The sequence below is a fragment of the Halomonas sp. SIMBA_159 genome, from assembly GCF_046536035.1.
In the GTDB taxonomy this organism is placed as follows: Bacteria; Pseudomonadota; Gammaproteobacteria; order Pseudomonadales; family Halomonadaceae; genus Vreelandella; species Vreelandella venusta_A.
In genome coordinates this window covers 1-54,747 of the sequence record NZ_JAWJBT010000026.1, presented here as the reverse complement: position 1 = coordinate 54,747, position 54,747 = coordinate 1, and the positions used below count along the sequence as shown (strand labels likewise).

Annotated in this window: 50 protein-coding genes and 1 tRNA gene; 23 read left to right on the top strand and 28 right to left on the bottom strand. The window is 54.7% G+C overall.

Translation table 11 applies throughout. The features are described from left to right. Nucleotides 1-280, top strand: a 280-nt coding sequence (locus tag R0J87_RS16105) for a hypothetical protein (protein ID WP_498887416.1), incomplete at its 5' end; no start/stop codon positions are given. On the opposite strand, the gene R0J87_RS16100 is transcribed toward R0J87_RS16105, so the two are convergent. The 6 genes from R0J87_RS16100 to R0J87_RS16075 form a co-directional block, all read right to left on the bottom strand. Further along, nucleotides 266-1,258 carry an adenosine deaminase gene (locus tag R0J87_RS16100; RefSeq protein ID WP_498887415.1) on the bottom strand — a complete coding sequence of 331 codons (993 nt, stop codon included), beginning with the start codon at nucleotides 1,256-1,258 and terminating at the stop codon, nucleotides 266-268. The two genes, R0J87_RS16105 and R0J87_RS16100, sit on opposite strands and share 15 nt — an antisense overlap. Before the next feature lie 24 nt (nucleotides 1,259-1,282). Continuing rightward, nucleotides 1,283-2,995: a thiol reductant ABC exporter subunit CydC gene (cydC, locus tag R0J87_RS16095; protein WP_498887413.1), complete on the bottom strand. Its 1,713-nt coding sequence runs from the start codon at nucleotides 2,993-2,995 to the stop codon at nucleotides 1,283-1,285. After that, complete coding sequence (gene cydD, locus R0J87_RS16090) at nucleotides 2,992-4,671, bottom strand: thiol reductant ABC exporter subunit CydD (protein ID WP_498887411.1); 1,680 nt, start codon at nucleotides 4,669-4,671, stop codon at nucleotides 2,992-2,994. The genes cydC and cydD overlap by 4 nt, the downstream gene beginning before the upstream one ends. A gap of 4 nt (nucleotides 4,672-4,675) precedes the next feature. Then, a complete protein-coding gene (cydB, locus tag R0J87_RS16085) occupies nucleotides 4,676-5,677 on the bottom strand; it encodes a cytochrome d ubiquinol oxidase subunit II (RefSeq protein WP_404466155.1) in 1,002 nt (333 codons plus the stop codon). A gap of 2 nt (nucleotides 5,678-5,679) precedes the next feature. Next, nucleotides 5,680-7,095, bottom strand: coding sequence for a cytochrome ubiquinol oxidase subunit I (locus tag R0J87_RS16080; RefSeq protein ID WP_498887409.1), 1,416 nt, complete (start codon nucleotides 7,093-7,095; stop codon nucleotides 5,680-5,682). Nucleotides 7,096-7,316: 221 nt separating this feature from the next. Continuing rightward, on the bottom strand, nucleotides 7,317-8,291 hold the full coding sequence (locus tag R0J87_RS16075) for a calcium/sodium antiporter (RefSeq protein WP_498887407.1): 975 nt from the start codon (nucleotides 8,289-8,291) through the stop codon (nucleotides 7,317-7,319). A gap of 174 nt (nucleotides 8,292-8,465) precedes the next feature. On the opposite strand from R0J87_RS16075, the gene R0J87_RS16070 reads away from it, so the two are divergent. From R0J87_RS16070 to R0J87_RS16035, 8 genes are all read left to right on the top strand, one after another. Further along, nucleotides 8,466-9,821 carry a PqiA/YebS family transporter subunit gene (locus tag R0J87_RS16070; RefSeq protein WP_498887418.1) on the top strand — a complete coding sequence of 452 codons (1,356 nt, stop codon included), beginning with the start codon at nucleotides 8,466-8,468 and terminating at the stop codon, nucleotides 9,819-9,821. Next, complete coding sequence (pqiB, locus tag R0J87_RS16065; protein WP_498887406.1) at nucleotides 9,814-11,493, top strand: intermembrane transport protein PqiB; 1,680 nt, start codon at nucleotides 9,814-9,816, stop codon at nucleotides 11,491-11,493. The genes R0J87_RS16070 and pqiB overlap by 8 nt, the downstream gene beginning before the upstream one ends. 14 nt (nucleotides 11,494-11,507) lie before the next feature. Continuing rightward, nucleotides 11,508-12,095 (top strand): PqiC family protein, encoded by a 588-nt coding sequence (locus R0J87_RS16060; protein WP_498887404.1) that lies wholly within the window; start codon nucleotides 11,508-11,510, stop codon nucleotides 12,093-12,095. 282 nt (nucleotides 12,096-12,377) lie between these two features. After that, nucleotides 12,378-13,634, top strand: a complete 1,257-nt coding sequence (locus tag R0J87_RS16055; protein WP_404466151.1) for a DEAD/DEAH box helicase — start codon at nucleotides 12,378-12,380, stop codon at nucleotides 13,632-13,634. A gap of 76 nt (nucleotides 13,635-13,710) precedes the next feature. Further along, complete coding sequence (locus tag R0J87_RS16050; RefSeq protein WP_404345607.1) at nucleotides 13,711-14,211, top strand: hypothetical protein; 501 nt, start codon at nucleotides 13,711-13,713, stop codon at nucleotides 14,209-14,211. 10 nt (nucleotides 14,212-14,221) lie between these two features. Further along, nucleotides 14,222-15,424 carry an MFS transporter gene (locus R0J87_RS16045; RefSeq protein WP_498887402.1) on the top strand — a complete coding sequence of 401 codons (1,203 nt, stop codon included), beginning with the start codon at nucleotides 14,222-14,224 and terminating at the stop codon, nucleotides 15,422-15,424. Between the two features lie 65 nt (nucleotides 15,425-15,489). Continuing rightward, complete coding sequence (locus R0J87_RS16040) at nucleotides 15,490-16,560, top strand: asparaginase (protein ID WP_498887400.1); 1,071 nt, start codon at nucleotides 15,490-15,492, stop codon at nucleotides 16,558-16,560. Between the two features lie 100 nt (nucleotides 16,561-16,660). Further along, complete coding sequence (locus tag R0J87_RS16035; RefSeq protein ID WP_404345604.1) at nucleotides 16,661-16,900, top strand: DUF2789 domain-containing protein; 240 nt, start codon at nucleotides 16,661-16,663, stop codon at nucleotides 16,898-16,900. Between the two features lie 113 nt (nucleotides 16,901-17,013). On the opposite strand, the gene R0J87_RS16030 is transcribed toward R0J87_RS16035, so the two are convergent. Beyond that, nucleotides 17,014-17,430 carry an SRPBCC family protein gene (locus tag R0J87_RS16030; protein ID WP_404345603.1) on the bottom strand — a complete coding sequence of 139 codons (417 nt, stop codon included), beginning with the start codon at nucleotides 17,428-17,430 and terminating at the stop codon, nucleotides 17,014-17,016. Between the two features lie 205 nt (nucleotides 17,431-17,635). Between R0J87_RS16030 and queC the strand changes: the two genes are divergently transcribed. From queC to R0J87_RS16010, 4 genes are read left to right on the top strand one after another with little or no spacing between them, the layout of a single operon-like run. Then, nucleotides 17,636-18,346: a 7-cyano-7-deazaguanine synthase QueC gene (gene queC, locus R0J87_RS16025; protein ID WP_498887398.1), complete on the top strand. Its 711-nt coding sequence runs from the start codon at nucleotides 17,636-17,638 to the stop codon at nucleotides 18,344-18,346. Beyond that, complete coding sequence (gene queE / locus R0J87_RS16020; RefSeq protein WP_498887397.1) at nucleotides 18,346-19,008, top strand: 7-carboxy-7-deazaguanine synthase; 663 nt, start codon at nucleotides 18,346-18,348, stop codon at nucleotides 19,006-19,008. Before queC ends, queE begins: the two co-directional genes overlap by 1 nt. Further along, on the top strand, nucleotides 19,008-19,841 hold the full coding sequence (locus tag R0J87_RS16015) for a 6-carboxytetrahydropterin synthase (protein WP_498887395.1): 834 nt from the start codon (nucleotides 19,008-19,010) through the stop codon (nucleotides 19,839-19,841). Before queE ends, R0J87_RS16015 begins: the two co-directional genes overlap by 1 nt. Then, the gene (locus R0J87_RS16010) at nucleotides 19,838-20,119 is read left to right on the top strand and encodes a YkgJ family cysteine cluster protein (protein ID WP_498887393.1); all 282 of its coding nucleotides are present in this window, start codon (nucleotides 19,838-19,840) and stop codon (nucleotides 20,117-20,119) included. Before R0J87_RS16015 ends, R0J87_RS16010 begins: the two co-directional genes overlap by 4 nt. Nucleotides 20,120-20,122: 3 nt before the next feature. Here the strand turns inward: R0J87_RS16010 and R0J87_RS16005 are convergent, their stop codons facing one another. After that, nucleotides 20,123-24,028, bottom strand: coding sequence for an ATP-binding protein (locus tag R0J87_RS16005; RefSeq protein WP_498887391.1), 3,906 nt, complete (start codon nucleotides 24,026-24,028; stop codon nucleotides 20,123-20,125). A gap of 30 nt (nucleotides 24,029-24,058) precedes the next feature. Continuing rightward, on the bottom strand, nucleotides 24,059-24,715 hold the full coding sequence (locus tag R0J87_RS16000; RefSeq protein ID WP_404345597.1) for a MiaE family protein: 657 nt from the start codon (nucleotides 24,713-24,715) through the stop codon (nucleotides 24,059-24,061). 543 nt (nucleotides 24,716-25,258) lie between these two features. Between R0J87_RS16000 and acnB the strand changes: the two genes are divergently transcribed. The 3 genes from acnB to R0J87_RS15985 all read left to right on the top strand — a co-directional run bounded on the left by acnB (nucleotide 25,259) and on the right by R0J87_RS15985 (nucleotide 30,445). Then, entirely contained in the window at nucleotides 25,259-27,862 is a 2,604-nt protein-coding gene (acnB, locus tag R0J87_RS15995) for a bifunctional aconitate hydratase 2/2-methylisocitrate dehydratase (protein ID WP_404466143.1), read from the top strand. A 138-nt stretch (nucleotides 27,863-28,000) separates the two neighbouring features. Continuing rightward, nucleotides 28,001-28,495, top strand: a complete 495-nt coding sequence (gene rraA, locus R0J87_RS15990) for a ribonuclease E activity regulator RraA (RefSeq protein WP_498887389.1) — start codon at nucleotides 28,001-28,003, stop codon at nucleotides 28,493-28,495. A gap of 36 nt (nucleotides 28,496-28,531) precedes the next feature. Continuing rightward, nucleotides 28,532-30,445 (top strand): glycerophosphodiester phosphodiesterase family protein, encoded by a 1,914-nt coding sequence (locus R0J87_RS15985; RefSeq protein WP_498887388.1) that lies wholly within the window; start codon nucleotides 28,532-28,534, stop codon nucleotides 30,443-30,445. 11 nt (nucleotides 30,446-30,456) lie between these two features. On the opposite strand, the gene ggt is transcribed toward R0J87_RS15985, so the two are convergent. After that, on the bottom strand, nucleotides 30,457-32,244 hold the full coding sequence (gene ggt / locus R0J87_RS15980; protein ID WP_498887386.1) for a gamma-glutamyltransferase: 1,788 nt from the start codon (nucleotides 32,242-32,244) through the stop codon (nucleotides 30,457-30,459). Nucleotides 32,245-32,404: 160 nt separating this feature from the next. Then, nucleotides 32,405-34,789: a phosphoenolpyruvate synthase gene (gene ppsA, locus R0J87_RS15975; protein WP_404345592.1), complete on the bottom strand. Its 2,385-nt coding sequence runs from the start codon at nucleotides 34,787-34,789 to the stop codon at nucleotides 32,405-32,407. Between the two features lie 232 nt (nucleotides 34,790-35,021). On the opposite strand from ppsA, the gene ppsR reads away from it, so the two are divergent. Next, nucleotides 35,022-35,855 (top strand): posphoenolpyruvate synthetase regulatory kinase/phosphorylase PpsR, encoded by an 834-nt coding sequence (ppsR, locus tag R0J87_RS15970; protein WP_404345591.1) that lies wholly within the window; start codon nucleotides 35,022-35,024, stop codon nucleotides 35,853-35,855. Between the two features lie 13 nt (nucleotides 35,856-35,868). On the opposite strand, the gene R0J87_RS15965 is transcribed toward ppsR, so the two are convergent. From R0J87_RS15965 to R0J87_RS15950, 4 genes are all read right to left on the bottom strand, one after another. After that, entirely contained in the window at nucleotides 35,869-36,447 is a 579-nt protein-coding gene (locus R0J87_RS15965; RefSeq protein WP_188640366.1) for a hypoxanthine-guanine phosphoribosyltransferase, read from the bottom strand. Nucleotides 36,448-36,492: 45 nt separating this feature from the next. After that, a complete protein-coding gene (gene nagZ / locus R0J87_RS15960) occupies nucleotides 36,493-37,503 on the bottom strand; it encodes a beta-N-acetylhexosaminidase (protein ID WP_404345590.1) in 1,011 nt (336 codons plus the stop codon). 84 nt (nucleotides 37,504-37,587) lie between these two features. Continuing rightward, the gene (locus R0J87_RS15955) at nucleotides 37,588-38,103 is read right to left on the bottom strand and encodes a L,D-transpeptidase family protein (protein WP_404345589.1); all 516 of its coding nucleotides are present in this window, start codon (nucleotides 38,101-38,103) and stop codon (nucleotides 37,588-37,590) included. Continuing rightward, the gene (locus R0J87_RS15950) at nucleotides 38,081-38,758 is read right to left on the bottom strand and encodes a TetR/AcrR family transcriptional regulator (protein WP_404345588.1); all 678 of its coding nucleotides are present in this window, start codon (nucleotides 38,756-38,758) and stop codon (nucleotides 38,081-38,083) included. Before R0J87_RS15950 ends, R0J87_RS15955 begins: the two co-directional genes overlap by 23 nt. 227 nt (nucleotides 38,759-38,985) lie before the next feature. On the opposite strand from R0J87_RS15950, the gene lexA reads away from it, so the two are divergent. Then, complete coding sequence (gene lexA, locus R0J87_RS15945; protein ID WP_404345587.1) at nucleotides 38,986-39,669, top strand: transcriptional repressor LexA; 684 nt, start codon at nucleotides 38,986-38,988, stop codon at nucleotides 39,667-39,669. Nucleotides 39,670-39,684: 15 nt separating this feature from the next. On the opposite strand, the gene R0J87_RS15940 is transcribed toward lexA, so the two are convergent. Both R0J87_RS15940 and purU read right to left on the bottom strand, forming a co-directional pair. Then, a complete protein-coding gene (locus R0J87_RS15940; protein ID WP_404345586.1) occupies nucleotides 39,685-40,356 on the bottom strand; it encodes an energy-coupling factor ABC transporter permease in 672 nt (223 codons plus the stop codon). 18 nt (nucleotides 40,357-40,374) lie between these two features. After that, complete coding sequence (purU, locus tag R0J87_RS15935; RefSeq protein WP_404345585.1) at nucleotides 40,375-41,229, bottom strand: formyltetrahydrofolate deformylase; 855 nt, start codon at nucleotides 41,227-41,229, stop codon at nucleotides 40,375-40,377. 274 nt (nucleotides 41,230-41,503) lie between these two features. Here purU and R0J87_RS15930 point away from each other — a divergent pair, with 274 nt between their 5' ends. Further along, the gene (locus R0J87_RS15930; protein ID WP_498887382.1) at nucleotides 41,504-43,105 is read left to right on the top strand and encodes a ribonuclease J; all 1,602 of its coding nucleotides are present in this window, start codon (nucleotides 41,504-41,506) and stop codon (nucleotides 43,103-43,105) included. 18 nt (nucleotides 43,106-43,123) lie between these two features. Here R0J87_RS15930 and moaE read toward each other — a convergent pair whose 3' ends face one another. The 10 genes from moaE to R0J87_RS15880 form a co-directional block, all read right to left on the bottom strand. After that, nucleotides 43,124-43,600: a molybdopterin synthase catalytic subunit MoaE gene (moaE, locus tag R0J87_RS15925; RefSeq protein ID WP_404345583.1), complete on the bottom strand. Its 477-nt coding sequence runs from the start codon at nucleotides 43,598-43,600 to the stop codon at nucleotides 43,124-43,126. Between the two features lie 3 nt (nucleotides 43,601-43,603). Then, nucleotides 43,604-44,398 (bottom strand): cyclic pyranopterin monophosphate synthase MoaC, encoded by a 795-nt coding sequence (gene moaC, locus R0J87_RS15920; RefSeq protein ID WP_404345582.1) that lies wholly within the window; start codon nucleotides 44,396-44,398, stop codon nucleotides 43,604-43,606. 18 nt (nucleotides 44,399-44,416) lie between these two features. Continuing rightward, on the bottom strand, nucleotides 44,417-44,965 hold the full coding sequence (gene mobB, locus R0J87_RS15915; RefSeq protein WP_498887380.1) for a molybdopterin-guanine dinucleotide biosynthesis protein B: 549 nt from the start codon (nucleotides 44,963-44,965) through the stop codon (nucleotides 44,417-44,419). Between the two features lie 22 nt (nucleotides 44,966-44,987). Then, nucleotides 44,988-46,217 (bottom strand): uracil-xanthine permease family protein, encoded by a 1,230-nt coding sequence (locus R0J87_RS15910; RefSeq protein ID WP_404345580.1) that lies wholly within the window; start codon nucleotides 46,215-46,217, stop codon nucleotides 44,988-44,990. An 88-nt stretch (nucleotides 46,218-46,305) separates the two neighbouring features. Then, a complete protein-coding gene (gene upp / locus R0J87_RS15905) occupies nucleotides 46,306-46,935 on the bottom strand; it encodes a uracil phosphoribosyltransferase (protein WP_404345579.1) in 630 nt (209 codons plus the stop codon). 97 nt (nucleotides 46,936-47,032) lie between these two features. Then, entirely contained in the window at nucleotides 47,033-47,716 is a 684-nt protein-coding gene (gene ung, locus R0J87_RS15900) for a uracil-DNA glycosylase (RefSeq protein ID WP_498887377.1), read from the bottom strand. A gap of 1 nt (nucleotide 47,717) precedes the next feature. Continuing rightward, the gene (gene gpt, locus R0J87_RS15895; RefSeq protein WP_498887376.1) at nucleotides 47,718-48,197 is read right to left on the bottom strand and encodes a xanthine phosphoribosyltransferase; all 480 of its coding nucleotides are present in this window, start codon (nucleotides 48,195-48,197) and stop codon (nucleotides 47,718-47,720) included. A 6-nt stretch (nucleotides 48,198-48,203) separates the two neighbouring features. Continuing rightward, nucleotides 48,204-48,749, bottom strand: a complete 546-nt coding sequence (locus tag R0J87_RS15890) for an adenine phosphoribosyltransferase (RefSeq protein WP_044628303.1) — start codon at nucleotides 48,747-48,749, stop codon at nucleotides 48,204-48,206. 34 nt (nucleotides 48,750-48,783) lie between these two features. After that, nucleotides 48,784-50,082: an NCS2 family permease gene (locus R0J87_RS15885; protein ID WP_404466132.1), complete on the bottom strand. Its 1,299-nt coding sequence runs from the start codon at nucleotides 50,080-50,082 to the stop codon at nucleotides 48,784-48,786. A gap of 280 nt (nucleotides 50,083-50,362) precedes the next feature. Then, nucleotides 50,363-50,989, bottom strand: a complete 627-nt coding sequence (locus R0J87_RS15880; protein ID WP_404345576.1) for a riboflavin synthase subunit alpha — start codon at nucleotides 50,987-50,989, stop codon at nucleotides 50,363-50,365. A 462-nt stretch (nucleotides 50,990-51,451) separates the two neighbouring features. Here R0J87_RS15880 and R0J87_RS15875 point away from each other — a divergent pair, with 462 nt between their 5' ends. From R0J87_RS15875 to R0J87_RS15860, 4 genes are all read left to right on the top strand, one after another. Beyond that, nucleotides 51,452-52,495, top strand: a complete 1,044-nt coding sequence (locus R0J87_RS15875; RefSeq protein WP_404345575.1) for a methionine ABC transporter ATP-binding protein — start codon at nucleotides 51,452-51,454, stop codon at nucleotides 52,493-52,495. Continuing rightward, nucleotides 52,476-53,129: a methionine ABC transporter permease gene (locus R0J87_RS15870; RefSeq protein ID WP_404466131.1), complete on the top strand. Its 654-nt coding sequence runs from the start codon at nucleotides 52,476-52,478 to the stop codon at nucleotides 53,127-53,129. Before R0J87_RS15875 ends, R0J87_RS15870 begins: the two co-directional genes overlap by 20 nt. Nucleotides 53,130-53,242: 113 nt before the next feature. Beyond that, nucleotides 53,243-54,037 carry a MetQ/NlpA family ABC transporter substrate-binding protein gene (locus R0J87_RS15865; protein WP_399845249.1) on the top strand — a complete coding sequence of 265 codons (795 nt, stop codon included), beginning with the start codon at nucleotides 53,243-53,245 and terminating at the stop codon, nucleotides 54,035-54,037. 93 nt (nucleotides 54,038-54,130) lie between these two features. Then, nucleotides 54,131-54,601, top strand: a complete 471-nt coding sequence (locus tag R0J87_RS15860) for a free L-methionine (R)-S-oxide reductase MsrC (protein WP_490174875.1) — start codon at nucleotides 54,131-54,133, stop codon at nucleotides 54,599-54,601. Nucleotides 54,602-54,670: 69 nt separating this feature from the next. On the opposite strand, the gene R0J87_RS15855 is transcribed toward R0J87_RS15860, so the two are convergent. Further along, nucleotides 54,671-54,747, bottom strand: a tRNA-Val gene (locus tag R0J87_RS15855).

The window sequence follows — 54,747 nt, the reverse complement described above, 5'->3', positions numbered from 1 at the left end:
GGCTCAAGGTTCAAACGAATTCGAAAGATGTGAACATCTTTCTTGTGCGCCTGCCTTGATATTTGGTGATTTATCACTCTCATCGGCAAGCGCCCACATGAATTACCTGATCAAATTGTTAAAGAGCTTTTCGAAGGGCGTTGCCGTTCGATGTGGAGCGTATTTTACGCATTTAAATCAGCGCGTCAACACCTTTTTTCTAATCAATGCATTGCTCGTAAAAACCTCAATAAAAAGCCGCCGACAGACTGTCGGCGGCGTTATTTTAAGAGGCAGCTAGGCGCTTGAGAAGCTCTTGACGCCTACCCTCACTCACAAAGGCCTCTTCAATAGCATTACGGTTCAACATGCGGAAGGTATCTGCATCCCAATCAAAAGCTTGGGCGCAAGCCACATGATTCTCCAACAACCCACCGCCAAAGTAAGCGGGATCGTCTGAACTAATCGTTACTTTTAGCCCTTCAGACAGCAGCTGCGGCAACGGATGATCGCGCAACTGATCAACCACTTTTAAGCTGACATTGGAAAGTGGACATACGGTAAGCACGGTTTGTTGATCACGCAGCCGCTTCACAACGTCAGCACTTTCTAGACAGCGCACTCCATGATCAATCCGTTGAACATCGAGAAGATCCAACGCTTCTGCGATGTACTCTGCCGGCCCCTCTTCACCGGCATGGGCCACACGCACCAGCCCAAGCTCTTTAGCACGCGCAAAGAGTTGCTGAAATTTGGCAGGCGGGTTACCTAGCTCCGCACTGTCCAGGCCAATCGCATCTAAAAACTTCCAATACGGTGCTGCTTGCTCAAGAACATGCAGGGCTTCCTCAGCAGGACGGTCGCGCAGAAACGCCATAATCATGCCAACCGTTAAATCCAGCGAAGACTCGGCCTCTTCTTTAGCTCTCAGCAGGCCTGCCATAACAACTTCCAATGGAATGCCGCGCTGTAAATGCGCCTGGGGGTCAAAGTGCATATCAATGTGCAGCACACCCTCTCCACGGGCGCGATTGAAGTAATCCATAGCAAGGTCGTAGAAGTCCTGCTCTGTGCGCAGCACATTCATGCCTTGATAGTAAAGATTTAAGAACCCTTGAAGATCTTCAAAATCATAAGCAGCTTTGGCCTCCTCAACAGTCTCATAAGGGAGAGCGATACCATTACGAGCGGCAAGCGCAAACATCAGCTCAGGTTCCAACGAGCCTTCAATATGCAAGTGGAGCTCGACTTTTGGAAGATGGCGTAAAAACTCGTTCATGCGGTGCTCCTGCTTGCGTTTCAATTAGCTGTCAGCAGTAGTATCTGTAATTAATCGCCCCTCATCAAGGCGCCACTGATAGTCCACATTGGGCAGCAGAGAAACGTCATCTATCTGATGAAGAAGGAAAATAGCCGTTCGCCCAGCCAACCACTGATCAAGGGACATCGCCAAATGCCTAGCGGTCTCAGCATCCACGCCCGCAAAAGGCTCATCCAAGAGCACAACCTTAGGGTCACGCAGCATCAATCTTGCCAAAGCAACCCTTCTGGCCTGCCCCCCTGAGAGTTGCTGACCTTTCTCACCCACATGGGTAGACAGCTGCTTGGGCTGCTGCTGCACCCAGTGCGACAACGCCACGCTGGATAACGCCTGCCATAGCTCTTCCTCTGTTGCACAGGGCTTAGCGATGCGTAGATTCTCCTCAAGCGTTCCATCAAACAGATCCGTTTGCTGGGTGAGGAGTGCAAAGTGATCAGCACGACTTTCCGGTGACACATGCCAAGGAGAAATACCCGCCACGCGTATGGTTCCCTGTGTCGGTGCAACCCTTCCTATCACTAAACCCGCCAGAGTCGACTTACCTGACCCAGACACTCCGGTGATAACAGCGCGCGCTTGTGAAGGCAACGTCGCCTGAAGATTAAACAGCACAGGGGCAACATCTTCAGGATAGGTGTAGGACACTTGATCGAATTGGAGGGAGTGCCCTTCCGTATTTTCCGGTAGCTCGACAACGTCAAAAACAGGGCGGTTGACCTTCAGCGCATTTAAACGCTGAGCCGCCCCATAGCTTGAGCCAAGCTTTAAAAAAGCCGCCGGAAGCAGCGCCAATACTTCGTTAATACCCAGCACGGTAATCACCGCCATTACTAAAATAGGCCCCACCACCTGCTCAGCAGATAAAGCCATACTTCCTATCCATAGCGTGGCAATCAATAAACAGCCGGTCACCCCAGATAAGAGAGCGTTACCCATGGCGGACTTCATTGCTAAGCGCCGCTGGTTGTTGAAGGCGAGCGTCTCATGTTGCTCAACTTTTTGGCGATGCCAACCTTGGGTTTGATAGCTGCGTAATTCAGCAGAGGCTTGAATCTGATCAAGCACCAATCGTCGCAACTCTTCTTGATCGCTCACTTGCTGATAGCTATTAGCAAACCCCAGCCAGCCATAGCCGAAGGTAACCACGGCCCAGAGAAGCGTGAGCACAACCGCCACAACGGCCCCAACTACGGGTAGCCAAATAGCAATAAAAGCGGATACCCCAAGAATCGTTAACAGCGCAGCAACGGGAGGAATGAGTAGCCGCAAATAGAGATTATCTAAGTTATCGATATCTGAGGTGAGCCGGCTGAGCCATTCACTGGCACGACGTCGTTTGAGAGAGGCATCATCTAAGCGGGTTAAGTCGCCAAACACGCGGTACCGCAAATCTGCTAAAAGCGTCAACACCGTATTGTGGTTGTACAAGCGCTCCACATACCGTGCGACGGTTCTTAGCAACGCAAAGAACCGAATGCCCCCACCGGGCACATACACATCTAGAGAGGCAGGCAAACCTGCTGCCAGTGCCACTCCCGCAAGGGCACATGAAACAATGAACCAACCGGAGAGGCCTAACAGTGACAAACCTGCCAGCAACGTCACCCACACCAGCAAGGTACCTATTAAAAACTGCTGACGACGACGCAGCAGCAGCTTGAGCCAGGGGGCAAGGTCACGATAAAACTGCTTCATATCGCCACCTCAACAAGCTGGCCTGAGCGACACTCGAAATGACGATTAGCAGCGGCTACAACGGCCGGATGATGCGTGGCCATCACCAGCGTGCGCCCTTCTTTTGCCCACTCTAGTAGCGCCTGTATAACAACGCTTTCTGTTGCGGCATCAAGACTCGCCGTCGGCTCATCCAAAATAACAAGCTGGGCTTTGCTTAGATAGACACGGGCTAGCGCCAGACGCTGCACCTGCCCGCCAGAAAGCCCGACACCACGCTCGCCAATCGTCGTTTCAAGCCCTTGGGGCAAGCTAGATAACAATTCAGTAAGACCAGCACGCTGCAGCGCCCACGTGAGCGTATCAACGTCCGCTTCAGGGGCGGCAATGTGAAGGTTATCGGCGAGCGTTCCTTGAAGGATGCAGGGAGTTTGATCCAACCAGGCAATGGGCGCTGCCCCATCAACGCGACATTCGCCATGGCTCGGCGCCATAAAACCTGCCAACAGTGCCAAGAGTGACGACTTCCCACTGCCTGATTCACCCGTAATCGCCACCACGTCCCCCGCATTAATCGACACATTAACATCGCTTAATACGGCTGCACGCTCAGCGTAGTTAATTGCCACCTGGTCTAATTCAATCAGAGCCTGAGCTGACCTGGGTAACGCAGGCTCGGACGCAACGACACTGGTCTCATTCAGGATAGCGACCACACTCTCTGCCGCCCCTAACGCTGCAGCACGATCATGATAATGCTGAGAAAGCGTTCTTAACGGCTGAAAGAATTCAGGCGCCAGCAGCAGCACCGCCAACCCGCTGAACAGCGTTAATTCTGGCGATGGGCCATAGTCGATATAGCCAAGCAGACCAAAACCAACGTACATGGCGACAACGGCGATAGCCACAGAAGCAAAAAACTCTAAGACGGCCGATGACAAAAAGGCTAAACGCAGCGTCCGCATACTTAATCTGCGGTAATGATCTGTTGCATACCACACATCCTGCTGAGCAGTTTTGGTATGCCCAAACAGTTGCAGTGTTGTCATGCCACGCACGCGGTCAATGAAGTGAGCAGAAAGGCGAGATACCGCCATAAACTGATCCCGATTAAGGCGTTCAGCCCCCATGCCCACTAGCGCCATAAACAGCGGAATCAACGGAGCAGCTAGCAGCAAAAAAATCGCGGCTAAATAATCAAACCAACCCACGATGCAAAGAATCAGCAGCGGCAAAGCCACCACGATTCTCAACTGGGGGTAAAAACGTGCGAAGTAGCCATCTAACGCTTCAATATGCTCCACAGACTGGGTGGCCAGCGCACCGCTCTGTTGGCGTGTCAGCCACACTGGGCCAAGCGTTGCCATTTTATCGAGCAGTGCCTGTCTAGCGTACTGACGAATGCGCAGGCTTGCTTGAGCGCTGCAAGACTCCTGCAGCGCTTGGAAGAGAGAGCGCATTAGCACAACGGCTACTAGGCCAATAAAGACGGGAACAAGTGACGAGGGAGAGCGGCCTGCCATCACTAGCTGATCAATTAACCACGCGAGACCCACCACCAACAGCACGGTGTGCCCGCCTGATAACACTCCCCAAACCGCCGCCCACATCAGCCTGCGTTGCTCACGCTTAGCGAGCTGGGCAAGCCAATGGCGCGGCGTCATGGTCACCATCGTCTCGGGAGGATGGTCAGACATATCGTTAGTGGTACCCCTCGCCTACCCGCACTTTGCCGCGGAATACCCAGTACGTCCAAGCGGTATAGGCAAGAATGATAGGGATAACAAACAGCATACCAATCAACAGGAATAGCTGTGACTCAGGTGCTGACGCTGCGTCCCACAAGGTGTAATCCGGCGGAACAATCACCGGCCACTTGCTGACGATTAACCCTAGGTAAGTGAATACATAGATGCCGATGGTCGCGATAAACGGGATCCCTTCATCACGGCGCTTAACCGAGCGATATACCATAAACGCTGACAAAAGAGCCAATGCAGGGAAAATCCAAATAAGCTGCAAATGACCAAACCAGCGCTCCCACACTAGTGGATTAACGAAGGGGGTCCAGATACTAATAATCGCAAAGACACCCAGCACGAGCGCCAGCAGCATCGGCGTAATTTTATACGCCCAGTCTTGGATGTGCCCCTCTGACTTGAGAATCAGCCAGGTCGCACCCAGCAGTGCATAACCTGCCATTAAGCCAAGGCCAGTCAGCACCGAGAACGGCGTTAGCCAGTCAAACGCACCGCCTACGAAGGCAAAGTTTTCAACTCGAAAGCCTTGGATATAAGCACCGACCACAGCGCCCTGCGCAAAGGCCGCCACACCAGACCCCCAGCTAAACGCACGGTTCCACCACCGGCGATTACGGCGAGATTTGAAGCGAAACTCAAACGCGACACCCCGAAAAATCAAACCGGCCAGCATCAAGAAAACGCCGATGTAGAGCGCTGGTAAAAACACGGAGTACACCAGCGGGAAAGCCCCCAGCAAACCAGCGCCACCCAATACCAGCCACGTTTCATTCCCGTCCCATACGGGCGCCACCGAGTTCATCATGACGTCGCGGGCATCTTCGTCTGGGGCAAAGGGGAACAGGATCCCCAAGCCCAGATCGAAACCATCCATCAAGACATACATCATGATGCCAAAGCCAATGATGCCCGCCCAAATTAGCGTTAAATCAAACATTTCCATGTTTAGCTCCTCACCGGGTCAACATCATCGTCAAAAGGCGTTTGTGCAGCAGAAAACGGACGCATGGGGCGCTTGAAGTTCTCGCTCGTTGTTTCCCGCTCCTCTACAGGCAGCATGCCATTACGCACCACCCGCGTGAGGTAGTAAATACCGGCATAAAACACAACGGCGTATACCGCGACATAACCAATTAGAGTGAATAGCGCCATGCCGCCGGTCAGTGACGGCGTGAGCCCTTCAGCGTGGGTCATCATGCCGTAGACAAGCCACGGCGCACGGCCAGATTCTGTGACGATCCACCCAGCCAATACGGCCGCAAATGGCATCGGGATCATACACACCAGCGCTTTAAGATAGAGGTTGTGCTCGTACACCTTGCCTTTACGGCGCATCAACAGGCCAATAAACGCAGTGGCAATCATCAACAAACCAATACCCACCATCACACGAAACGCCCAGAACACAATCATCACAGGAGGCTGCTCTTCTGGAGCAACTTCGTTGAGGCCAGGGATTACGCCATCGGGCGAGTGGGTCAGAATCATACTGGCAAGGTTAGGAATACCAATTTCAAAATGGTTGGTCTGGGCTTCCTGGTCAGGAATTGCAAAGAGCAATAGCGGTACGTTGCCAGACGTTTCCCAATGCCCCTCCATGGCCGCCACCTTTGCAGGCTGGTGCTCCAGCGTATTCAGGCCATGAAAATCGCCTACTACCGCTTGGGCTGGCGCCAGGAATAACAGCAGCCATAAACACATAGACAGTGCACGACGGTTTGCTTCAGGGTCTCGACCGCGAAGTAAGAACCAAGCACTGACGCCCGCAACCACAAAACCACCGGTCAAGAACGACGCCATAGCCATGTGTGCAAAACGGTAAGGGAAGGAAGGATTAAAAATAGCTTCAGACCAAGACAGCACATGGAAGCGATTATCGATTAACTCGACACCGGCAGGTGTATGCATCCAGCTGTTGGCCGATAAAATCCAGAACGAGGAGATAAAGGTACCCACAGCGACCATAATCGCCGCAAACAAATGCACTCCTTGCGGGACTTTACCGCGCCCAAAGAGCAGCACGCCAAGAAAAGCTGCTTCCAGGAAAAACGCTGTCACGACCTCATAGCTCAATACAGGCCCAAGGAAGTTAGAGGCCGCTTGTGAGAAGTTGCTCCAGTTGGTCCCAAACTGGAAGGACATCACGATACCCGAGACCACCCCCATGCCGAAGACAACGGCAAATACCTTGGTCCAAAACAGGGAGAGTCGATCCCAAGCGGGGTTATTGGTCTTGAAATACAAGCCATGCAGCAGCGCGATGTAAGACGCGAGGCCGATGGTGAACACGGGGAAGATCGCATGAAACGATACAACGAAAGCAAATTGCATTCGCGATAGTACAAGGGGGTCGAGTTCCATAGCACTCTCCTAAGACCTGGATTAGTATCCCATCAATGGGTGTCACAAGCTTAGTTGAGCCTTAATGGCGCTGCATTTTAGTTATAAGCACTAAGCTTATTCTTTACATGTTTTGTAGTTTAACGCTTCGACTACCGTTATACAGCGATAGTTTGCCTGAAAAGCTGTGTCGCATTGACGCACACTTATCAGGCAAACCCGCCATAGTAGAAAAACGGTACCTAGGACATCACGACAATACTGACCATATAGCCGGTATACGCAATAAACATGGCGAACAGAACACCACCTTCAATGCGGTTGATGCGACGCGGGCGACCACGCCAGGAGAACGCGAACAGCACCATCATCAATGTCATAAAGGTCATAACGCTCCAGTCACGCACCAGCACCTCTCGGCCAGCCTCAATAGGCGCGATGACACCCGCCAGGCCCACTACGGCCATGCTGTTGAATAAGTTAGAGCCTACTACGTTACCTAGCACCATATCGTGCTCATTACGGCGCAGCGCGCTAATAGAAGAAGCAAGCTCAGGTAGCGATGTACCTACCGCCACTACGGTCAGGCCAATAATTAAGTCACTGACACCGAAACCGACTGCAATCTCAACGGCACCCCATACCAGCAACCGGGAACTTGCAATAAGCAGCACCAAGCCAATCACAGTCCACATGATGGACTTACCTCGAGACATTGGCTTGCTGTCCAAACTTTCGGTCACCTCAGCCGTCAACGGGTCATCTTGCTGGCTACGGGAGCGAATGATGCTGACGGCAATAAATACCATCAGGCCGATTAGCAGCAGTACAGCCTCAATGCGAGATACCCACCCATCCAAAAGCATATATCCCGTGACCAACATCACCACCACCAGCAGCGGCATTTCCTTGCGAATCACGCTGGAATGCACCGCGAGCGGGGCCATGAGCGCGATAAAACCGAGCACTAAACCGATATTGGCGATGTTAGAACCGTAAGCATTGCCGACCGCCAAACCAGGATTGCCCTGCATCGCCGCCAGTACCGACACCATCATTTCAGGTGCGGAGGTACCAAAACCGATGACTAACATGCCGATCAGAATCGGTGACAACCCCAGCCAACGGGATGTTGCCGCGGCGCCATCAATAAATTTTTCAGCACTCCAAATGAGCAGGACAAGTCCTGCGACCACAGCAAGAAAGGCAAGTAACATTTCGGTTCCTTAATGTCATAATGTTAGGCACTATCGCGGCTGCATCCTTGTCTAACTAAAGTGTTCGGTCAAGTGCTGTTTACAAGTGGTTATCAGATTAACTAGGCTGACACACGCGATGCCTCATCGTCTGCATTATGTACAGAGAGCCTGCTGTTGCCCCATTACCCTTTTATGAAGCGGCCATCGCTACCGGTCAACACTCCCCAGGTCGACTGCTTCCCCCCTGAGACTCGCACCCAGCGAAGGCGCCTTCGTGCGTGCCATGAGTGTGACTGGGTTTCTGCACTGCCACCGCTTAATTCTGGCGAAAAAGCTACCTGCCCACGCTGCTCGCATGTGTTAGTAAAGCGCCATCGCTACCCTGCCCAGCGCAGCATGGCGCTGGCGTTGGCCTCCTTAATGGCCCTCCTTGTCGCGATCTCGTTTCCTTTTGTGAGCTTCAGCGTAAGCGGCGTTGGCAATCGCATTGATTTATCGCAAACCGCCACCACGCTGATTGCATTTCACCAGCCCGTGGTGGCCATTGCGGTGATGATGACCATTGTCGTACTGCCCGCTGTTTACCTTGTGGGCGTTGTCTGGCTCCAGTTTGGCTTATTGCGATCTCGCCCCATGCCCTTTAGCCGTGATATTGCTCGCTCACTGGCACACCTCGCCCCATGGATGATGGCCGATGTATTTATCATTGGCGCATTGGTAAGCCTAATTAAAGTGGCGGGCATCGCCCAAATTGAGCTGGGCATTTCCTTCTGGGCATTTTGCGCTTTTGCAATACTGTTACTCATGACGGTGCAATCCATTGATGCCGACTGGATGTGGTTCTCACTTGAGGGAGAACCCCTAGCGCCTGAAGGCACTCTCACGGGCACTACCGCCGCTAGCCAACATGTCACTGGCTGCCCCACCTGTGGCTTAGTTAACCGCATGCACCATGGCACGCAGCACAGTAAAGAACGCTGCCTCCGCTGCCATGAAAAACTCCATAAGCGCCTCCCTCACAGCTTACAACGCACCTGGGCACTGCTGTTTGCGGCCAGCATCATGTACATCCCTGCGAATCTTTACCCTATTATGACCACCACGAGTCTGGGCAACTCAACGCCCTCCACCATTATTGGCGGGGTCGTGCAGCTAATACAAATGGGCTCTTGGCCAGTGGCAGCCGTCATTTTCATTGCTAGCGTGATTGTGCCCGTCGGCAAACTGGTGGCACTTGCTTGGCTATGTCTGATGATCAAGCGTAGCAATGAACTCAACGCTCAAAGCCGCACTCGGCTTTATCGATTAACTGAATTTATTGGACGCTGGTCAATGGTTGACGTATTTGTCGTTGCCATTTTGGTCGCCCTCATCCGCGCAGGTTCATTAATGTCGATTACCCCCGGCCCTGCCGCACTCGCGTTTGGCGCGGTGGTCGTGCTCACCATGCTGGCCGCCATGATGTTTGATCCTCGATTGATCTGGGATACCCATACTCCACGCCCTCTTCGCCGTAAAACGGCCACCAAGGAACCTGTTGATGGCTAACGATTCGACGCCTCAGAACACCTCAAACGACAACAGCGAACTGCACAAAGCAAAATCGTCGCCACAAACGCGGCTATCGCCTATCTGGATAGTCCCTTTGGTGGCCGTCATTATTGGCATGTGGCTGGTGTACGATAATTACTCAAGCAGAGGCACCATGGTGACCCTCACCATGAATAGCGCAGAAGGCATCGAAGCGGGAAGCACCCTCATTCGTAGCCGCAATGTGGAAATTGGCAGAGTGCAAAGCGTCCGCTTGTCTGATGATCTTTCCCATGCGGTGATGATGGCTCGCATCCAACCCGAAGCCGAAGCCATGCTCCGTGAAGACAGCCGATTTTGGGTGGTGAAGCCGCGTATTGGCCGCGAGGGTATCAGCGGCCTAGGCACCGTTTTATCAGGTGCTTACATTCAGCTAGAACCAGGGCAGTCGGATGAGCCTCAGCGCGAGTTTGAAGTGAGCGATGTTCCGCCTGTCGCGCCCGCGGGGCAGGCAGGGCTACAGATCAACCTTGTCAGCCAGCTAGGCAATTCACAGCGCATTGGCGACCCTGTGTCCTACCAGGGCTATACGGTAGGCCGCGTAGAGGACACCCGCTTTGATGCTGAAACACGCACCATGCATCACCAAGTGTTTATTGAAGAGCCTTATGCTCAGCTGGTCACCGACAGCACGCGCTTTTGGACTGCCAGCGGCGTTGATTTTCGCTTAGATGCCGATGGTGTAAGGGTCAATGTCGAGTCTTTAGAAGCCTTGCTGGGTGGCGGCGTTACCTTCGGTGTGCCTGAAGACCTTCCTATGGGCAAGCCGGTGGAGGCCAACTCACGCTTTAACCTCTATGCCGATGAAGATACCGCACGAGAAGGCACCTTTAATCGCTACCTGGAATACGTGCTGTTAGTGGATGATACCGTTCGCGGCCTGTCAAAAGGCGCGCCGGTGGAGTTTCGCGGCGTTCGCATTGGCACCGTTGCGGCGGTGCCGTGGAATTTTACCGCGCCTCAGCCTGACTCCCGTTCACGGTTCGCTATCCCAGTCCTCATTCGCATCGAGCCCCAACGCTTAGGCATTGAAAATACCGACATTGATCTAGAAGAGTGGGATGGTCGCTTTAAGCGCATGTTCGGCCTAGGCCTTCGAGCATCGCTTAAAAACGGCAGCTTGCTGACGGGAGCGCTCTTTGTGGATCTTAACTTTCAGCGCGATCTCGCCGATGACTACATAGCCGAAACGTTCTCCGATCGCACTGTTTTCCCGACCGTCGCCGGCGGTTTTGCTCAGATTCAGGCACAGGTCACTAGCCTGCTTGAAAAGTTAAATTCACTCGAAGTGGAGCCGCTGCTAGCAGGTCTGGACCGCAACTTACAAGCTTCAGAAAGCGTATTAAATGAGGTTCGAGAAGTGAGCGCCTCTATCAATCAGCTGCTGAACGACCCGGAAACCCAAGCCATTGGCGGTAACCTCAACGGCACATTGGAAGAGCTACGCAGCACGCTGCAAGGCGTCTCGCCTTCCTCACCGGCGTATCAAGAGCTCACCGGTGCCATTGAACGATTGGATCGGTTAATGCGCGACCTTCAGCCCCTCACCCGGACGTTGAATGAAAATCCGCGTGCGCTGCTGTTTGATAACCTGGAAACGCAGGACCCAGTTCCTCGCGCACCCCGTTGATAAGGATAGACTTTATGTTACGCAGATTACCGTCACTGTTGCTCTTCATCAGCCTAAGCATGCTGCTCTCAGCCTGCGCTAGCAGCGTTTCCCCGCCAGCGCGCTACATGCTGCCTGCAAGCCCGGCCGTGAGCGCCCCCAGCAATGCGCAGGATACCCTGCAGGTGCGCGCGCCCCGCTTGGCGCACTATTTGGATGTCGATGGGATTGTGATGCAGTTAGATGACATCACATTAAATGAAGCCCGAGAGCACCAGTGGGCAGAGGGAATTGGGCGCCAGCTTGAGCGTGCCCTGCGCGCCGAACTGGCTACGCAGCTGCCCGACGTGCAAGTAGTACGGGCTGAGGGCAATAATCCTGAAGCCATCACTCTGTCGATAGACATTGATCAGTTTCAAGGCCGCTACGATGGCGTTGCGGTAGCCAACGGCCAATGGCAACTAAGAAATGCCGAGGGCGAGATGCTTGCTCTCAAAAGCTTCACCGCAGAAACCACCCTTGAGCAGGATGGCTACCCTGCCCTCGTGCGCTCGTTAGGGGATAGCTGGAAGAGTGTTGCTTCACAAATTGCACAACAGCTTCGCCAAGGCGACTACTTCTAATGCTGCCCATAACCCTACCAAGCGATCGTTAGAGGGCAGCGCTGGTGTGAGACTTTCGTGTTACACTCTGCGCCATAAGACGACTTTATTGTCAGCGCTACCCCGTCACCTCTTGCTACGCCTGTACGGCATAGCAAGACATATAAATGCCCGTCGCGGCACAGCAAGTAATCTGGCAAACTTCGCTGCCGCGACGGTCTACCAATCCTCGCTTTTTGAACATTACGCCTAGTGACGCCGCCCAGCTAGTGGCGCCGATTGCTATGCGACTGCGGAGAACGCATGAGCTTTTCTGATCTTGGTCTGCACGACGATTTATTGCGCGCCGTAATAGCGCAGGGCTACACACAGCCTACCCCTATTCAACAACAGGCCATCCCCGTCGTTCTTGAGGGTCGCGACCTTCTTGCCAGCGCACAAACCGGCACGGGTAAAACCGCAGGCTTTACGCTGCCTATGCTCCAGCGCTTGGCTAATGGCAAGCGCCCAGGCAAGCGCCAGGTTCGCGCTTTAGTACTAACCCCAACACGTGAACTGGCCGCTCAGGTGGGTGAGAGCGTCGCGGCCTACGGTCAACATCTCTCGCTGCGTTCGCATATTATTTTTGGTGGCGTTGGCCAGCAGCCACAAGTAGACGCATTAAAAGCAGGATTGGATGTGTTAGTGGCAACCCCAGGGCGCTTGTTGGACCTTCATCAGCAGGGCCACGTAGACCTATCCGCCATTGAAATTTTGGTACTGGATGAAGCTGACCGCATGCTAGACATGGGCTTTATTCACGATATTAAACGGCTATTGCGTCTCGTCCCTAAGCAGCGGCAAAACCTGCTGTTTTCAGCGACTTTCTCCAACGAGATTCAAACGCTGGCACAGCAATTACTGAATAACCCTGCTTTGATCGAAGTAGCTCCGCGGAACACAACCGCAGAGAAAATTGAGCAAGCCATTTACCGCGTAGACCGTGATAAGAAGCGTGAGCTACTCGCTCACCTGATCCTGCGCCACAACTGGTTTCAGGTGCTGGTATTTACTCGCACCAAGCATGGCGCTAACCGGTTAGCCGAACAGCTCTCCAAGCAGGATATTCCTGCCATGGCGATTCACGGCAATAAAAGCCAAGGTGCGCGCACGCGGGCGCTGGGCGCTTTCAAAAGCGGTGACCTGCAGGTGCTGGTAGCCACCGATATCGCTGCGCGCGGCCTGGATATCAACGAACTACCCCACGTAGTGAATTTTGACCTGCCTAACGTAGCAGAAGATTACGTCCACCGTATTGGGCGTACGGGTCGCGCAGGTAGCAATGGGGAAGCGGTGTCTCTGGTGTGCGTTGATGAGCACGGACTACTCAAAAACATCGAGCGCTTGATTAATCAAACGCTGCCCAAACATATTGAGCCGGGCTTCGAACCCGACCCCAATGCCAAGCCGGAACCCATTGAGAATGGCCGCCGTGGCCAGCGTCAGCCACGCGCGAACCGTAAGCCTGACAGCCAGGCCGCGAATGCAGGCGGTGAGCGTCGCCGCCGCACCCGCCGCTAGCCCGAGCGTCCGGAATATGCGAAGGTATCGCCTCGCCTATTCCGGCGGTTTTGCTGAATTAATTCATGGAGTGACTATGGCGTCTTCACAACTCATGGCAGATTATCGCCAATGGCTGACTTTTCAGCGTCAGGAGCAACTCAGCCGCGAGCATCAAGGTATCTCTCAACGCCTAGAGGACGCCCGCGCCTCAGCCAATCAGGTCTTACAGGCCTATCGTAGCATGGCTGAAAAAGCATCCAACGAGGGTGCTTGCTATCGCACGCTATTTTTACGGGAGCGTGATAACGCCTCTCTTCCTTGTGAAGGCTGGCTATTTGTGCGCCGCGTGCTCAGCGAAGGCAACAGCACACGCGTCCGAGTCACGCTGCTGGAAACCTTCACCCTTGAAGATGGCATTATCGCCTTGGGTGATAAGCCTGCCAGTAAGCTGACGCTTGAAATTTACGACAAGCTGGATATCAATAAAGGCATGCGCACTCAGGTGCGGGTAGATTGCTTGGATACCCCGCAAGATTATCACTTCATCACCCTGCTAGATGCGGTCCGCGGCGACCTTCGCCCTTACTTAAAATAAACGCCGCGTCATGGTCTCACGCCACGCTTGTCGCTTTATTCTGCTGATGTTCATGGTAGGGCTAAATCTACGCCCTGCTATGTCATCGGTGGCCCCTCTCTTAAGCCGATTACAGGAAAATGCCGGGCTGACCGCCCAGGCAGCAGGACTGCTGACGACACTTCCGGTGCTATTTCTGGGTTTAACCGCCCCGTTAGCGCCCATGATCGGCCATCGGATAGGCAGCGAACGAGCCTTAAGCGCTGCGCTGCTATTACTTTCCAGCGGCTTACTATTACGCACGCTGCCTTTACCTGGCGTACTGTATTTAGGCACCGCTATGGCGGGCAGCGCGATAGGCCTGGCGGGTACGCTGTTACCTGCGCTGGTCAAGCGCGAACTGCCGCAAAATGCGGATGTGCTTACCGGGCTGTATACCATGGCATTGTGCCTGGGCGGCGCACTCGGCGCAGGGTTTAGCGTTCCTTTAATGCAATGGCTAGGCGGCTGGCAAGCCAGCTTGGCGAGCTGGTCGCTGCTCGCGCTAACCACATTAGCCGTGTGGATGTGCTACGCCCCCGCGCCAACGCCTAAACCGGCCCTTTCTCGGCCTACCGGGCCTCCGTTGTGGTCTCTGTTAGGACAACCACTGACTTGGCAAGTCATGCTCTTTATGGGTATTCAATCGTCCATGGCGTATATCGTCTTTGGCTGGCTGCCCACCCTACTGATTGAGCGCGGCTATAATGAAGCCACGGCAGGCTGGACGATGGCCGTTTCTATTATGTGTCAGCTTGCGTCAGCCCTGAGCGCCCCATGGATAGCGCGACTGTCTAAAGATCAGCGGCCAGCCCTACTACTGGTGCTAGCGTCTACAGCCATGGGGCTTGCACTACTGTTAATCGCACCATTGACTTGGCGTTGGCCAGGGGCAGTCCTACTGGGGCTAGGTCAAGGCGGCAGTTTCAGCCTAGCCTTAAGCCTATTGGTTTTGCGCACCGCCAATGAGCGTTTGGCAGGCCAGCTATCTGGCTTAGTACAGGGCGGTGGCTATACGCTAGCAGCCCTCGGCCCATTTGGTGTTGGCTTGATGCTACAAGCGGGGGCCACCACCGTGCATATTGCTTGGCTACTGATTAGCCTGATCGCTATTTGCTGCGGCTTTGCACTCTTTGCAGGGCGCAAAAGACAGCTTGATGACCACAGCGGCCAGCTACGCGTGCACCATCGATAACAATCACGTCATCAATAACTTATGCTTCCTCGATAATAATTTTCAGCTTTCAACAGGACACAGCAATGAGCCAAGCTCCTCTCCTTGCAGACGCGCAACTCAGCCAAGAGCGGTTGCTGGTGATTTACACGGGCGGCACCATTGGCATGCAGCCCCATGCTAACGGCCTAGCGCCAGCCGGTGAGTTTTCTCCACGCTTGGCAGCTGCGCTCACTCAACTCCCCGTTCGGCTTCAGCAATCCCTGCCAGCCTATGATGTGATTAGCTATGCGCCACTGATTGATTCCAGCGCTGCGACACCGCTCACATGGCAGCAGTTGGCCAGCGACATCGCCGAGCGTTTTACTAATTATCGCGGCTTTGTTGTGATTCATGGGACCGACACACTGAGCTGGACTGCCGCCAGCCTGGCTTATCAACTGCAGGGATTAGACAGGCCGGTTGTCCTAACAGGCGCCATGACACCTTTGGAGGCTCCTGATAGCGATGCATTGGAGAATCTACACGGCGCGTTGCGGTTCGCTGCTAACCCAGAACTGCAAGAAGTGGCCATCTATTTTGCCAGTCGCCTGCTGCGGGGCACCCGCGCGATCAAACAGCATAGCGAGGCCGTCGAAGCATTTTCCTCCCCTAGCTATCCGCTGTTGGGAGAGCGCGTTGGCGACGATTTTATCCTGTATCCCAGCCGCGGTTTAGCTTACCAACAGCGCGGTGCGCCGCGCTTTGAACTGGTGGACTATCAGCCTGTCGCTCATGGAGAAGTGGTGCGGATTACTCTGTGGCCCGGCATGGCAGCCTGGCAATTAGAGGCTTGGCTTAACCACACCAGCGTTAAAGGTGCCCTACTGCAGCTATGGGGCGCGGGCAATTTACCGGACAACCCTGAACTGCTAGCGGTGATTGCCAAGGCAAGCGGTGAAGGCAAACTCATCGCCGCCATTAGCCAATGCCCACAAGGCAGTGTGCATATGGGCACTTATGCGGCCGGCCACGGGCTCACCGATGCCGGCGTGCTGTCTGGCGATGACATGACCCCTGAGGCCGCCTATACCAAGCTCGTGCACCTTATTGCGCAACCCATCCCCTTAGAGGATCAGCGCCGTCGTTTTTTAACGGCGCTGGTGGGAGAGCGTTAAATCAACGAGCCAGTCACTTACTGGCAGAGTGTCTTATTCCCGCTATGGTTAAACAACGCCCTCAACGCGTATTCACCACATTCAGGATAGGAAGCCACTTATGGATCAACCGGTACATCACTTTAGCGAACTTTTTGAGCAGCTAGGCTTGCGCTCAGATGCTGAATCCATTGAGCGCTTTATTCAACGCCACTCACCGTTGCCCAAAGAGATGCCGTTAGCAGATGCTCCCTGCTGGAATGAAGGCCAAGCCGACTTTCTAAAAGAAGCCGTGGAGGAAGACGCCGACTGGGCTGAAGTCGTCGATCATCTTGACGCCTCGATGCACAAAGCGTCGTAAAACATTCACCGCAAGGAGTACAACTGACGCGCCGCTTCCAGGCGGCGCGGATACCAAGCGCTAGCCAACAGCAATACCGTGACTGCTGGCAGCACCAAGCATGGAGTGATCACTTAAGCATTCAAACGCGCTTCAACACGCTCTAGAATTTGCCGGCTAACTTTCCCCACCAGCGGTTTTGCCGCCTTATTGACCGCCTTTTCCATTAACCGATTGCGAATATCGTACTGCAGCGTTAGCGCTACTTCCGTGCCTTCGGGCACCGCACGAAGCTGGTAGCGGCCCTGGTTTTTTACCCCTTCCAGAGACTCCCAAGCCAGCACATGTGGCGGTGAAATTTCAGTCACCGCCACATCAAATGCCCAATCCATTCCCACCGCCCTTACGTGCCAGCGGTAGCGGTTCTCCCCAAGGCTATCAATGGAGCGAATCAGATCCGAATAGTCGGCAAAATCCTCTACTCGACGCAGTAGGTCAAACACCCGCTCCGGGGACGCTCTGACAATTTCGCTATGTTCTATAGTGGCCATAAGTGGGTCCTTAACGGCTAGAGCCGATAGCTTAACATGGCAATCAGCCACCCACACACCGAATGAAAAACGCTGCTCGTCTTGGCGGGCGCTGGTCAGATCCACCGGTATTGCGTAAACTGCCGCCCTTCCGGACCGGACCCCGGAACACTGTCTTGCACTTATAGCAAGCACACCATAAATTCTCCGATGATGAGTACCCTGTATGTCACCTACTCCACATACTGGCGCAGCAGCGTCAGCCACCGTCGTGATTTATTCAGGCGGCATGGACTCCTTTACTGTTCTACACAAAGCCATCAAGGAAGGGCTAGACGTCCACGCCCTCTCTTTCGATTACGGCCAGCGCCACCGCCGGGAGCTAGACGTCGCTCGCGACGTCTGCGCCTCGCTCGATATCCCCCATCAAGTGGTCGATATTCGCGCGATCCATGGCTTGATCGATAACTCAGCGCTCACGAATAGCGCCATCGACATGCCCACCGGCGACTACGACGCCAACAACCTCAGCGCCACCGTCGTCCCTAATCGCAATATGATCCTGCTCTCGCTCGCGATCGCCAAAGCCGTCAATATTGGCGCAGAGCGCGTGGATTATGGTGCCCATGGCGGCGATCACATCTTATATCCCGACTGCCGCCCCGAATTTGTAGACGCCATGAACCATGTGGCAGGCATTGCCAATTTTGAGCCGGTGGCCCTGCATGCCCCCTACCTGCACACCAGCAAAGCCGACATTTTGCGCGATGGGCTCGCCATGGGGTTGGACTATCGTCAGACCTGGACCTGCTATGAAGGCCGAGAGCTTGCCTGCGGGCAGTGCGGAAGCTGCCGAGAGCGGCTGGCTGCGTTTGCGGCTAACAACTATGCAGATCCTCTCGACTACGCGATCGATACCGCACAGGTGACGCGCTGATGTATCACGTGAAAGAAGCTTTCTACACACTGCAGGGCGAGGGCGCACAGGCAGGCCGCGCCAGCGTCTTCTGTCGCTTTACAGGCTGCAATCTGTGGTCAGGGCGAGAAGCAGACCGCGCAAACGCAAAATGCACGTTTTGTGACACCGACTTTATCGGCACTGACGGCGTGAATGGCGGCCGCTTCCACACGGCCCAGGCGCTGGCTAATCACATTAAAGCGCTTTGGCCGAAAGAGGCTAAAAAGGCAGTACCGTACGTAGTGTTTACCGGCGGTGAGCCGCTGCTGCAACTCGATACCGCGCTGATAGCCATGCTCCACAGCGAAGGCTTTGAAGTGGCCGTAGAAACTAATGGGACGGTGCCCGCCCCAGCCGGTATTGATTGGCTCTGCGTGAGTCCTAAGAGCAACAACCCGCTGGTAATTACCCAAGGCGATGAGCTCAAACTGGTGTTTCCTCAGGCCGATGCCCCGCCAGAGCAGTTTGCCAACCTCGCCTTTAGCCACTTTTTTTTACAGCCGATGGACCGCAGTGCCATCGCGCCAACGAGCATTGCCAGCGACAGTGAGTCAACGGTTAAAGCCACCACTGAATACTGCATGGCCAATCCTCAGTGGCGACTGTCACTGCAAACGCACAAAATCGCAGGATTTGAGTAATGGCACTATTTGTAAATCACCTAACCCATATTGATGTATCGCTGTGGTGCTCTACCCGCGGTCTTGTAGGCTGCAGCTGGCAGGTAGATGCCCTGCTGGAAGGCGAGCTCGGCGATGACGGTATGCTGTTTGACTTCGGCGAAGTGAAACCCTGGATTAAACGTACGTTGGATAACGGGTTGGATCATACGCTGCTAGTGCCCACTCAAGCGCCTGGCGTTGAGGTCAGCGAATGCGATGAAGGCCTGTGTATTCGAACCGCTACGCCCTATGTGATGGAAGTTCGCGGACCGGCACAAGCCTTCACCCTGCTGCCCTGGGAGTCGATTACCCTGGAGCGCGTTACCCAACACCTAAGCGAACAGTTGACCGAACAGCGCCCAGCCAACGTTGAAAGAGTAATGCTCACACTGAGCGATGAAAATATTAGCGGCGCCGCCTACGGCTACAGCCATGGCTTAAAGCGCCACGCGGGGAATTGTCAGCGCATCGCCCACGGGCATCGCTCTCGCCTGCATATTTACCAGGCACAGCTGAGGCAACCCCTGCTAGAGCAGCAGTGGGGAGCATGGTTAGATAACCGCTATTTACTTGAAGCAGACGATATTGCTGAGCATACCGAGTCGCAGCTTACCTGCCGCTACGAGGCTGCCCAGGGTCGCTTTTCCATCACCTTGCCATCCGAGCGTTGCAGCGTATTGCAAAAGCCCACCACGGTAGAAAACATTGCCCTGTGGTTGGCCGAGCAAATTACGAAGCAAACAGGCAGCGCCACTCACGTACACGCCTTTGAGGGAATCAATAAAGGCGCGACCGCTCACGTGACACCATGAGCGAGCTAATCGCCCGAGACAATAGCGCCGCATGCCGAACAGGCTGTGGCGCTTGCTGTATCGCGCCCTCTATCACATCGCCGATACCGGGCATGCCTAACGGTAAACCCGCAGGCGTTCGCTGTGTGCAGCTTGATGCCAACTATTTATGTTTGCTGTTTGGTAGCCCCGAAAGGCCTCGGGTATGTGAGCAATTTAACTTTGACGTCACGGTGTGTGGCGAGCACCGGGATGAGGCACTCGCCACACTGTCGTGGCTCGAAGAGAGCACGCGCTAGGCGTTACGCTTCGTTCTCGACACTCATTGACTGAGGAAGCCGGCGGTCCAGCAGGCTAACCCAGCGTACAAGTACCGGTGCATCGCTGTGGCTGACTTCACTCAACAGACGGCGAAACGCCTCTTTCGCCTGCTGGTCATGGGGCGCAATGCGCGTCAACCACAGCTCAAGCGCTGCCAACTCTTGATGGCGGTTGCCATGCTCGCGGGACTGATGAATCGCCATCTCAGCCAACGCTTTCACTTCACCCGCAGGATGCCCGAGCAAATCGCGCACGCGGGCAAGCTGGGTAGCAAGCTCCGGTAAGAATAGCGTCGTGCGCTCTCGAGCAATCAACAGACACTGGTCCAGATAGTCCTCAGCCGCCTTTAACTCGCCGAGTTCAATACAGGCATCTGAATACCATAGAACGGGGCGCTGGAAACGATCTCGCCCATTCAGCTCGGCCATTTGATCCAGGCTGTCCCTTAGCTGCACCAAACCCGCATGATCCCCCGACATGGCCCTTTGCCAGCCCAACACTCCTTGGGCAGATATCTGCCACAGCTGAAGGTCAGGCGTTCCAGTCATAGCAGCCGCACGCTCCGCGTGACGTGCAGCGAGATGCACATGCCCCAACTGGCGATAGAGCGCAGCAGCAAACATCAACGCCATGGCCAGCGTTCCTGGATGGCCAATTTTTTCAGCAAGACGAATGGCCGATGAGACATGCCGCTCTGCGCGCTGATAGTCGCCACGCAAACAGAGCGCCCAGCCCTGGAAGCACGCCGCCGTAACTTGCGGATGATCCGAGAACGGCAGCCACTCAATCATCATTTGGGCATTTAAGGGGTCAATTTCATCCAGATGATCGTGAGCTTGCTGAATGCGCCCTGCCCAGTATTCACAGTGCGCCCGGGCATAGTCGGCCAAGCGGCGATAGCGAGGATCTTCTAAACGCTCAGCAATATCGGCCAGCGTAGAGGCTAATGCGAAGGCATCGGCGTGGGCATAACGCTGGCTGCGACCTACCCACAGGCCCCATTTCACTAAGAAGATTTGTTCTAAATCTTCGGGATCTTCTGGTGTGTCGCCGCCGGATTGACGCAGCAGCTCACGGGCGCGGACAAAGCTTTCATGTGCTGTGGGCGAGCCGTGTCCCTCCAACGCAAACGCTGCCTGGCCTCGCACGGTTAACAGGCTCACCTCGCGCTCAACCTCATGCTCAACGTGGCGCAAGCTCGCCAAGCCGAAATCGGCCATGCGCAGTGCTGTTCGGTTAGCACTGACTTTTAACGCTTCCCGGGCAGACAGCTCAAAGTAACGGGCGCCACGAGCATAATGACCGCTGCGACGCAGATGGGTCGCGAAGTCTCCCGGATGACGGCTGATCCAAACCGGAAAGCGCTCCTCAATCAGGGTCACTACCTGCTGATGCAGCTTGACCCGCACATCACGCGGGCAGGAGAGGTAAGCCGCTTCTTGCAGCAGCTGATGGCTAAATTGGTACTCGTGCTCACCGCTCTCTTTATCGACAGGCTCAATAATCTCCAGCAGCCGCATATGTTCCACTGCTTGGGAGAGCCGCACTTTTTCCCAACCGCTGCACTCGGCTAAGAAATCGAGCCGGAAGCGCTTGCCCAGCACGGCAGCGATATGGGCAATCTCACGATCACCTTCCAGCTGATCAATGCGGCTTGCCAGCAGGCCCAACAGCCCTTTGGGCAGCTCATCGAACTGGACACTACGCCCTTCCCGGCGATCCATATCCAACCGACGGCAAATCTCCTGCATATACAGCGGCACCCCGTCACAGCGCTCAATAATTTGGTTACGCAGACGAGGGCTCAAGTGCATGCGGTAACGGCGTGACAGCTGCGACAGCAGACGAGAAGACTGCAGTGCATCCAGCTTGCCCAAGGTAATTTGCTGGTCCCAATGCAATTTCACCGGCAACGCTTCGCGGCCGTGATGGCTTGCCACAAGCATAAAGGCAGTGTTGATCGGCAGCCGTGCCTGCAGGCCAGCTAATACCTTAAAGGAGGGTTCATCCAACCACTGCAGATCATCCACCATTAGCACCAGCGTCTGAGCGCTCGCTCGCTGGTCAATCAGACGATGCAGCAACTTCACCACCAGCTCGACCGCTTCACCGCTTTGGGTTAGCTGAGTAATCTCTTGAACGTCTCTTACCCCTAGCGCCTCCTCCAACAACTGCTGGCGGGCCTCATCAAGCCCGGCGTCTCCCAGCGATCCCTGCAAGTCATGCAACGCTTGCTGGGTAGGGCTAGTGCCAAAGTGCCACGCCAGTAAAGAGCGGGCAACGCCGTAAGGTTCTAACACGGATAGGCGCGTTGTGGGCAGCCAGCAAATAGCGGCATCTCGGCTGAGCTCAAGCTGGCGGAAACCCACCATCAGTGCCGATTTACCCATGCCAGACGCGCCTCGTACTAACACGCTTTGCCGCAAACCAATGCCTGCCCGCGCTAATGCATCACGCAGGGTACGCAGCGAGGTCTCTCGGCCGACTAAACTAGGCGGCAGCGCGTCGCGCCCGCCTTCGTTCTGGCCTAGCACCAAAGCGCGCAAACGTACCCGACCGTCGCTTGCCACTAAGCGAGATACCAAGCGCGGCTGCAAGTCTAACGCGGGCGGCATATGCTGACTGGCTTCTTGAGAAATCACCAGCTCACTGCCTTCCGCAGCGCTCATTAACTCAAGAGAGATCTGCGTCACCTGCCCAAGCGGGTCAGCAAGCTGCCGCTCAGGGAGGTAAACCACACGACCGCTGTTTAAACCCGCCGCCAGCTCAAATGAAGGGGCCTCCCCTTCTCCCGCCCAGTGGCGCTGCGACTCTTGAGGCAGCGCCTGACGGCAGTGCTCATACAGCGCTACCAGCTCTGCAAGCTGGTGCGCCGGGCCGTGGGTGCCAAAGCAGGCAAGCCCAAGCCCACCCGTAGCGCCCGGCAGCCAAAAACCACCCAAATGGTGGCACTGCTGCTCTAACCAGCGCAAAAGCTCAAGCTGAAGCGCTAGGCAGTTACGGGTGGCCGCACGATCCTGCCAATCACCTTTTAAACGCAAGCGAATCGCCATGACCGATAGCTGGCGAAGCTCAATCTCATCCTCACGCAGTGGCTTACTGTCCGCTGCCAATGCACGGGAAAACGCCCCTTGCGGCGACATAGCGCGGGGGTCGTGGTGGCCATCTGACCAGTAGCTTGCCAACTGCAAAAAGCTAGGTTCAGGCTGCTGACCCGATAGCGCCAGCAACTGTAGGTAGCTGTTGTACTGCTCATGAGCAGCAGCCATTTGGTTCTTTTCAGCCAGCTGTCGCACCAAACGCTCATGAAAAGGGCCATAGCCTGAAAAGCGACTTACTAGGCCTTCCAGCATGTCATCAGGAGTATCCGAATGCGCTTCAAGCACTTGTTCTGCAAAACGTATCACGCGCTGACGCCACTCATTGCGCACTTGAACTAACCAACGCTGAAACTCGCTACAGTTCGACAACTGCAGCTCTTCGATGAGATCGCCCCGATAACACGCCATCACTGCTTCAAGAGTGTCTAAATCTTTTGGACCCTCAAGCAGCTGCTGTAACTCGTGTAGATCTACCTGCCAATGGGCCGGCAAATGAAATGCAATGGTCTGTCGCGAGACGTTGAGCACTTGATCGGCATTGTCACCCATAGACTGGCGCAGGCAGTGCAACGCGTGACGCAAGTTGGTGCGACCAGAAGAGAGCCCCTGGTCTGGCCAGAGTAGCTCAGCCAGCGCAGCACGATTTACCGGCTGGCGATGCAACAAAAGATATACCAACAGGGCTTTAACTTTGTCGTAACTGAAATGAGTTAGTACATCCTCCCCCTGTGTTAAGGAGAAGTGACCAAACAAGGTCAGCTGGTCGGTCTGTTGAGCATCGCGCATGATACACATCCTGCCTTGGCTAGCGGCGGCTTAGGCGGGCACGCCGCTATGAAAACGAAAAGCCGTATCCGGAGTGGTAATCAACTCCGCTTCACGTGCGATAAAGAAGGCAATACGGTCATCAATTGGCTCAGCGGTCTGTTGACGCGCCAACAACAGATAATCTTCAAAATGACGCCCCTCGGACTTCACCAGCGTACGGTAAAATTTCGCCAGTTCTTCATCGAGATAGGGGATCAGGCGAGCAAAGCGCTCACAGCTACGGGCCTCAATTAATCCGCCAATAATAAGCACATCAATCAAGCGCTCAGGGTCGTTGCTTCGTAGATGCTGACGTAACCCTTCGGCATAGCGGGAAGCAGTAAGATGGCGATATGTCACGCCACGCTTCTCCATCAGCCCTACCACTTGTTCAAAATGAAGGAGCTCCTCACGGGCAAGCTGCGACATTTTGCTCAACAAAAGCGGCTGATCCACATAGCGGTAGAGCAGGCTCATCGCGGTGGATGCGGCTTTCTTTTCACACTGCGCATGGTCAACCAGCAGCGTGTCAGGATTGGCCAGCGCCCACTGAAGCCAGGCGTCCGGCGTGGGGCAGGCGAGAAACTGATGTAAGCTTTCTGGTAGCAAATCTTCCGCTTGAAGGGAGTGATCTGCTGTTTTTAGTGCCATTAATTGTATAGACATAATACCGCTACCAAGCGTTTATCTCACTATTGTACAACACATAAACGCCATTGGCGTTTGTTCCCTAGTTATCCGAAGGCCACTTATTAAATAGCACGCCTCAATTCTCATATAGCATATCGCTAATATATAAGCTCGGTTTATTTGGTGCTCCACACACCCACTAAACCCCTTCACATCATTACTTAATAACAAATTCATCGTATGACTATGGTAACGCGGCATAACAATAATCACACCCGCGCTTACCTCAAAATACCCCGATAGGTAAAAAACTTTCAGCTTTTTGGCCTAATGACTCAAAAAAGGCGTGAGAAAGAAGCTCTGTATCAGCGCCTCAACATAAAGTACAAGCAGGCACTTAACTTGGCTTCTTAACATTGTCGACAGTTTCCCGTAGAATCCAGCCCATCCACCAGACGTAGTTTGTCAAGCGTATGTCACGTGGTCGAACGCCTCACCCACACCGTGCTGGCAGGCGTTTGTTACCACGGATTCGTCATGATTCATTCGTCATAACTAAGAAGATGAGAGGGCCCCAACGTGCTTGAAGCTTACCGCCAACATGTCGAGGAACGCGCCACAGAGGGCGTCCCACCCAAGCCCCTGACCGCCGAGCAAGTCGCTGCTTTAATTGAGCTATTGAAAGCGCCGCTGGCGGGTGAAGAGGAATTCATCCTAGACCTGATCACCAACCGCGTTCCCCCCGGTGTTGATGAGGCCGCCTATGTAAAAGCTGGTTTTTTAACCGCGATTGCCAAAGGAGAAGCCAGCTCTCCGTTAATCGATAAAATTCATGCCGTTAAACTCCTAGGTACCATGCAAGGCGGTTACAACATCGTCTCCATGGTGGAGCTACTGGATAATGAAGAACTGGCCCGCGAAGCTGGCGAGCAGCTAAAACACACCCTGCTGATGTTTGACGCTTTCCACGATGTTGAACAGCGTGCCAAAAACGGCAACGCCGTCGCCAAAGACGTTATTCAATCCTGGGCAGATGCCGAGTGGTTCCTTTCCAAGCCCGCCTTGGAAGAGAAAATCACCCTGACCGTTTTCAAGGTGCCCGGCGAAACCAATACCGACGACCTTTCTCCGGCACCGGATGCTTGGTCACGCCCCGACATTCCGCTGCATGCTAACGCGATGCTCAAAAACGAGCGCGAGGGCATTGAACCTGAAGTCCAAGGCACCACTGGCCCGCTCAAGCAGATCGAAGACGTCAAAGCCAAAGGCTTTCCGGTTGCCTATGTAGGTGACGTGGTAGGTACCGGCTCTTCACGTAAATCAGCGACTAACTCGGTGCTGTGGTTCTTCGGTGACGACATCCCCTACGTGCCGAACAAGCGCGCTGGCGGCTTCTGCTTTGGCAGCAAAATCGCTCCGATCTTCTTCAACACGATGGAAGACTCCGGTGCACTGCCGGTAGAAATGGACGTTTCCAAGCTGGAAATGGGCGACGTGATTGACGTCTACCCCTATGAAGGCAAAGTGTGCAAGCACGGTACTGATGAAGTACTGACCACTTTCGCACTAAAAACTCAGCTGATTCTCGATGAAGTACGCGCCGGTGGCCGTATTCCGCTCATCATTGGTCGTGGTCTGACCGGCAAGGCTCGCGATTCACTGGGCTTAGCGCCTTCCGACGTGTTCCGCCTGCCTGATCAGCCCGTCGATACTGGCAAAGGCTTCACGCTTGCGCAGAAAATGGTAGGTAAAGCATGCGGCATGGACGGTGTTCGCCCCGGCATGTACTGCGAGCCGAAAATGACCACCGTTGGCTCGCAAGACACTACCGGCCCGATGACCCGCGATGAGCTGAAAGACCTGGCCTGCCTTGGCTTCCAAGCCGATCTGGTCATGCAGTCTTTCTGTCACACGGCCGCGTATCCCAAGCCGGTAGACGTTGATACTCACCACACCCTGCCCGACTTCATCATGAATCGTGGCGGCGTCTCGCTGCGCCCTGGTGACGGCATCATCCACAGCTGGCTGAACCGCATGCTGCTGCCGGATACCGTGGGTACCGGTGGTGACTCACACACCCGCTTCCCGCTGGGCATCTCCTTCCCGGCAGGCTCTGGCCTGGTGGCTTTCGCTGCGGCGACGGGCGTTATGCCGCTGGATATGCCGGAATCGGTACTGGTGCGCTTTAAAGGCAAACGCCAGCAAGGCGTCACGCTGCGCGATTTGGTTCACGCCATTCCGCTCTATGCAATCAAGCAAGGCTTGCTGACCGTCGAGAAGTCCAATAAGAAGAACGCCTTCTCTGGTCGTGTGCTTGAGATTGAAGGTCTGGAAGATCTCACCGTTGAGCAGGCCTTCGAGCTTTCCGACGCCTCTGCCGAGCGCAGCGCGGCTGGCTGTACGATTACGCTGTCCGAAGAGAGCGTAACGGAGTACCTGAACTCCAACATCACCCTGCTGAAGTGGATGATTGCCAACGGTTACGGCGATGAACGCACCATCAGCCGCCGCATCGAAGGCATGGAGGCATGGCTTGCTAACCCGAGCCTGATGCGTGCCGATAAAGATGCCGAATACGCTGAAGTCATCGAAATTGACCTTAGCGAAATCAAAGAGCCTGTGCTCTGCGCACCGAATGATCCAGACGACGCGCGTCTGCTGTCTGAAGTTGCCGGTGAGAAAATTGACGAAGTATTTATCGGTTCGTGCATGACCAACATTGGTCACTTCCGCGCGGCAGGTAAACTGCTTGAAAAACAGCCTGCGGGCAGCCTGAAAACCCGTCTGTGGCTCGCTCCGCCGACCAAAATGGATCAGCACCAGCTGACCGAAGAGGGTTACTACGGCATTTATGGCCGTGCAGGCGCTCGCATGGAAATGCCGGGATGTTCTCTGTGTATGGGTAACCAGGCACGCGTTGCGGCGAAGAGCACCGTGGTGTCTACGTCTACGCGTAACTTCCCGAACCGTTTGGGCGATGGTGCCAATGTCTACCTCGCCTCCGCGGAGCTAGCAGCCGTTGCGGCTGTTGAAGGTCGCCTGCCTACCGTTGATGAATATCAGCGCTATGTAGGCGAGTTTGACGCCATGGCAGGCGAAATCTATCGTTACATGAACTTCCACGAGATCGAGGAGTACCAAAAGATTGCCTCGAACGTGATTCCGGTTGCCCAAGAGGCCTAATCGCCTGTGGCACCGACCCATCGCCGATGCTCGCAACATCGCAGCCAGGGTAACCCCTCGCTGAGCCGATGACAGAACGCCCCTTCTCTATACGAGGTAGGGGCGTTTTTTATGATGCTGTGAACCCAGGAGCTGACAATGACGACAACAACCCAAGTGGTTACCCCTGACCTCTGCGACGCCTACCCTGCGGTAGATGTACTAGAACCCCTTTTCGCCAACTTCGGCGGCGTCGATAGCTTTTATGGCCCAATCCGCACGGTCAAATGTTTTGAAGATAACTCCATGGTCAAGCAAGCCGTCGCCGAACCCGGCGAAGGTGCCGTCCTGGTAGTGGATGCTGGCGGCTCTCACCGCTGCGCAATGCTTGGCGACATGCTGGCAGAGCAAGCCGCGCAAAATGGCTGGGCAGGCGTTGTGATGTACGGCTGCGTGAGAGATGTTGATATCTTGGCAACCCTGCCACTAGGTGTACAGGCCCTGGGTAGCCACCCCAGAAAGAGCGAAAAACACGGTGAAGGCCAACGTGATATTGCCGTTACCTTTGCAGGGGTTACCTTGCGGGTCGGGCAGTGGCTGTATGCAGATAACAACGGCATCATCGTTTCCGAGCAGCCGTTAAAGCTCTCTTAATCTTACTTGCCAGGGGTGGCAGATAGTGCCACCCTGATGCTTCACTTTGACACTTTCGTGACCATGCAGCCGCTCACTCAATTAGGCGATGCCCTTCTCCGCACCCTTCGCGATCATCTTCGTCCGCTTATTGCTTATCACCTGCTGTTTACCTTACTCGCCTCGGCGCTGTTGGTACCCGCCGTTGCTTGGCTGTCGCAACGCTTTCTGGCGCAGCTAAACCGAACTGTAGTAACGACAGACGCGCTAGTAGCCCTTCTCTTTAGCCCACTAGGGCTACTGGTCATGCTGATGGGCTTGGGGTTTACGTTTTTACTTATTTACTGGCAACAAGCCGGCATGCTGCAAGTGGCCGCCCGCCCCAAAGACAACCACTACCGGCTGGCACTTGAAGCACTCTGGTTAAGCACACGACGACTCCCTGCGCTGGCGGTGCTGGTCATCCTTCAGGTGGGGGCTCATCTCTTACTGCTTGCCCCCTTCATGATGGCTCTTGCTTGGCTTTACGATTTACTACTCAGCGGTATCGACCCCTATTACCTCCAGCGTATTCGCCCGCCGGTGCTGTGGTACTTTTTGGCCTGCGCCATCCCACTGGTGATGGTATGGATGGCCCTAGCAGCGTGGCTCTATCTGCGTTGGCTGCTGGCACTTCCGCTGGTGGCGCTTGAATCCTGTTCGCCTTACCAGGCGCTCAAACAAAGCGTGCACTTCACTCGCGGCTGGCACCGCTCTATCGGGGTGGCCGTGCTCACCGTGCTGCTGATCATTATTAGCTTACCCATTGCCACTACGTGGGTGTTTGATACCGTGGTGACCCCCTTACTGTGGTGGCTGCCCGAACACAATGCCGTGTTAATTCCGGCCATGCTGGCTTATTTAACCGGCTATGTCCTCGTTACGCTCACCATCACTTTTCTTGGTATTGCGACCAACGCTCTGCTGTCCGCATGCCTTTATTTACAGTTGGCTCACCATGAGCCACGCCCTGCCCCTCGTGCCCAAGATGCCCATCCAGGACGCATGGCATGGGCAATTGAGCTTAGCGTGCTGCTGCTGGCCGGCCTGCAGGCTTGGTGGATACTCAATAGCTTTGAGATTCGCGATAACGTCACCATCATTGCCCATCGCGGTAGTTCAATGGTGGCTCCTGAAAACACCCTGGCCGCCGTCTCTCAGGCATTAGACGATGGTGCCGATGCGGTGGAGCTGGATGTGCGCTTGAGCGCAGATAATCAGGTCATGCTCTACCACGACCGAACCCTGGCTCGCCTGACGGGTGACACGCGCGAGTTTGGCGACCTCACCCGTGCCGAGCTTAGTGAGTTTGATGTAGGCAGCTGGTTTGGAGATGCTTTCCAGGGAGAGCGAATAGCGGGATTGAATGAAGCCTTGGCGATGGTTCGTGGCCGTGCATCGCTGATGATTGACATGAAAGCCCTACCGGGCCAAGAGCAAGCACTGGCACAAGCCGTTATTGACGCGCTGGGGCAGGAGAGTGACATTCGCTACCGCTGCTGGGCCACACAGCAAGACGCACTCAAAGCGGTCACTGCCTGCGGCTTCCCCCACGCGATAATGGATATGCGCATGGCAACCATGTCGCCTCGCTTGGTTCAATACATTAAACAGCAGGCACCTGAGCTACGCGTCACGCTGCTGGCACAGCTCATTCTCCCTGGCACCCTTGACCGCCGTCAGTTTGATGCCCTTGGCCTGCGCCATAATCGCATCAGTGCACAGGAAGTGGCGCTGGCAGCCCTGTTCGGTTACGAGATTCATGCCTGGACAGTGAATGACCGAGCACGTATGTCAGCGCTTATTGATCTCGGCGTAGATGCCATCATTACTGACTATCCAGACCGTTTGCATACGCTAACAGAAGACCGCCGCGCATTGAGCGACGGCGGTCTGATGCTGGTAAAGCTACGTAACTGGTTACGTCAGTAATGAGGCGCAGTTCAGTCTCCCATAACAACGCCTTCTCGACGCGGGTCGGCACCGCCAAACAGTGTGCCGTCTTCTAGAAGACGAATCGCTTGCAGGCCGCTGGTCAGCTCGCGCTCGCTAACGTTATGGCCCCGCTCGCGCAATGACTCGATTGTCGACTCAGGAAAACGTCCTTCCTCCAGATAGACATCGCCACCCAGCGTGATGGCATGAGGCAGGCTCAACGCTTCCTGAGCGTTTAATCCCCAATCACGCATCGCTGCTAATGTCCGCGCCGTATAATGGATAATGGCTGCACCGCCGGGAGAGCCAAGACTCGCCACTAGCGCACCAGTCTCCTGATCAAAGACCAGCGTTGGGCTCATGCTAGAGCGGGGGCGCTTGCCTGGCTCTACGCGATTGGCCACCGGCTGCCCATCAATTTCAGGCGTAAAGGAAAAATCCGTCAGCTCATTATTCAACAAATAGCCACCGGGCAAATCAGTGCCGCCATCCGCCAAGATACGTGACCCAAACGCCTGCTCAATCGTCGTCGTCATGGCAATCGCATTGCCGACCGCATCGACAATACTGATATGACTTGTGCCGTACTCGGGCTGTTCAGGCTGGCTGGCAAAACTCACCGCTAGCTCGCCCGGGTTACCGGGCTCCGCGCTCTCGCCCATGCTCTTTTCACCGATGAGTTCGCTGCGTTTACCCAAATAATCAGGGGCCAGCATCAGCGACCAGTCACCGCCGGGGGCATCAACAAAATCAGGGTCAGCGATGTAGCGACCCCGATCAGCAAAGGCAAGCCGCGAAGCTTCTAAGAACTGATGCAGCCAGCCACTGCTGGATACACCATTCTCCAGCGGTGCTTCAAGCAGCGGTTGCTGGTCGAGCATGCCGAGAATCTGCATCACCGTTAAATGACCAGAGGATGGCGGCGGAAACCCGCAGACTTCCCACTGCTGCCAGGGCGTGCACAAAGGCTCGCGCTCCAAGGACTGATAGCCTGCGACATCATCAAGCGACATCTCACCAGGACGTTCGGGGTGTGACTGCACTTGCTCAACCAGATCTTCAGCCACCGCGCCTTCATAAAACGCAGCGCTGCCTTCTTCAGCAATACGACGAAAAATAGCGGCTAACGCAGGGTTTTTGAGCGTCTCGCCCACCTCAATTGGCTCGCCGTCGGCAGAGTAGTAGAAATCACCCGCCAAGTCGTTTTGCCGCAGGGCATCGTCGCTGGCTAGGCTTGTATGCAGCCGCTGGCTAACCGCAAAGCCCTCTTCCGCCAGTGTAATCGCGGGGGTAAAGAGCGCTTGCCAAGCCAGTTGACCATGCTCAGCATGGGCCTGCTCCAACATACGCAGTGTACCGGGCACACCCACCGACAGACCGCTTGCGACTGCTTCCATAAAAGGCAGTGGCTCACCATCTTGCATAAACAGTTCGCTCGTTACGGCAGCAGGCGCCGTTTCACGGCCGTCATAGGCCTGCACATCCGCGCCATCAAAGTGCATTAAGAAGGCACCACCGCCAATACCGCTGGACTGAGGCTCCACCAGCGTTAATACCATTTGTACGGCAACCGCCGCATCAATGGCATTTCCCCCGGCTTTAAGCACTTGATAACCCGCATCGGTCGCCAGCGGATTGGCCGCAGCCACGGCAAAAGAGTCTGCCGCCCATCCGGGCTTCTCCTCAAACCCTGACCCTACTTCAGGTGTGATGGCGGGTGTTTCGTAACTAAACCCCCAACTCACCACAGGCACCAGCAGTAAGCCAGTGAGTGAGAGTGCCCTTTTTGGCAGCATAACCTTTCTCCTTAAACCGTTTCTCAGGCGTGAATCACCAAGGCGTCACCGCCATTTAAGCGCTCAAGCAATAGCGTAGCCTATAAAACGACTGCGCCCGACACAATGGTCGGGCGCAAATTTGCAAGCAGGCTAATGGTTATCACACCAGCTTCAGGCGTTAGGCAATCGTTTCACCTGCCAGCATAAACCACGTTTCCAGCACCGCATCAGGGTTCAACGAAACAGAATCAATGCCCTGCTCCATTAACCATTTGGCAAGATCTGGGTGGTCTGATGGGCCCTGTCCACAAATGCCCACATACTTACCTTTCTCTTTGCACGCCTTAATGGCCATCGCCAGCAGTTTTTTGACGGCGGGGTTCCGCTCGTCAAATAAGTGCGCGACGATGCCGGAGTCCCGATCCAAACCCAGGGTTAGCTGAGTCAAATCGTTGGAGCCAATCGAGAAACCATCGAAATACTCAAGGAACTCATCGGCCAACAGCGCATTGGCGGGCAACTCGCACATCATGATGACTTTCAAGCCATCAGGGTTTTCATCCCCACCGCGCTTCAAACCGTTGGCGGCAAGCAACTCCACCACTTCGCGTGCCTCGTCGGTAGTGCGTACAAAAGGCACCATAATCTCGACGTTCGTAAAGCCCATCTCATCACGCACGCGTTTCAGTGCACGACATTCCAGTTCAAAACAGGGGCGGAAAGCCTCTGAAATATAGCGAGACGCGCCACGGAACCCAAGCATAGGGTTCTCTTCACCCGGCTCATACAGCTTGCCGCCAATCAGGTTTTCGTACTCGTTAGATTTAAAATCCGATAGACGCACAATGACGCGCTGAGGAGAGAAGGCCGCCGCCAGCGTGGAGATCCCCTCGACTAACTTATCCACGTAGAAATTGACCGGATCGGAGTAGCCTGCAGTGCGCAAATCAATAACCTGCTGAAGCTCAGCGGGCAGCGTATCGTACTCAAGCAGCGCTTTTGGATGCACGCCGATCATGCGGTTAATAATAAACTCAAGGCGCGCTAGGCCCACGCCTGCATGCGGAAGGCTTGCGAAACCAAATGCACGGTCCGGGTTACCCACGTTCATCATGATTTTAAAGGGTATGTCTGGCATCGCATCGACGCTAGAAACATTGCAATCAAACGCCAGCAAGCCTTCGTACACGTGCCCGGTGTCCCCTTCGGCACACGAGACGGTCACATCGATGCCTTCTTTCAGTTGCGTCGTCGCATCACCACAGCCAACCACGGCGGGAATGCCCAGCTCGCGAGCGATAATCGCCGCGTGGCAGGTACGCCCGCCACGGTTAGTCACGATGGCTGAGGCGCGCTTCATGATGGGTTCCCAATCTGGGTCCGTCATATCGGTAACCAGAATGTCGCCTTCTTGAATCTTATCCATTTCGTCAGGGCTGAGAACGATTTTGACCGCCCCGCGACCGATACGTTGACCAATGGCGCGGCCTGTTATCAGCGTGCGGCCCTTCTCACGCAGTTGGAAGCGCTCAAGCTTACCGCCCTCCTGCTGAGATACGACGGTTTCAGGACGCGCCTGAACGATGTATAGCTTGCCGTCATCACCATCCAAGGCCCACTCAATATCCATCGGACGCTGATAGTGCTGCTCGATAGTGACGGCTTGGCGAGCAAGCTCCATCACCTGCTCATCGTTAATACAGAAGCGGCCGCGATCCTTGAAGGGCACATCAACGGTTTCAACGGATTTACCAGCGCTGGCATCTTGGCCATACACCATTTTGATCAGTTTAGAGCCCAGTGTCCGGCGCAGTACGGCCGGGCGGTCTGCCGCAAGCGTAGGTTTATGAACGTAGAACTCATCTGGGTTAACCGCACCTTGAACAACGGTCTCCCCAAGCCCCCACGACGCCGTGACAAAAACGGCATCTCGGTAGCCAGATTCGGTATCCAGGGTAAACATCACGCCGGATGCGCCGGTTTCAGAACGCACCATCTTCTGCACACCCGCTGACAGCGCAACGTTTTCGTGGGCGTAACCACGGTGTACACGGTAAGAAATAGCGCGGTCATTGAACAAAGAGGCAAACACTTCATGTACCGCGTGCTTGATATTGGCGAAACCTTCAATGTTCAAGAACGTTTCCTGCTGCCCAGCGAAAGAGGCATCGGGAAGGTCTTCTGCCGTCGCCGAGCTGCGCACGGCCACTTTGAGGCTGGGATGCTGGGCCTGAAGCTGCTCATAGGCATCGCCCAGCGCGGCTTCAAAAGCGGGTGGCAGCGGCGTGTCGATGATCCACTGACGAATCATTTTGCCTGCATCGGCTAACGCCTTAACATCATCCACGTCCAGCCTAGCTAACGTGTCGTTAATGCGGTCGTTAAGGCCTTCGTGAGAGAGAAATTCGCGGTACGCATGGGCGGTGGTCGCGAAACCGCCTGGCACCGTGACGCCAACGCCAGATAAATTAGAAATCATTTCGCCAAGCGAGGCGTTTTTACCACCCACGCGTTCGACGTCTGCCATACCTAGCTGATCGAACCACAGAATGTACTCTTCCACGCAACCCCCTCGCTTTCAGACGTTTTGCAACCCATTAGGGCGACACTGTTAGACGCTGTCACCCTAGCACTGCGCATCTCTATTCGCCATTGGTCTAACAGCGAAGGGAGTGGAGGATTTTTACAACAACGCCCTGATATAAGCGATTTATGTAGTGACGGCTGAGCGTTGTGCTGGATGCCGACGCAGCCCACAATAGGCACATCATGCACACTCATTGGCAGATCAATTTATGAAACGCACAGCCTTTTTTATTTCCGATGGCACCGGCATTACTGCCGAAAGCCTGGGCCGCAGCCTGTTGGCGCAGTTCAGCGATGTAGAAATAAACATGCTGACCAAGCCCTATATCGATACGGTGGAAAAAGCCCAAGCGCTGGCTGAAATCATAGAATCAACCGCGATCCGCGACGGCTATCGCCCAATCATTATCGATACCATCGTGGATCAAAATATTCGTAACGTTATCCGTCAGGCATCGGGCTTTAAAGTCGATATTTTCTCGACGTTTCTAGAGCCGCTTGAGCAAGAGCTGGAAACACACTCTTCCTATAGTGTTGGCCGCACCCACTCGATCGGTAGCGATGACGTGTACATGGACCGCATTCATTCGGTTCACTTTGCACTGGATAATGATGATGGGGCGCGCACCCACCAGTACGATAAAGCCGATATTATTTTGGTGGGCGTTTCTCGTTGTGGTAAGACACCCACATCGCTGTATCTGGCGCTACAATTCGGCATCCGCGCCGCCAACTATCCGTTGACCGAAGACGATCTTGACGAAGATGGCCATTTAAAACTTCCCAAAGCACTGGCGCCCCACCGGCAGAAACTGTTTGGCCTCACTATCGATGCACGCAGGCTCTCGGCCATCCGTAATGAACGTCGCCCGAACAGTCGTTACAGCTCGATGGATCAATGCTTACAAGAGGTGGAGCAGGCGGAGTCGCTGTACCGGCAGATGCATATTCCGTTTATTGATACGACACGCTTTTCCGTGGAAGAAATATCAACCCGTATGATTGCAGAAACGGGCTTAGCGAGGCGTTTCTCTCCTCGCTAAGCCATTCTTTCGCTTACATGCCCTTGGGAGCAAAAATCCCAGGGGCGTTACGCCAATAGCCTTTGTAATCCATACCAAAGCCAAAGACGTAGCGGTCGGCCACTTCCAAACTGCAGTAGTCAGCCTTCAGGCCCGGCACCGCTTTGCGGTCGTGCTGTTTGTCGACCAGCACAGCAGTGGTCACGCTGGCCGCCTGCGCCTCTTTGCAGTATTCCAAAATGGCCGCCAGAGTGGCACCTTCATCTAAGATATCGTCAACAATCACGACGTGGCGCCCCGCCATGGGCACTTCAGGCGAGACGCGCCAGAAAAGCTCGCCGCCACGCAGCTCGTTCCGGTAACGGGTAGCGTGCAGGTAATCCACTTCCAGCGGGAAGCCAAGACGCGTTAGCAGGTGCCCGGTAGTAATAAGCCCACCGTTCATGACGCAGTAAAATACCGGCAGTTTGTCGCCCAAGTCTCGCGTGATCTCTTCCGCCATGCGATCCAACGCCCGTTCCACCTGTTCTTGCGAGATCAGGCAGTCGGCGTTATCCATTAACTCACGCATGGAATCCAGCGATTCAAGCGTTTCTTTATCCAGCTTGGACATGCAACTTCTCCAAAAAAAGAGATCTAATAAGATAACGGTATAAAATTAACTAGACAACGCTTCGAGCTTAGCGTGGGTGCGCCGCCAGCGACCCAGCGCTGCTAATGCATCAAGCTCTGGCCGTGCGCGCCCATAGCGCAGCTTGGCCGGACGCTTATTCAGTACGCCTTGGCATGCTTCAACCACCTCAAGGGCAGCAGCGCGGTCATTGCAGATCAGCAGCATATCGCAGCCAGCGGCGAGCGCTGCTTTAGCACGCTCAGCCGGGCCGCCTGCCTCATGGGCACCGGCCATGCTTAAATCATCTGAAAAAATACACCCTTTGAAACCCAACGATTCGCGCAACATGCCTAGCCAGTTGGGTGAAAAGCCCGCAGGGCGCGTATCAAACGCTGAATAGATCACGTGCGCAGGCATAACACCGTTCAACACACTGGCTAGCTCGCGAAACGGCACTAAGTCACGCGCTTTTAGCTCAGCCAGCGGGCGCTCATCCACCGGCAGCGCCACGTGGGAATCCGCCGCAACGCCACCATGACCAGGAAAGTGCTTACCCACTGCCGCCATGCCAGCATCGTGTAAGCCATCAATAAAGGCGTGACCCAACTGAGCGACATGCGCAGGATTGCTGCTGAAGCTGCGCTCACCAATCACGCTGGAGATTCCGCTTTCAACATCCAGCACCGGCGCAAAGCTAATGTCCAAACCGCAGGCAGCCATTTCCATACCCAGCAGCCACCCCGTGTCTTTGGCTAGGGTGAGACCTGCCACCGGGTCGTTGGCGAACAAATCACCAATACGCGCCATGGCAGGTATCTTGGTGACACCTTGTTTAATCCGCTGGACTCGCCCGCCCTCTTGGTCAATGCCCAACAGCAGGTCGCCACGCACACGCCGAATACTGCTGCAGAGTTGGCGCACTTGGTAGGCATCTTCTACGTTGCGGGCGAACAAAATAACGCCACCCACCGCAGGGTCTTTGAGCAATCGCTTTTCAGCGCTAGATAATTGCGGCCCTTCTAGGTCAAGCATGACCGGGCCAATGGGTTGCGTCATGGTGGTGAGTCCGACAAAAAGGGCGCCATTCTAGACTAACCGCTTAGCGTGTCAAAATTCTGGCAGGACGCCCGATAAATGGTCTTAGTGCAGCCAGACCGGCGTACCAGGCTGGGCATGATCAAACAAATAGTGCAAATCGTCATTACGCAAACGAATGCAGCCGTGTGAGGCCGCCACGCCCATAGGCTGATCGGGAGGCGTTCCGTGTAGATAAATATAGCGCCGCTGTGAGTCGACATCGCCACCACGATTCACGCCGCACTCTAGCCCGCAGAGCCACAGAATACGTGTCAAAATCCAATCGCGTTTAGGGAAGCGGCTAGCTAACTCGGGCGAAAACACCTCTTCTGTCCATCGGCGGCCGCGAAACACCGCATTATCTGGCAAGCCTTTGCCGATAGCGGCACGCACATAGTGCCAGCCTAACGGTGTCTGGCCACTGCCCTCCTGCTGTCCTACCCCTGCAAGCCCAGTGGACACATCACACTCATAGCGCACCTCTCTCCCCTGCCAGCAGCGCAGCCGCTGCTGCTGGGTGTCGATTTCAATCCACTCTGAATGGGTAGGCGGTAATTCAGCTAGCCTGGGCGTTTCCATGGTGTCCCTCTTCAACAGCAGCCGGTAACGGGGCGCTCATCGCCGCCACCACCACTGGGCGCAGTCGCCTAATAAGGTCGCGCACCGTTACCTGCTCTTGGTAATCCTTGGCAGCGATATCGCGGAGAGCATCCAGTCCTGATAGCGTAAATATCACCGTGCCTAACATAAAGTGTAGCCGCCAAAAACGCTCAGCGTCCGGCAGCTCTGGCGTGGCTTTACGTACAAGCTCGGTGAACCGGGTAAATACGTCACCATACTGCTGCTGAATGTAACGACGCAGATGCCCCTGCGCTTGGCTGTACGCCAACCCCAATAAGCGCATAAATACTTTCAGGCTATTGCGCTCTGCAGGCACCGCCAGCACGGTAGTCGCCATTGTTTCTAACAGCACTTCCAGTGGAATAGGCGTGCCCTGGTAGCGCGCTTCTAACTCATCTAAAGCGGTATGAAAGCGTGCAGAGAAAGGATCCAGGTAGCGGGCAAAGACGGCTTGAATCAGCGCTTTTTTGGAACCAAAGTGATAGTTCACTGCGGCTAAATTGACCCGCGCTTTGCTGGTGATATTGCGCAGCGACGTTTCGGCAAAGCCTCGCTCTGCAAATAGCACCTCTGCAGTATCTAAAATACGCGTTACCGTATCCGATTGGGCCATAGCGCCCTCCAAAAACAGGTGTTTAAAACATGCCTGAATACTATTCCATAACCCCTGTTGGCTCAATCTCTTATCCAACAGGCTAACAGGGTTGATCCAGACAGGAGTGGCTGTCCAAGTTGGGTGCAACTCGCCATGTACTGGATAGAGCAACATACTGTATACTTAAACACATACTGATTAAGCCGACATGTAGCTACTGTCTTTTCACTGTTTTGGAGTATGGTATGTCGCGTCCACTTACAGCTCGTCAACAGCACGTTTTTGATTTTATTGTGAAGACCATGGGTGAACTAGGCTACCCGCCCACCCGCGCTGAAATTGCCAAAGCGTTGGGGTTCCGTTCGCCTAACGCAGCAGAAGAGCATCTGCGTGCGCTAGAGCGCAAAGGCGCTATCCGGATTATCCGTAATACGTCACGCGGCATCCGCCTGCCAAATCAGGAGCCACAAGAGCTGACTGAAACGCCGGCAACAGCGCAAGCGCCAGCGACCACTACGGAAGCCCTGCCCAACGGATTACCTGTTATTGGTGAAGTGGCCGCTGGCAGCCCCATTTTGGCAGCTGAGCACATTGATCGTTACTGCCCGCTGCCTGCGGAGTACTTCACGCCTAAAGCCGACTACCTATTACGCGTTCGCGGCCTCTCAATGAAAGACGTGGGTATACTGGAAGGCGACCTTCTGGCCGTGCATCGCACCGACCGGGTACGCGACGGTCAAATCGTAGTCGCACGCTTGGAAGACGAAGTTACTGTCAAGCGTTTTAAACGCCAGGGGCATCAAGTGACCTTGCTTGCTGAAAACGCTGATTTCGCCCCCATTGAAATCGATTTGCGCACTCAGCAGCTCGATATTGAAGGAGTAGGCGTGGGCGTAATTCGAGGCGGGAACGGGCAGGCACTTGGCTAACGGCCCACCCAAACGCTATTGCATATCGATATAGCGATGATCATTAAAGGTGGCCACCCAACCTGGGTGGTACACCAAGAGAATACTCAGCAGCATGCCGGTAATAAACGCTTCTGACGGCATCAACAGTGGCAAAAAACGGGCATACTCTTGGGCAAGATAGACCGCTTCAGGGTCAGTGCCCGCCAGCATAATTAACGCCACCGCTGCAAGCCCTCCACCAAGCGTTGCCAACGCCGCGCCGAAAAACCCGCAGGCAAAGAGAAACACCATCAGGTTATCGGGCAAACGACGGTCAACAATGCGCCATACCACACCCGTGATGAGTGCAGGCACAATGCCGGTGACCAGCACGTTAGCCCCTAGCAACATCCACTCGTTTCTACCCACTAACACCATGGCGACATTGATCATCACATTGCTGATCAACGCCAACGGCATTTTAAAGACCAGCGTCATCAGCACGGTAAACACCAAGTGCAGTGTCAGCCAATCGACGGCTTGAGCACGCAGCTGCCACATCAGCAGAACCGCCAAGGTGGCCGCCATCCAACGATGCTGTAACGCTGTATCGTCAAGCAGCGGCTGCCAGGGGCGCAGGCATAAGCACCAAACAATCACACCCAGTGAAAGTAGCCATGTAAGGACTAATGCCCACGGTGCTAACACGCTTTGTGCAAATGACATAGCGCCCCCAGTAGTGGCTTAACTAAAGACAACCGTCTTGTTACCGTGAATCAAGACACGGTCTTCCAAGTGCCAACGTAACCCACGAGCCAATACGGCTTTCTCCACATCCCGGCCAAAACGCACTAAATCGGTAGGCGTATGGCAGTGGCTGACACGGTGAATATCCTGCTCAATGATGGGGCCCGCATCCAGCTCTTCAGTCACGTAGTGACACGTCGCACCAATGAGCTTCACGCCACGCTCGTAGGCTTGATGATACGGTTTGGCACCGGCAAAGGAAGGCAAGAAGCTGTGATGAATATTAATCACACGCCCGGCGTAACGCTCGCATAGCGAGGGTGGCAAAATTTGCATATAGCGCGCCAGCACAACGCAATCTGCGCGGGCATTATCGATCTGCTCTTGCACCTGCTCGAAGGCTTTCTGCTTATTGGCAGGGTCCACCGGCACATGGTGGTAAGGAATGCCGTACCACTCAGTCAAAGAGCGCATGTCATCGTGATTAGAGATCACCCCAACAATATCGCAATCCAACTCACCCGCCTGCCAACGGTAGAGTAAATCGACTAGGCAGTGAGACTCACGGGACACCATCAGCACCACGCGGCGGCGCTTTTGGGTATCGACTAACGACCACTGCATATCAAACTCAGCTGCCACCGGCTCAAACGATGTACGCAGTGCTTCCGCCGACATGCCCAGCGAATCCGCCAGAATTTCGTAACGCATAAAAAAGCGGCCAGTCTCTAGATCAGAGTGCTGGCTGGCTTCCGTAATGGAGCCACCTTGCTGAGCAATAAAGCTTGAGACACGCGCCACGATGCCCACTTGGTCTGGGCAGGAAACAACTAAACGGTAATAATGAGACATAACAGACACTCTTAACGTATTTAACGGCACGCTCGCCAAGCACCTGCCACCCGGCAGGTAACCTACATTAGCGGCCGTAGTGTAACGTAAGCAGGTTGAGGAAGCACCGTGGTCAGGTGCCGCGATGATTGTTACCCGCCCCCCGCATCCCGTATAGTTAAGGGATTACTTTTTAGGCTTTTCATAACTGATGCATCCATCACGCGTTCAACTTCGTCCCCGTCGTCGCCCACCCCTGCGCCTGCTACCGCTAGGTGGATGTGGTGAAATTGGAATGAATCTTACGCTGTATGGATACGACGATCAGTGGATCGCCGTGGATTGCGGCATGATGATTCGCCAAGACTTGCCCAACTCTCCGCTCCAGGTACCAAACACGGATACCTTAGAGGCGCTGAAGATTACTCCAAAAGCGCTATTTATTACTCACGGTCATGAAGATCACATTGGCGCCGTCGCGTGGCTGTGGCCGAAATGGGGCTGCCCTATTTTTGCCACCCCTCTGGCAGCAGGACTATTACGTTACAAATTTGCCGAACATCAGCTCAGTAGCGCCGCCATCGAAGTCATTGAACCGGGCGATGCGGTGGAAAACGGCCCGTTCACGCTGCGCTTTTTAAATGTGCCCCACTCCATTCCGGAAAGCTGCTCCATTATGATGCAGGCAGGCGAATATCGCGTGCTGCACACCGGCGACTGGAAACTCGACCCCACCCCTCTGATAGGCCCACCTATCAATGCCGCCCACTTCAGGGCATTGGCACCCGTCGATCTGCTCGTGGGTGACTCCACCAATGCCCCGATGCCGGGGCAGTCTGGCAGTGAGGGAGATGTCGCCAAGGCACTTGCCAAGACGCTAAAGGCGTGTACAGGCCGCGTGGTGGTGTCTTGCTTTGCCAGCAACCTGGCTCGCGTACTGGCGATTGGCTTAGCGGCACAAGCATGTGGCCGCCGAGTAAGCCTGATGGGGCGCTCAATGGAGCGCATGGTAAGCGTTGCCAGGGGGTTGGGTTACCTGGATGACTTTCCGCCACTGGTGCCCTCCCATGATTTGGGTTACTTACCCCCCGAAGAGGTCGTGATCATTGCCACCGGTAGCCAGGGCGAGCCACGGGCTGCGCTGCAACGTCTAGCCCAGCGGCGACACCCCTTCATGGACTTAGAGCCCGGCGATAGCGTGATTTTTTCGGCCAAAGCTATTCCAGGCAATGAGCGCCCCATCGAACAGCTTAAAAAACGTTTATTGCAATTAGGTGTCACGCTATTCGATGAAATGAACCATCCGGAGCTACACGCCACGGGCCACCCTGCCCAAGAAGAACTTAAAAAGCTCTACCAGTGGGTCAGGCCCAAAAAACTGCTGCCAGTACATGGCGAAGCGCGTCATCAGGAGGCGCATCAAGCACTGGCTGAAGAGATGGGCATTAGCGCTCCTTTAGCGCCCGTCAACGGTGACATGCTGGTCTTAGACCATGAGGGGCTACGTTGCGAGGCACGCTATCCGCAACCACCCTGCATCGTCAATCAAAATAGTGTGGTGCCCCATCCAGGCTTAGAGAGTAACCATCCTACTGCTCGACGTGGCAGCCTGTTCCTGGCGCTGCCAGTGGCCGCCACAGAAACCGGTTGGTGCCGTATTGGCCGACTCATGCTTGACGCCAATGGCGCAAGCCCGATGGATGAAGATAGCTTCAGCGAATGGCTAGATGAGCAGTTAGACGAGATTGAAGCCGACACCCTGGCTGATTTGCGCCATGCGCTACAGCCAAGGTTAGTGCACTGGCTAGCCAGCCACTTACAGCATATGCCAGAAGTGCATCTACAGATCATGGCAGCCGAGATGCCAAGTATAGAAGAGCTAAACGACGAGCCTTAACTGTACCCACCTCATGACTTACCAGCGGTCCGCATCTTGCTGGTCGGTATGACGCTCTTTGACCCAGTAAGCCCCTTGCTTGGAGTGCTCTTTTTTCCAAAACGGTGCCTGGGTCTTCAAATAATCCATGATGAAGTCACACGCCTCAAACGCATTACGGCGGTGAGCGCTGGCCACAAGCACCCTGACGATAGGATCACCGGGGGCCAAGTCCCCCACCCGATGAATAACGCGCACAGCCTGTAGCGACCAGCGCTGCCAGGCCTGCTCTGCAATACCCGTTAACGTGCGCTCAGTCATCCCAGGGTAGTGTTCAAGCGTTAAACCTGTCACATCCGGCGTCTCGTTAAAGTCACGCACTAACCCCGTAAACGTCACTATGGCACCAATATCAGTGCGCTGACCCAGCGCACTCTCATAGCCGTAGTCCATCGAAAACGGAGCGGACTGCACCTCTACGGCAATGTCTGGCAATGTTGGTTCGTTAACAGACACGGCTTACCCCCCGGTCACCGGTGGAAAAAAGGCCACTTCATCATCATCGGTGATGCGAGCGCTATCATTCGCCATCACCTGGTTAATCGCACACAGAGTACGCTGGTCAGACAACACCGAAAAACGCGGGTCCTGAGCACTCAGCGCGGCTTTCAACCCAGCCACATCGCGGCTAAGCAGTTTATCTAAGTCGATCGTCAAATCGCTTTCGCCTACTCGCTCACGCAACTCAGCTAAAAATTTGACCCGCACACAAGGGGAAGAGCAACGCTCCCCAAGACTCACTTCGCCAGCCGCGCCCTCACCAGTCACAATGGGTGCTGTCGTCTCCCGACGGTAATCACCGCGCTGACCGCCCTGCTTGCTATCCAACTGAATAGCCTCAATGCGCATCTCTTTATCGACGGCTTTACACATATCATAAAGCGTCAGGCAAGCCACCGAGACTGCGGTAAGCGCTTCCATCTCGACGCCCGTTCGACCGCTCAAACGACACATGGCCGATACATCGACCCAGCCGTTGTCGTGATCAATCGCAAACTCTACCGACACTTTGGAAAGCGCTAGCGAATGACACAAGGGAATCAGCTCATGGGTACGCTTAGCCGCTTGAATGCCTGCAATCCGCGCTGTTGCCAATACGTCGCCTTTAGGCAGTGCGCCATCGCTTAGCAGTTGCAACGTGTTGGGCTGCATGACAATTCGACCAGAGGCTACAGCTTCACGCCGAGTCTCACGCTTATCGCCAACATCAACCATATTCGCTTCGCCGTGCGCATTCAGGTGGGTTAACTGCATGGTGTCACCTTTTCTTCATCAAGCCAGGGTGCGGCGTTGTTGGTCGGCCCACTCACTTACCCAGCGAGCAATCTCTTCACAATTATTTAAATCCAAACGAGCCACAGAAGGCGCAAGCGTGACGGGCGGCTCACTCACCAGCGCCGCCGCCTGCGCCCACTGATCGCTTAAAATAGCCGGATCACCTATTCCATCGCGATAAAGCACCAGCTTAGGAATAGGCCAAGCTTTAAAGCCTTCCACAATCACTAAATCAGGGTGATGAGGCACCATTAGGCTCAACAAATGGGCCAAATCGGGCTCGGCTTGACCAGGCGTCTCCTGCATCATGGCAAAACGTTGACGTGATGCAATCAGCATAGGAGCCGCCCCGGCACGGCGCAGCTTGTAGCTGTCTTTGCCGGGCTGGTCGACATCAAACTGGTGATGAGCATGCTTAATCACCGCCACCGAGAGCCCTTTGTCACGTAGCAGCGGTAAAAGCTGCTCTAACAGCGTGGTTTTGCCGGTGCCACTCCAGGCAGCCACCCCCAATACAGGAAACGGGCAGCGTAAGGCATCACTCATAAATCACCATGTGTACCACGAGTTACTCACCCTCTTTTTCGGCTGGTAGTAACCAGTTTAACGCAATGCCGACTAACGCGGCCAAGCTAACGCCCTGAAGCGTGAACTGACCGCCGCCAAACTGCATACCGCCAATACCAAATACCAGAATAAGCGACACGACGACTAAGTTACGCGCTGCCGTGAGCGACTGACCCGCGCGCACCAACGTGTTCATCCCTACCACGGCAATAGAGCCAAATAGCAGCGTCATAATCCCACCCATAACCGGCCCAGGAATTGTTTGCAGCAGCGCCCCCAATTTGCCCACAAAGGCCAGGATGATGGCGATAACGGCAGCCACCACCATATATTTTGGATTAAAGGCTTTGGTCAGCGTGACGGCCCCGGTCACTTCCGAGTAGGTGGTATTGGGCGGCCCGCCAAACAGAGCCGCCACGGTGGTGGCAAGACCATCGCCCAGCAAGGTGCGATGCAAGCCGGGCTTTTCCAGGTAGTTTTTACGAGTGACCGAACCAATCGCCACCATGTCACCAATGTGTTCTACAGCAGGAGCAATGGCCACCGGGATCATAAACAGGATCGCCGCCCAGTGAAAACTAGGGGCGGTAAAACTTGGAATAGAGAGCCACGCCGCCTCACGTACAGGCGTGAAGTCCACTACCCCCATCACCAGCGCCAACGCATATCCCGTCGCAATACCACCAATAATCGGCACCAACCGCAGCAGCCCGCGGCCAAAAACCGCGAGCACCAAGGTCACCAACAGGCTTGCCATGGAGAGGAAAATCGCCTGCCCATAGCCAATATTGTCACTGGTTTCACCGGTGGCCATGCTCACCGCCACCGGCGCTAACGCCAAACCAATCACCATAATCACCGGCCCTACCACCACTGGCGGCAACAGGCGGTGCAGCCAGGCCGTTCCCTTCAAACGCACGGCTTGAGAAATGGCGACATAGACAAGGCCCGCCGCCATCAGGCCACCCAGCGTTGCTGAGACACCAAAGCTGGCGATGGAGCCTTGGATAGGAGCAATAAATGCAAAGGAAGAGGCTAAAAACACCGGCACCGTTTGCTTCGTGACACCATGAAACACCAGCGTGCCAAGCCCGGCGGTAAACAGCGCAACGCTGGGGTCTAGCCCGGTTAACAGCGGAACCAAAACAAGCGCACCAAACGCGACAAACAGCATTTGCGCGCCGGTCAGCAGTACTTTAGGCCAAGACTCTTGACCAGTATTGTTCGTCATCACACCACTCCTGAAGGGCTATTATTTGTAACGGAGGCAAAAAAATGCCCCCAACGCGAAGCGTAAGGGGCCTTTTAAGGCGGAGCGCTTAACGCGTTCCGAAAATCTTATCGCCGGCATCTCCCAAGCCGGGAACGATATAGCCATTTTCATCGAGTCGGTCATCCACCGACGCCGTGTAAATCTCTATATCAGGATAAGCATCTTGCACCCGTTTAATCCCTTCAGGGGCAGCAACCAATACAATCACTTTCATATGCTCGCAGCCGCGCTCACGGAGCATATCCAGCGTGGCTACCATCGAACCACCGGTGGCCAGCATTGGGTCAATCACAATCGCCATACGCTCTTCGATGTCGTTAGCGAATTTAGCGAAATAAGGCACCGGCTGAAGCGTTTCTTCATCCCGGTAAAGGCCCACCACGCTGACACGCGCGCTGGGGATCAGATCTGTTACACCTTCTAGCATGCCTAACCCGGCACGCAAGATGGGCACGATAGTGACCTTTTTACCCTTCAAACGACGGGTCGCGATAGGCTCGCCATTCCAGCCTTGAATCTCATGATCTTCAAGCTCTAGACCTTTGGTCGCTTCGTAGGTCAGAAGCTTAGCCACTTCACCTGCCAGTTCACGAAAGCTCTTAGTGCTCAGATCCGCTTCGCGCATCAGTCCCAGCTTATGTTGAACAAGCGGATGGTTAATGGCGTAGACACTCATGGGACTTCCTCACTGCAGGGGATTCAGGATGGCGACCTGGGTCGCATCAACATGCTTACAAAATTGCGCGCCATTCTACCCGCAACTGACCATTAGGTTAAGGGGTTTCCGGCAATTGCCACTCAATTGGCCCCCTACCATGCTCTTGAAGGAACTGATTGGCCTGGGAAAAGTGGTGGTTGCCAAAGAAACCGCGATGCGCGGACAGCGGCGATGGGTGCGGCGATTCCAGCACCAAATGGCGCGTGGTATCAATCAGCGCTTTTTTCTGGCGAGCATGGCTGCCCCACAGCAAAAAAACGCAGGGCTCTGCATGCTGACTCACGGTTTCAATCGCTCGGTCAGTAAAGCGCTCCCAACCTTTACCACGATGCGACGCGGCGTTCCCCTGCTCAACGGTAAGCGCTGTGTTTAGCAGCAGGACACCTTGCGTCGCCCAGGCTTCTAAAAAGCCATGGCGCACCGGGGTAAAGCCCACATCACTCACCAGCTCCTTATAGATATTGACGAGTGAAGGCGGCACCTGAATACCAGGCTGTACTGAGAAACAGAGCCCGTGAGCCTGGCGAGGCCCGTGGTAAGGGTCCTGACCCAAAATCACCACTTTCACCGATGAAAGCGGCGTTAACTCAAAGGCGCGAAACCAGTTTGAGGAGTGAGGGTAGATCACCTTTTTAGCCGCTTTCTCCTCAGCCAAAAAGGCTTTCAAGGCTGACATATAGTCAGCCTGAAACTCTTGCCCCAGCCACTGATTCCAGTCATCGGGTAGCGGGTTAGCCATATTACTTCTTCATTTGATCCGCAAGCGGCTCAACGTAGGCAATGCCCATATCCCAAGGGAACTGGATCCAGCACTGTTGGGCGACTTCGGTTAGGTATTGATCCACCAAAGGGCGACCCTCTGGCTTAGCGTATATGGTCACAAAATGTGCTTTAGGCATCATTTCACGCACGGCGCGCGCCGTCTTACCCGTATCGACGAGGTCATCCACTAGCAACCAACCATCACCGTCGTGATCCACCCCTTTCATAATATCCAGACCACCTTGATCCATATGGTCGTAGCTTTTGATACAGATCGTATCAATCAAACGGATATTAAGTTCGCGAGCAATAAGCGCTGCCGGGATCAGGCCACCACGGGTTATGGCTACGATACCTTTAAAGTCACGCTCAATTAACAGATGACACAGTTGCCGCACGTCACGGTGGATTTGATCCCAAGAGACGGTGAAGTGTTGATGATAGCGTTCGCTGCTCATGGGACGTTACTCGTCTTCGTTAAAGGAACAGACCGCGAATACACTGTAGCCAGCATCGCGAATTTTCTGAGAACCACCCAGCTCAGGTAGGTCAATAATAGTAGCGGTTTCGACTACTTGCCCACCACAGCGCTGAATCAGGTTAGCAGCTGCCAGCATCGTGCCACCGGTAGCAATCAGGTCATCCATTAGCAGGATACGGTCGCCTTCCTGAAACGCATCAGCATGCAGCTCAACTTCCGAGTGGCCATACTCTAGCGTGTAGGTTTCGCTGATAGTTTTAAATGGCAGCTTACCTTTTTTACGCACAGGCACGAAGCTACAACCCAGCTCATACGCCAGCGGTGCACCGATAATAAAGCCACGGGCGTCAATGGCCGCGATGGCATCCAAGTTCATTTCCTGGTAGCGGTGCACAAAGCTATCAATCAGCTTGCGAAAAGCAGCGCTGTTCTGCAGCAAAGGAGTGATGTCACGAAAATTCACCCCCTGCTCTGGCCAGTCAGGAACCGTGCGAATAACGGACTTAATGTAATCGCCGTAGATGCTCATCGCGTCTCTCATTGATTAGTCAAAGGTCGGGTGATTAACCCAGGAATAAGAATTTCGCTGCAAATAGCAGCGCCAGTACCACGACTGCCGGATTCAGGTCTTCAAAGCGACCCGACAGCGTTTTAATCGCCACGTAGCTGATAAAGCCCAGCGCAATACCTTCAGCAATAGAGAAGGTCAACGGCATTGCCAAAGCAGCAATCAGCACCGGAGCAGCGTCAGTGGGGTCTTCCCAGTTCGCATGCGCCAGGCTTCCCGCCATCAGCACCGCCACATACAGAAGGGCACCGGCCGTTGCGTAGGCTGGGATAGAACCTGCCAGCGGCGCGAAAAACAGGCTGATTAAAAACAGCACGCCCACGACCACCGCCGTAAGGCCTGTACGCCCACCGGAAGCGATACCGGCTGTCGATTCGATATAGCTCGTCGTTGTAGAGGTACCCAGCGCGGCACCGGCCATTGAGGCGGTACTATCGGCCATCATGGCACGGCCAATGCGCGGCAGCTTGCCATCTTCATCTAACAGCTTGCCACGATGCGCTACCCCTACCAGGGTTCCAGAGGTATCGAACAGGTCGACAAACAGGAACGCAAAGATAACGCTAAGCATGGCAACATCAAGGGCGCCCATTAAATCCATTGCCATGAACGTGGGGGCAATGGAAGGCGGCATAGACATGATGCCACCGTACTGGTTGTGTCCCAGCACCATGGCCAGCACGGTGATACCGACAATACCGATCATAACGGCACCGGTAACACGCAGATAAGCCAGTGCGGTAATCACAAAGAAGCCCAGCAGCGCGTAGAGCGGCGCAGGCTCTGATAAGTCGCCCAGGGCAACGAAGGTCGCCGGGTTTGCCACGACAATACCGGCGTTTTTCAGTGCAATCATGGCCAGGAAAAGACCAATACCCGCCGCAATGCCCAACCGTAAAGAGAGCGGAATCGAATTGATAATCCACTCACGGATTTTGAAAATACTCAGCAGGAAGAAGGTCAAACCGGAGAAGAAGACGGCCCCTAACGCCGCTTCCCAGGTGTACCCCATGCCCAATACAACGCCGTAGGTGAAAAAGGCGTTCAAGCCCATACCCGGCGCCTGCGCGATCGGATAATTGGCCCATAGCCCCATCACAAAGCAACCAATCGCCGCCGCCAGACATGTAGCAACAAACACGGCACCATAGTCCATCCCCGCTTCCGAGAGAATGCTCGGGTTGACGAAAATGATGTAAGCCATGGTAAGAAACGTCGTGACCCCTGCGATCACTTCGGTTTTTACGTTGGTCTTCTGCTCTGTGAGCTTGAAGTAGTCGTCCAGAAATTTCATGTAGTTTTTATCCTTCGCGCTTACGCCGAATGCGTCCCTTGGTGCGAGAAAAGCCGCACATACTACCGAAAGGCACTGCGGGATGCGAGTGCCTCTGGTGCAGCTGGTTATAGCGAGGGCTGCCCCCCACCGAGTGTCCCACTTGCCGTTTTGGCTTGCTGTTTTGGTGACTGGCTAAATGACATTGCTTGTAACGGAGTCAATAGCGGCCACCTACTACCCTTAGCAAACTTTAGGCCATGAGCTAACCGATCGGTCAACAAAAAGCCAAAATATGCCCCTACAGACGACTCGCCAACACCCTTTCCACCGTTTCAACAATCACTTGGGTCTGGGGGTCGATTTCAATATTGACGTCATCCTCCACCAAACGACTGCCCAGCACCGTACGTGACAGCGTTTCAGGAATGAGATTAACACTGAACTCAACGCCAGCCCCATCAGCAGATGGGCGTACATCTCCCACGGTCAGGCTGATACCGTCAACGCCAATATAGCCTTTTTCAAACACAAATTTAGCCACTCTCTCTGGTAAGGCAAACCAGATTCGACGGTTGTTAGGCGCATCTTCAATGGCGACCACTTTCGCCATACAAATGATATGGCCTGACATGGAGTGTCCACCAATCTCATCACCAAAACGAGCGGCGCGCTCTATATTGACGCAATGCCCAGGTGATATTGCACCAAGATTGGTCAGTCGCAGCGTCTCACGCATCAAGTCAAAACTGACACGCTCGCCCTCTATAGCCGTTACCGTCAGGCAAACACCGTTATGCGCCACCGAAGCACCAATCTCCAATCCGCCCCGCATACTCTCAGGCAGAGCGACCACATGAGTACGGAATTCCTCCAGCTCATGCACTTCAACCACTTCAGCGATACCTTGCACAATACCCGTGAACATTCGCCGTTCCTTTATGTCTAAGGTTAATGGGATGGCATAGACCATAAAAAACTCGCGCAAGCTTACTACTAATGACCCAACCTTGTGCAGCCAGTGACCCGCCGTTCATCTATTGCTCATGGTTTTTTGCTGCCATCAGGCAGTCAAATCGCACCTAAACAGTAATAAAACCCAATGACCGCCACATAAAAAGATAATAAGCCTGTTTATTAACTTAAAAACATGAAATAGACCGGTTTTAATTGACAACCCATCAGCCACTCTTTAGACTTTCGCCGCAAATGTAATGACGCCGATTTGTACCCAGATTGCGGGCGTCCACCTGGCCTTAGGCGGGGTGAAGTGCAGCTAAAAGGGTGTGTCCAGCGTTGATGGCCACCCGCAAGGGTGGCCTTTTTTTGTTCCCCGCCCTACGCTTGCCCCCTCGCACTCCGTCTCCGGCCTACCATTAAGGCAGACGCTATGATTGAACTTAGCAACGTTAGTAAAACCTATGGCAGCGGCGAAAACGCCGTGCATGCTCTTCAAGATGTTAATTTAACGATTCCCAAAGGCACGATACACGGCGTGATTGGCCTGTCCGGTGCGGGCAAGTCAACGCTGATTCGCTGCGTTAACTTACTTGAACGCCCCTCGAGCGGCAGCGTGCTGGTGGATGGCCAAGAAATGACGGCGTTAAACCGTCGCGAGCTTAACCATGCCCGCCACCGTATTGGCATGATTTTCCAGCATTTTAATCTGCTCACCACGCGTACCGTGTTTGATAATATCGCCCTTCCCCTAGAGCTAATGGGCGAAAAGCGCAGCGATATCCAAAACCGCGTATTGCCGCTGTTAGATATGGTGGGCCTAGCGGATAAAGCCAACCAATATCCGGCACAGCTCTCCGGCGGGCAAAAACAGCGCGTCGCTATTGCTCGTGCGCTTGCCAGCAAGCCCAATGTCCTGCTTTGCGACGAGGCCACCTCTGCCCTCGACCCGCAAACCACTAGCTCCATTCTTGAGCTACTCAGAGACATCAACCACCAGCTCGGCATCACCATTTTGCTGATTACTCACGAGATGGAAGTCGTGAAGTCCATTTGCCACCGGGTGAGCCTGATCTCTGACGGTAAACTGGTCGAAGACGCCGAGGTCGGCGATTTCTTCACCGCGCCCAACACCCAGCTGGGCCGCGACTTTTTGAATGACTTTTTACAGCTGAGCCCGCCTAAAGAGCTGCTGGAGCGTTTGCAAGCAACCGCCAACGACCAGACTCATCCGGTGGTGCGTCTCACGTTCTCAGGCGATGCCGTATCCACACCGCTCATTTCTCGTTTAGCGCGTGAGTGCAGTGTCGATGTCAGTATCTTACAGGCCAAGGTTGAGTCTATTCAGGACCGTACGCTGGGCCTGATGATCGCCGAACTACTGGGTAGCCATGAACAGACCCAGCAAGCCATGTCCTATTTAGAAGCGCATCAATTACAGGTGGAGGTACTCGGCCATGTCCAGCGCAATGTTTGATCTTATTTTACAGGCCACGCTGGATACCCTTTATATGGTGGCGGTATCGGGCGTGATCGCCACCCTGCTCGGCTTGCCGCTGGGTGTGATGCTTTACGTCACTCGACCACGGCAGATTTTGGCCATGCCCGCCCTGCACCAGGCGCTGGGCATCATTACCAATATTGGTCGCTCGATTCCTTTTATCATTTTGATGGTAGCCATCATCCCCTTCACGCGGATGCTGGTGGGCACTTCTATTGGCATTAACGCAGCGTCAGTTCCACTGACAATTGCCGCCATTCCCTTTGTGGCTCGTCTTATCGAAGGGGCGCTGAATGAAATTTCACCAGGTCTGATTGAGTCAGCTCAATCCATGGGGGCGACGCCTTGGCAAATCATTACGAAAGTCCTCATTCCTGAAGCTCGCGGCGGCATTATCACCGGCTTAACCATTACCGTGGTCACACTTGTCAGCTACTCAGCGATGGCGGGCGCCGTCGGCGGCGGCGGCCTGGGCGACTTAGGTATTCGCTACGGCTATAACCGCTTCAACCCCACTATTATGCTGATTACGGTGGTGATCTTGGTGGTGCTGGTGCAGGGTTTTCAAAGCCTTGGCGACTATTTAGTACGCAAAAGCGACCGTAAATAGCCACAGCCACTGCCTTTCATCGGCATAGCCAAATATAACGAAAACGCATTAGACTTGTATTTCTTATTACCGCATCATTGCACTATGATTCACAACGACACTGGAGTAACGCCATGCAAAAAGTCATTATCGGCAGCCTGACCGCCCTTGCGCTCGCCATTAACGTTGCCAACGCAGAAACCCGCACAATTAAGATGGGCACCGTGGCTGGTCCTGAAACCGAAGTCATGGAAGTCGCTGCTCGCATCGCCAAAGAAGAGTACGACCTAAACGTTGAAATCATCGAGTTCACGGACTACGTGACGCCGAACGCCGCGCTGGCCGATGGCAGCCTGGATGCCAACGCTTACCAGCACGAACCCTACATGCAGGCGATGGTCAATGACCGCGGCTACGATTTTGCTATTGCCGGTTACACCTTCGTGTACCCCATCGGCGCTTACTCTGAAAAGTACGACAGCATCGATGAGCTACCGGACGGCGCGCAAATCGCGCTGCCCAACGACCCGTCTAACGAAGGTCGTGCGCTGATTCTGATGCACAACGAAGGCCTGATCACCCTGAACGATCCAACCTTCCTGGAAGCGACGCCGATTGATATCGCCGAAAACCCGCGTGACTTCCGCTTCCGTGAAATCGAAGCCGCCCAGCTTCCCCGCGTGCTTCCCGACGTGGACATGGCCTTCATCAACAACACGTTTGCTCAGCCGGCTGGCTTAAGCCTTGACGACGCGCTGATCAAAGAAGGCCCGGAATCTCCCTACGTGAACCTGATAGCCGTGCGCGGTGGCGATGAAGAGCGCGAAGAGATTCGCCAACTGGTAGACGCCTACCAGCGTGACGAAGTCATTGAAAAAGCCGAAGAGCTGTTCAAAGGCGCAGCGGTACCGGGCTGGATTGAAGAGTAATCTTCCCCACCGCTCGTTCAAGCACGATCTTAAGCTAGTACTATCAGGCCAGCCGAGAGGCTGGCCTGATGCGTTTTCACCAAAGGAGAGGGTATGTCGACCACCGATTACACGCTGTTAAACCGCCAGTTAGAGGCTCTGCTGGATACCCGCGACTGGCTAACCAATAGCGCTCAAACCTGCGCGTTTATTCAGCAGGAGCTCAGCGAGCTGAACTGGGTCGGCTTTTATCTTCAGCGCGAAGCACAGGTGCTCTGCCTGGGCCCTTTCCAGGGCAAGCCTGCCTGCCACCCCATCCCGTTTAGCAAAGGGGTGTGTGGCGCAGCAGCACGCGAGCAAGCCACCCAAAGGGTCGACGATGTGCACGCCGTCGCAGACCACATCGCCTGCGATGCAAACTCGAACTCTGAACTGGTGGTTCCCATCGTGACCGATGGTTTTGTCTGGGGCGTGCTGGATATCGACAGCCCGCAACATGCGCGCTTTAGTCAAGAAGACCAAGCCGGCATCGAGGCGCTTGTTGCTACGTTCATGCGCCAGACAGACCTGCCCCACTTTCTTTGATTCAAGGCAGGGCAAGCCAGGCGCGCACGCACAAAAAAGCCTCGCTCATTGAGCGAGGCTTTTGAAATTTGGTAGGACCAGGCGGATTTGAACCGCCGACCTCCACGATGTCAACGTGGCGCTCTAACCAACTGAGCTATGGTCCT

Coding starts and splice junctions, on each gene's coding strand:
- R0J87_RS16100 (WP_498887415.1), bottom strand. CDS start 1,258: ATGAACGAGTTTTTACGCCATCTTCCAAAAGTCGAGCTCCACTTGCAT.
- cydC (WP_498887413.1), bottom strand. CDS start 2,995: ATGAAGCAGTTTTATCGTGACCTTGCCCCCTGGCTCAAGCTGCTGCTG.
- cydD (WP_498887411.1), bottom strand. CDS start 4,671: ATGTCTGACCATCCTCCCGAGACGATGGTGACCATGACGCCGCGCCAT.
- cydB (WP_404466155.1), bottom strand. CDS start 5,677: ATGGAAATGTTTGATTTAACGCTAATTTGGGCGGGCATCATTGGCTTT.
- R0J87_RS16080 (WP_498887409.1), bottom strand. CDS start 7,095: ATGGAACTCGACCCCCTTGTACTATCGCGAATGCAATTTGCTTTCGTT.
- R0J87_RS16075 (WP_498887407.1), bottom strand. CDS start 8,291: ATGTTACTTGCCTTTCTTGCTGTGGTCGCAGGACTTGTCCTGCTCATT.
- R0J87_RS16070 (WP_498887418.1), top strand. CDS start 8,466: ATGAAGCGGCCATCGCTACCGGTCAACACTCCCCAGGTCGACTGCTTC.
- pqiB (WP_498887406.1), top strand. CDS start 9,814: ATGGCTAACGATTCGACGCCTCAGAACACCTCAAACGACAACAGCGAA.
- R0J87_RS16060 (WP_498887404.1), top strand. CDS start 11,508: ATGTTACGCAGATTACCGTCACTGTTGCTCTTCATCAGCCTAAGCATG.
- R0J87_RS16055 (WP_404466151.1), top strand. CDS start 12,378: ATGAGCTTTTCTGATCTTGGTCTGCACGACGATTTATTGCGCGCCGTA.
- R0J87_RS16050 (WP_404345607.1), top strand. CDS start 13,711: ATGGCGTCTTCACAACTCATGGCAGATTATCGCCAATGGCTGACTTTT.
- R0J87_RS16045 (WP_498887402.1), top strand. CDS start 14,222: ATGGTCTCACGCCACGCTTGTCGCTTTATTCTGCTGATGTTCATGGTA.
- R0J87_RS16040 (WP_498887400.1), top strand. CDS start 15,490: ATGAGCCAAGCTCCTCTCCTTGCAGACGCGCAACTCAGCCAAGAGCGG.
- R0J87_RS16035 (WP_404345604.1), top strand. CDS start 16,661: ATGGATCAACCGGTACATCACTTTAGCGAACTTTTTGAGCAGCTAGGC.
- R0J87_RS16030 (WP_404345603.1), bottom strand. CDS start 17,430: ATGGCCACTATAGAACATAGCGAAATTGTCAGAGCGTCCCCGGAGCGG.
- queC (WP_498887398.1), top strand. CDS start 17,636: ATGTCACCTACTCCACATACTGGCGCAGCAGCGTCAGCCACCGTCGTG.
- queE (WP_498887397.1), top strand. CDS start 18,346: ATGTATCACGTGAAAGAAGCTTTCTACACACTGCAGGGCGAGGGCGCA.
- R0J87_RS16015 (WP_498887395.1), top strand. CDS start 19,008: ATGGCACTATTTGTAAATCACCTAACCCATATTGATGTATCGCTGTGG.
- R0J87_RS16010 (WP_498887393.1), top strand. CDS start 19,838: ATGAGCGAGCTAATCGCCCGAGACAATAGCGCCGCATGCCGAACAGGC.
- R0J87_RS16005 (WP_498887391.1), bottom strand. CDS start 24,028: ATGCGCGATGCTCAACAGACCGACCAGCTGACCTTGTTTGGTCACTTC.
- R0J87_RS16000 (WP_404345597.1), bottom strand. CDS start 24,715: ATGTCTATACAATTAATGGCACTAAAAACAGCAGATCACTCCCTTCAA.
- rraA (WP_498887389.1), top strand. CDS start 28,001: ATGACGACAACAACCCAAGTGGTTACCCCTGACCTCTGCGACGCCTAC.
- R0J87_RS15985 (WP_498887388.1), top strand. CDS start 28,532: ATGCTTCACTTTGACACTTTCGTGACCATGCAGCCGCTCACTCAATTA.
- ggt (WP_498887386.1), bottom strand. CDS start 32,244: ATGCTGCCAAAAAGGGCACTCTCACTCACTGGCTTACTGCTGGTGCCT.
- ppsR (WP_404345591.1), top strand. CDS start 35,022: ATGAAACGCACAGCCTTTTTTATTTCCGATGGCACCGGCATTACTGCC.
- R0J87_RS15965 (WP_188640366.1), bottom strand. CDS start 36,447: ATGTCCAAGCTGGATAAAGAAACGCTTGAATCGCTGGATTCCATGCGT.
- nagZ (WP_404345590.1), bottom strand. CDS start 37,503: ATGACGCAACCCATTGGCCCGGTCATGCTTGACCTAGAAGGGCCGCAA.
- R0J87_RS15955 (WP_404345589.1), bottom strand. CDS start 38,103: ATGGAAACGCCCAGGCTAGCTGAATTACCGCCTACCCATTCAGAGTGG.
- R0J87_RS15950 (WP_404345588.1), bottom strand. CDS start 38,758: ATGGCCCAATCGGATACGGTAACGCGTATTTTAGATACTGCAGAGGTG.
- lexA (WP_404345587.1), top strand. CDS start 38,986: ATGTCGCGTCCACTTACAGCTCGTCAACAGCACGTTTTTGATTTTATT.
- R0J87_RS15940 (WP_404345586.1), bottom strand. CDS start 40,356: ATGTCATTTGCACAAAGCGTGTTAGCACCGTGGGCATTAGTCCTTACA.
- purU (WP_404345585.1), bottom strand. CDS start 41,229: ATGTCTCATTATTACCGTTTAGTTGTTTCCTGCCCAGACCAAGTGGGC.
- R0J87_RS15930 (WP_498887382.1), top strand. CDS start 41,504: ATGAATCTTACGCTGTATGGATACGACGATCAGTGGATCGCCGTGGAT.
- moaC (WP_404345582.1), bottom strand. CDS start 44,398: ATGCAGTTAACCCACCTGAATGCGCACGGCGAAGCGAATATGGTTGAT.
- mobB (WP_498887380.1), bottom strand. CDS start 44,965: ATGAGTGATGCCTTACGCTGCCCGTTTCCTGTATTGGGGGTGGCTGCC.
- R0J87_RS15910 (WP_404345580.1), bottom strand. CDS start 46,217: ATGACGAACAATACTGGTCAAGAGTCTTGGCCTAAAGTACTGCTGACC.
- upp (WP_404345579.1), bottom strand. CDS start 46,935: ATGAGTGTCTACGCCATTAACCATCCGCTTGTTCAACATAAGCTGGGA.
- ung (WP_498887377.1), bottom strand. CDS start 47,716: ATGGCTAACCCGCTACCCGATGACTGGAATCAGTGGCTGGGGCAAGAG.
- gpt (WP_498887376.1), bottom strand. CDS start 48,197: ATGAGCAGCGAACGCTATCATCAACACTTCACCGTCTCTTGGGATCAA.
- R0J87_RS15890 (WP_044628303.1), bottom strand. CDS start 48,749: ATGAGCATCTACGGCGATTACATTAAGTCCGTTATTCGCACGGTTCCT.
- R0J87_RS15885 (WP_404466132.1), bottom strand. CDS start 50,082: ATGAAATTTCTGGACGACTACTTCAAGCTCACAGAGCAGAAGACCAAC.
- R0J87_RS15880 (WP_404345576.1), bottom strand. CDS start 50,989: ATGTTCACGGGTATTGTGCAAGGTATCGCTGAAGTGGTTGAAGTGCAT.
- R0J87_RS15875 (WP_404345575.1), top strand. CDS start 51,452: ATGATTGAACTTAGCAACGTTAGTAAAACCTATGGCAGCGGCGAAAAC.
- R0J87_RS15870 (WP_404466131.1), top strand. CDS start 52,476: ATGTCCAGCGCAATGTTTGATCTTATTTTACAGGCCACGCTGGATACC.
- R0J87_RS15865 (WP_399845249.1), top strand. CDS start 53,243: ATGCAAAAAGTCATTATCGGCAGCCTGACCGCCCTTGCGCTCGCCATT.
- R0J87_RS15860 (WP_490174875.1), top strand. CDS start 54,131: ATGTCGACCACCGATTACACGCTGTTAAACCGCCAGTTAGAGGCTCTG.